The organism is Candidatus Desulfovibrio trichonymphae (assembly GCF_002355955.1).
GTDB lineage: Bacteria > Desulfobacterota > Desulfovibrionia > Desulfovibrionales > Desulfovibrionaceae > Desulfovibrio > Desulfovibrio trichonymphae.
Genome location: NZ_AP017368.1, coordinates 1,176,145 through 1,230,410, shown reverse-complemented (window position 1 = coordinate 1,230,410; position 54,266 = coordinate 1,176,145). Strand labels below are relative to the sequence as shown.

Annotated in this window: 66 protein-coding genes, 1 tRNA gene and 3 pseudogenes (2 of these 70 only partly in view); 19 read left to right on the top strand and 51 right to left on the bottom strand. The window is 54.1% G+C overall.

What is annotated here, in order from left to right; genetic code table 11:
- On the bottom strand, positions 1–435 hold the 5' portion of the coding sequence (gene tadA / locus RSDT_RS06015) for a tRNA adenosine(34) deaminase TadA (RefSeq protein ID WP_331712856.1). 84 nt of this gene lie to the left of the window's left edge; the window shows 435 of its 519 coding nt (coding positions 1–435); its start codon is at positions 433–435; its stop codon lies beyond the left edge, outside the window.
- A gap of 21 nt (positions 436–456) precedes the next feature.
- On the bottom strand, positions 457–1,167 hold the full coding sequence (locus RSDT_RS06010; RefSeq protein ID WP_096400004.1) for an LOG family protein: 711 nt from the start codon (positions 1,165–1,167) through the stop codon (positions 457–459).
- Positions 1,168–1,230: 63 nt separating this feature from the next.
- On the opposite strand from RSDT_RS06010, the gene rsmD reads away from it, so the two are divergent.
- The 7 genes from rsmD to RSDT_RS05975 all read left to right on the top strand — a co-directional run bounded on the left by rsmD (position 1,231) and on the right by RSDT_RS05975 (position 7,972).
- Positions 1,231–1,875: a 16S rRNA (guanine(966)-N(2))-methyltransferase RsmD gene (gene rsmD / locus RSDT_RS06005; protein ID WP_331712855.1), complete on the top strand. Its 645-nt coding sequence runs from the start codon at positions 1,231–1,233 to the stop codon at positions 1,873–1,875.
- Entirely contained in the window at positions 1,872–2,411 is a 540-nt protein-coding gene (coaD, locus tag RSDT_RS06000; RefSeq protein ID WP_096400002.1) for a pantetheine-phosphate adenylyltransferase, read from the top strand. Before rsmD ends, coaD begins: the two co-directional genes overlap by 4 nt.
- A complete protein-coding gene (gene miaA / locus RSDT_RS05995) occupies positions 2,408–3,349 on the top strand; it encodes a tRNA (adenosine(37)-N6)-dimethylallyltransferase MiaA (protein ID WP_172414421.1) in 942 nt (313 codons plus the stop codon). Before coaD ends, miaA begins: the two co-directional genes overlap by 4 nt.
- Positions 3,346–3,525 carry a hypothetical protein gene (locus tag RSDT_RS05990; RefSeq protein WP_096400000.1) on the top strand — a complete coding sequence of 60 codons (180 nt, stop codon included), beginning with the start codon at positions 3,346–3,348 and terminating at the stop codon, positions 3,523–3,525. The genes miaA and RSDT_RS05990 overlap by 4 nt, the downstream gene beginning before the upstream one ends.
- Positions 3,526–3,542: 17 nt before the next feature.
- Positions 3,543–4,355: a menaquinone biosynthetic enzyme MqnA/MqnD family protein gene (locus RSDT_RS05985; protein WP_096400589.1), complete on the top strand. Its 813-nt coding sequence runs from the start codon at positions 3,543–3,545 to the stop codon at positions 4,353–4,355.
- Between the two features lie 309 nt (positions 4,356–4,664).
- Positions 4,665–5,813 carry a glycosyltransferase family 4 protein gene (locus RSDT_RS05980; RefSeq protein ID WP_096399998.1) on the top strand — a complete coding sequence of 383 codons (1,149 nt, stop codon included), beginning with the start codon at positions 4,665–4,667 and terminating at the stop codon, positions 5,811–5,813.
- A 1,283-nt stretch (positions 5,814–7,096) separates the two neighbouring features.
- Complete coding sequence (locus tag RSDT_RS05975) at positions 7,097–7,972, top strand: hypothetical protein (protein WP_145954819.1); 876 nt, start codon at positions 7,097–7,099, stop codon at positions 7,970–7,972.
- 722 nt (positions 7,973–8,694) lie between these two features.
- Here the strand turns inward: RSDT_RS05975 and RSDT_RS05970 are convergent.
- From RSDT_RS05970 to RSDT_RS05935, 8 genes are all read right to left on the bottom strand, one after another.
- The gene (locus RSDT_RS05970) at positions 8,695–10,101 is read right to left on the bottom strand and encodes a lipopolysaccharide biosynthesis protein (RefSeq protein WP_096399994.1); all 1,407 of its coding nucleotides are present in this window, start codon (positions 10,099–10,101) and stop codon (positions 8,695–8,697) included.
- 9 nt (positions 10,102–10,110) lie between these two features.
- Complete coding sequence (locus RSDT_RS05965) at positions 10,111–11,025, bottom strand: HlyD family secretion protein (RefSeq protein WP_096399992.1); 915 nt, start codon at positions 11,023–11,025, stop codon at positions 10,111–10,113.
- Complete coding sequence (locus RSDT_RS05960; protein WP_096400587.1) at positions 11,025–12,491, bottom strand: TolC family protein; 1,467 nt, start codon at positions 12,489–12,491, stop codon at positions 11,025–11,027. Before RSDT_RS05960 ends, RSDT_RS05965 begins: the two co-directional genes overlap by 1 nt.
- A 4-nt stretch (positions 12,492–12,495) precedes the next feature.
- Positions 12,496–15,813 (bottom strand): acyltransferase domain-containing protein, encoded by a 3,318-nt coding sequence (locus tag RSDT_RS05955; protein WP_096399990.1) that lies wholly within the window; start codon positions 15,811–15,813, stop codon positions 12,496–12,498.
- A gap of 94 nt (positions 15,814–15,907) precedes the next feature.
- Positions 15,908–16,429 carry a ribosome maturation factor RimM gene (gene rimM / locus RSDT_RS05950; protein ID WP_096399988.1) on the bottom strand — a complete coding sequence of 174 codons (522 nt, stop codon included), beginning with the start codon at positions 16,427–16,429 and terminating at the stop codon, positions 15,908–15,910.
- A 15-nt stretch (positions 16,430–16,444) separates the two neighbouring features.
- Positions 16,445–16,675, bottom strand: a complete 231-nt coding sequence (locus RSDT_RS05945) for a KH domain-containing protein (RefSeq protein WP_096399986.1) — start codon at positions 16,673–16,675, stop codon at positions 16,445–16,447.
- A gap of 66 nt (positions 16,676–16,741) precedes the next feature.
- A complete protein-coding gene (rpsP, locus tag RSDT_RS05940; RefSeq protein WP_096399984.1) occupies positions 16,742–16,981 on the bottom strand; it encodes a 30S ribosomal protein S16 in 240 nt (79 codons plus the stop codon).
- A 354-nt stretch (positions 16,982–17,335) separates the two neighbouring features.
- A complete protein-coding gene (locus RSDT_RS05935) occupies positions 17,336–18,418 on the bottom strand; it encodes a type II asparaginase (RefSeq protein ID WP_197702103.1) in 1,083 nt (360 codons plus the stop codon).
- A 937-nt stretch (positions 18,419–19,355) separates the two neighbouring features.
- On the opposite strand from RSDT_RS05935, the gene RSDT_RS05925 reads away from it, so the two are divergent.
- Positions 19,356–19,431: transfer RNA gene (locus tag RSDT_RS05925), tRNA-Ala, on the top strand.
- Between the two features lie 205 nt (positions 19,432–19,636).
- Here RSDT_RS05925 and RSDT_RS05920 read toward each other — a convergent pair.
- The 33 genes from RSDT_RS05920 to RSDT_RS05755 form a co-directional block, all read right to left on the bottom strand.
- Positions 19,637–20,131, bottom strand: coding sequence for a methyltransferase family protein (locus RSDT_RS05920; protein ID WP_096399980.1), 495 nt, complete (start codon positions 20,129–20,131; stop codon positions 19,637–19,639).
- Positions 20,085–20,564, bottom strand: a complete 480-nt coding sequence (locus RSDT_RS07950; RefSeq protein WP_096399978.1) for a MarR family winged helix-turn-helix transcriptional regulator — start codon at positions 20,562–20,564, stop codon at positions 20,085–20,087. Before RSDT_RS07950 ends, RSDT_RS05920 begins: the two co-directional genes overlap by 47 nt.
- Before the next feature lie 550 nt (positions 20,565–21,114).
- Complete coding sequence (gene selD, locus RSDT_RS05910) at positions 21,115–22,170, bottom strand: selenide, water dikinase SelD (protein ID WP_096399976.1); 1,056 nt, start codon at positions 22,168–22,170, stop codon at positions 21,115–21,117.
- 84 nt (positions 22,171–22,254) lie between these two features.
- Positions 22,255–22,680 carry a 50S ribosomal protein L17 gene (rplQ, locus tag RSDT_RS05905; RefSeq protein ID WP_096399974.1) on the bottom strand — a complete coding sequence of 142 codons (426 nt, stop codon included), beginning with the start codon at positions 22,678–22,680 and terminating at the stop codon, positions 22,255–22,257.
- The gene (locus RSDT_RS05900) at positions 22,670–23,713 is read right to left on the bottom strand and encodes a DNA-directed RNA polymerase subunit alpha (RefSeq protein ID WP_096399972.1); all 1,044 of its coding nucleotides are present in this window, start codon (positions 23,711–23,713) and stop codon (positions 22,670–22,672) included. Before RSDT_RS05900 ends, rplQ begins: the two co-directional genes overlap by 11 nt.
- 11 nt (positions 23,714–23,724) lie before the next feature.
- A complete protein-coding gene (rpsD, locus tag RSDT_RS05895) occupies positions 23,725–24,351 on the bottom strand; it encodes a 30S ribosomal protein S4 (RefSeq protein WP_096399970.1) in 627 nt (208 codons plus the stop codon).
- 49 nt (positions 24,352–24,400) lie between these two features.
- Positions 24,401–24,790: a 30S ribosomal protein S11 gene (gene rpsK, locus RSDT_RS05890; protein WP_096399968.1), complete on the bottom strand. Its 390-nt coding sequence runs from the start codon at positions 24,788–24,790 to the stop codon at positions 24,401–24,403.
- Between the two features lie 41 nt (positions 24,791–24,831).
- Positions 24,832–25,200 (bottom strand): 30S ribosomal protein S13, encoded by a 369-nt coding sequence (rpsM, locus tag RSDT_RS05885; RefSeq protein WP_096399966.1) that lies wholly within the window; start codon positions 25,198–25,200, stop codon positions 24,832–24,834.
- Between the two features lie 15 nt (positions 25,201–25,215).
- Complete coding sequence (gene rpmJ, locus RSDT_RS05880) at positions 25,216–25,329, bottom strand: 50S ribosomal protein L36 (RefSeq protein WP_096399964.1); 114 nt, start codon at positions 25,327–25,329, stop codon at positions 25,216–25,218.
- Positions 25,330–25,412: 83 nt separating this feature from the next.
- Positions 25,413–26,207 (bottom strand): type I methionyl aminopeptidase, encoded by a 795-nt coding sequence (gene map, locus RSDT_RS05875; RefSeq protein WP_096399962.1) that lies wholly within the window; start codon positions 26,205–26,207, stop codon positions 25,413–25,415.
- Positions 26,208–26,231: 24 nt separating this feature from the next.
- Entirely contained in the window at positions 26,232–27,539 is a 1,308-nt protein-coding gene (gene secY / locus RSDT_RS05870) for a preprotein translocase subunit SecY (RefSeq protein ID WP_096399960.1), read from the bottom strand.
- A 44-nt stretch (positions 27,540–27,583) separates the two neighbouring features.
- Entirely contained in the window at positions 27,584–28,048 is a 465-nt protein-coding gene (gene rplO, locus RSDT_RS05865; RefSeq protein ID WP_096399958.1) for a 50S ribosomal protein L15, read from the bottom strand.
- Between the two features lie 22 nt (positions 28,049–28,070).
- On the bottom strand, positions 28,071–28,247 hold the full coding sequence (gene rpmD, locus RSDT_RS05860) for a 50S ribosomal protein L30 (RefSeq protein WP_096399956.1): 177 nt from the start codon (positions 28,245–28,247) through the stop codon (positions 28,071–28,073).
- 2 nt (positions 28,248–28,249) lie between these two features.
- Complete coding sequence (gene rpsE, locus RSDT_RS05855) at positions 28,250–28,762, bottom strand: 30S ribosomal protein S5 (RefSeq protein WP_096399954.1); 513 nt, start codon at positions 28,760–28,762, stop codon at positions 28,250–28,252.
- Between the two features lies 1 nt (position 28,763).
- Positions 28,764–29,123, bottom strand: a complete 360-nt coding sequence (gene rplR, locus RSDT_RS05850; protein WP_096399952.1) for a 50S ribosomal protein L18 — start codon at positions 29,121–29,123, stop codon at positions 28,764–28,766.
- Between the two features lie 8 nt (positions 29,124–29,131).
- Positions 29,132–29,671: a 50S ribosomal protein L6 gene (gene rplF, locus RSDT_RS05845; RefSeq protein ID WP_096399950.1), complete on the bottom strand. Its 540-nt coding sequence runs from the start codon at positions 29,669–29,671 to the stop codon at positions 29,132–29,134.
- Positions 29,672–29,681: 10 nt separating this feature from the next.
- Positions 29,682–30,062, bottom strand: a complete 381-nt coding sequence (rpsH, locus tag RSDT_RS05840) for a 30S ribosomal protein S8 (protein ID WP_096399948.1) — start codon at positions 30,060–30,062, stop codon at positions 29,682–29,684.
- A 27-nt stretch (positions 30,063–30,089) separates the two neighbouring features.
- Entirely contained in the window at positions 30,090–30,275 is a 186-nt protein-coding gene (locus RSDT_RS05835) for a type Z 30S ribosomal protein S14 (RefSeq protein WP_096399946.1), read from the bottom strand.
- Positions 30,276–30,316: 41 nt separating this feature from the next.
- Entirely contained in the window at positions 30,317–30,856 is a 540-nt protein-coding gene (gene rplE, locus RSDT_RS05830) for a 50S ribosomal protein L5 (protein WP_096399944.1), read from the bottom strand.
- A 9-nt stretch (positions 30,857–30,865) separates the two neighbouring features.
- Positions 30,866–31,198 (bottom strand): 50S ribosomal protein L24, encoded by a 333-nt coding sequence (rplX, locus tag RSDT_RS05825; RefSeq protein WP_096399942.1) that lies wholly within the window; start codon positions 31,196–31,198, stop codon positions 30,866–30,868.
- A gap of 8 nt (positions 31,199–31,206) precedes the next feature.
- A complete protein-coding gene (gene rplN / locus RSDT_RS05820) occupies positions 31,207–31,575 on the bottom strand; it encodes a 50S ribosomal protein L14 (protein WP_096399940.1) in 369 nt (122 codons plus the stop codon).
- Between the two features lie 9 nt (positions 31,576–31,584).
- Positions 31,585–31,854 carry a 30S ribosomal protein S17 gene (gene rpsQ, locus RSDT_RS05815; RefSeq protein ID WP_096399938.1) on the bottom strand — a complete coding sequence of 90 codons (270 nt, stop codon included), beginning with the start codon at positions 31,852–31,854 and terminating at the stop codon, positions 31,585–31,587.
- Positions 31,851–32,081 (bottom strand): 50S ribosomal protein L29, encoded by a 231-nt coding sequence (rpmC, locus tag RSDT_RS05810; RefSeq protein ID WP_096399936.1) that lies wholly within the window; start codon positions 32,079–32,081, stop codon positions 31,851–31,853. Before rpmC ends, rpsQ begins: the two co-directional genes overlap by 4 nt.
- Complete coding sequence (gene rplP, locus RSDT_RS05805; RefSeq protein WP_096399934.1) at positions 32,082–32,495, bottom strand: 50S ribosomal protein L16; 414 nt, start codon at positions 32,493–32,495, stop codon at positions 32,082–32,084.
- A complete protein-coding gene (gene rpsC, locus RSDT_RS05800) occupies positions 32,495–33,136 on the bottom strand; it encodes a 30S ribosomal protein S3 (RefSeq protein WP_096399932.1) in 642 nt (213 codons plus the stop codon). Before rpsC ends, rplP begins: the two co-directional genes overlap by 1 nt.
- A gap of 2 nt (positions 33,137–33,138) precedes the next feature.
- Complete coding sequence (gene rplV, locus RSDT_RS05795; RefSeq protein WP_096399930.1) at positions 33,139–33,477, bottom strand: 50S ribosomal protein L22; 339 nt, start codon at positions 33,475–33,477, stop codon at positions 33,139–33,141.
- Positions 33,478–33,486: 9 nt separating this feature from the next.
- The gene (gene rpsS / locus RSDT_RS05790) at positions 33,487–33,774 is read right to left on the bottom strand and encodes a 30S ribosomal protein S19 (RefSeq protein ID WP_096399928.1); all 288 of its coding nucleotides are present in this window, start codon (positions 33,772–33,774) and stop codon (positions 33,487–33,489) included.
- Between the two features lie 9 nt (positions 33,775–33,783).
- Positions 33,784–34,614, bottom strand: a complete 831-nt coding sequence (rplB, locus tag RSDT_RS05785; protein WP_096399926.1) for a 50S ribosomal protein L2 — start codon at positions 34,612–34,614, stop codon at positions 33,784–33,786.
- A gap of 2 nt (positions 34,615–34,616) precedes the next feature.
- Positions 34,617–34,907, bottom strand: a complete 291-nt coding sequence (gene rplW, locus RSDT_RS05780) for a 50S ribosomal protein L23 (protein WP_096399924.1) — start codon at positions 34,905–34,907, stop codon at positions 34,617–34,619.
- 1 nt (position 34,908) lies between these two features.
- The gene (rplD, locus tag RSDT_RS05775; RefSeq protein ID WP_096399923.1) at positions 34,909–35,541 is read right to left on the bottom strand and encodes a 50S ribosomal protein L4; all 633 of its coding nucleotides are present in this window, start codon (positions 35,539–35,541) and stop codon (positions 34,909–34,911) included.
- Positions 35,542–35,553: 12 nt separating this feature from the next.
- Positions 35,554–36,183: a 50S ribosomal protein L3 gene (gene rplC, locus RSDT_RS05770; protein WP_096399922.1), complete on the bottom strand. Its 630-nt coding sequence runs from the start codon at positions 36,181–36,183 to the stop codon at positions 35,554–35,556.
- Positions 36,184–36,194: 11 nt separating this feature from the next.
- Positions 36,195–36,512, bottom strand: coding sequence for a 30S ribosomal protein S10 (rpsJ, locus tag RSDT_RS05765; protein WP_096399921.1), 318 nt, complete (start codon positions 36,510–36,512; stop codon positions 36,195–36,197).
- Between the two features lie 1,064 nt (positions 36,513–37,576).
- Positions 37,577–38,209 carry a hypothetical protein gene (locus tag RSDT_RS05755; protein WP_096399919.1) on the bottom strand — a complete coding sequence of 211 codons (633 nt, stop codon included), beginning with the start codon at positions 38,207–38,209 and terminating at the stop codon, positions 37,577–37,579.
- A 491-nt stretch (positions 38,210–38,700) separates the two neighbouring features.
- Here RSDT_RS05755 and RSDT_RS05750 point away from each other — a divergent pair, with 491 nt between their 5' ends.
- Positions 38,701–40,011: a MiaB/RimO family radical SAM methylthiotransferase gene (locus tag RSDT_RS05750; protein ID WP_331712870.1), complete on the top strand. Its 1,311-nt coding sequence runs from the start codon at positions 38,701–38,703 to the stop codon at positions 40,009–40,011.
- 56 nt (positions 40,012–40,067) lie between these two features.
- Positions 40,068–40,562: a protoporphyrinogen oxidase gene (locus RSDT_RS05745; protein ID WP_096399917.1), complete on the top strand. Its 495-nt coding sequence runs from the start codon at positions 40,068–40,070 to the stop codon at positions 40,560–40,562.
- Positions 40,563–40,706: 144 nt separating this feature from the next.
- Here RSDT_RS05745 and RSDT_RS05740 read toward each other — a convergent pair whose 3' ends face one another.
- Together RSDT_RS05740 and RSDT_RS07945 are read right to left on the bottom strand one after the other, a co-directional pair.
- Positions 40,707–41,726, bottom strand: a complete 1,020-nt coding sequence (locus tag RSDT_RS05740) for a YIP1 family protein (protein WP_096399916.1) — start codon at positions 41,724–41,726, stop codon at positions 40,707–40,709.
- A 99-nt stretch (positions 41,727–41,825) separates the two neighbouring features.
- Positions 41,826–41,999: a helix-turn-helix domain-containing protein gene (locus tag RSDT_RS07945; protein WP_408606695.1), complete on the bottom strand. Its 174-nt coding sequence runs from the start codon at positions 41,997–41,999 to the stop codon at positions 41,826–41,828.
- 308 nt (positions 42,000–42,307) lie between these two features.
- Here RSDT_RS07945 and RSDT_RS05725 point away from each other — a divergent pair, with 308 nt between their 5' ends.
- A complete protein-coding gene (locus RSDT_RS05725) occupies positions 42,308–43,525 on the top strand; it encodes a sodium:proton exchanger (protein ID WP_096399913.1) in 1,218 nt (405 codons plus the stop codon).
- Between the two features lie 16 nt (positions 43,526–43,541).
- Complete coding sequence (locus RSDT_RS05720) at positions 43,542–44,327, top strand: DUF3298 and DUF4163 domain-containing protein (protein ID WP_231941827.1); 786 nt, start codon at positions 43,542–43,544, stop codon at positions 44,325–44,327.
- 192 nt (positions 44,328–44,519) lie between these two features.
- Here RSDT_RS05720 and RSDT_RS05710 read toward each other — a convergent pair whose 3' ends face one another.
- The 4 genes and pseudogenes from RSDT_RS05710 to ahcY all read right to left on the bottom strand — a co-directional run bounded on the left by RSDT_RS05710 (position 44,520) and on the right by ahcY (position 47,611).
- Positions 44,520–44,699, bottom strand: coding sequence for a hypothetical protein (locus RSDT_RS05710; protein ID WP_096399910.1), 180 nt, complete (start codon positions 44,697–44,699; stop codon positions 44,520–44,522).
- Positions 44,665–45,475, bottom strand: a pseudogene (locus tag RSDT_RS05705) (DUF169 domain-containing protein). The gene RSDT_RS05710 and the pseudogene RSDT_RS05705 overlap by 35 nt, the downstream one beginning before the upstream one ends.
- A 143-nt stretch (positions 45,476–45,618) precedes the next feature.
- Positions 45,619–46,083 (bottom strand): annotated as a pseudogene (rnhA, locus tag RSDT_RS05700) (ribonuclease HI); the annotation flags it as partial.
- Positions 46,084–46,186: 103 nt separating this feature from the next.
- Complete coding sequence (gene ahcY / locus RSDT_RS05695) at positions 46,187–47,611, bottom strand: adenosylhomocysteinase (RefSeq protein ID WP_096399908.1); 1,425 nt, start codon at positions 47,609–47,611, stop codon at positions 46,187–46,189.
- Positions 47,612–47,754: 143 nt separating this feature from the next.
- Between ahcY and RSDT_RS05690 the strand changes: the two genes are divergently transcribed.
- Positions 47,755–48,267: a DUF721 domain-containing protein gene (locus RSDT_RS05690; RefSeq protein ID WP_096399907.1), complete on the top strand. Its 513-nt coding sequence runs from the start codon at positions 47,755–47,757 to the stop codon at positions 48,265–48,267.
- 101 nt (positions 48,268–48,368) lie between these two features.
- On the opposite strand, the pseudogene RSDT_RS05685 reads toward RSDT_RS05690, so the two are convergent.
- Positions 48,369–48,575, bottom strand: a pseudogene (locus tag RSDT_RS05685) (indolepyruvate ferredoxin oxidoreductase subunit alpha); the annotation flags it as partial.
- A 60-nt stretch (positions 48,576–48,635) separates the two neighbouring features.
- Positions 48,636–49,331, bottom strand: coding sequence for a tetratricopeptide repeat protein (locus tag RSDT_RS05680; RefSeq protein WP_096399906.1), 696 nt, complete (start codon positions 49,329–49,331; stop codon positions 48,636–48,638).
- Positions 49,332–49,440: 109 nt separating this feature from the next.
- On the opposite strand from RSDT_RS05680, the gene RSDT_RS05675 reads away from it, so the two are divergent.
- The 6 genes from RSDT_RS05675 to RSDT_RS05650 form a co-directional block, all read left to right on the top strand.
- Complete coding sequence (locus RSDT_RS05675) at positions 49,441–50,682, top strand: glutamate-5-semialdehyde dehydrogenase (protein WP_408606728.1); 1,242 nt, start codon at positions 49,441–49,443, stop codon at positions 50,680–50,682.
- Positions 50,683–51,372, top strand: a complete 690-nt coding sequence (gene nadD, locus RSDT_RS05670; protein WP_096399905.1) for a nicotinate (nicotinamide) nucleotide adenylyltransferase — start codon at positions 50,683–50,685, stop codon at positions 51,370–51,372.
- A gap of 76 nt (positions 51,373–51,448) precedes the next feature.
- A complete protein-coding gene (locus RSDT_RS05665) occupies positions 51,449–52,237 on the top strand; it encodes a 4'-phosphopantetheinyl transferase family protein (RefSeq protein WP_096399904.1) in 789 nt (262 codons plus the stop codon).
- A 131-nt stretch (positions 52,238–52,368) separates the two neighbouring features.
- Entirely contained in the window at positions 52,369–53,664 is a 1,296-nt protein-coding gene (gene trmD / locus RSDT_RS05660; RefSeq protein WP_096399903.1) for a tRNA (guanosine(37)-N1)-methyltransferase TrmD, read from the top strand.
- A gap of 128 nt (positions 53,665–53,792) precedes the next feature.
- Positions 53,793–54,140, top strand: coding sequence for a 50S ribosomal protein L19 (gene rplS, locus RSDT_RS05655; RefSeq protein WP_096399902.1), 348 nt, complete (start codon positions 53,793–53,795; stop codon positions 54,138–54,140).
- Positions 54,137–54,266, top strand: partial view of a ribonuclease HII gene (locus RSDT_RS05650; RefSeq protein ID WP_096399901.1) — the 5' portion only. It continues 506 nt past the right edge of the window; the window shows 130 of its 636 coding nt (coding positions 1–130); it begins with the start codon at positions 54,137–54,139; its stop codon lies off the right edge, out of view. The genes rplS and RSDT_RS05650 overlap by 4 nt, the downstream gene beginning before the upstream one ends.

Below are 54,266 nucleotides of genomic sequence, written 5' to 3'. Positions count from 1 at the left end.
TTTGTGGTTGCAGAAGGGAACATCCAGGTATTCCGCGCGGGAAATCACGGCGCCGGCCTGCGCGTCCGCCGCGCCGAAAACAAGCCCGCCCACCCGCGCGTGCACAAGCGCCGCCGCGCACATGGGGCAGGGCTCCAGCGTGACAATGAGGGTACAGTTGTTCAGGCGGTAATTGTGAAGCCTTGCCCCGGCCGCGCGTAACGCCAGTATTTCCGCGTGGGCCGTGGGGTCGTGCAGGCGTATGGGCGCGTTATGGGCCTGTGCGAGAACATGTCCTTCCGGGCCGGCCAGCAGGGCGCCCACAGGCGTTTCGCCGGCGCTGGCGCCTTTACGGGCAAGCGCGAGGGCCATGTCCATAAGCCCTTCCCACGTGCGCCCGGCAGGCGGGGCGGGCACCGGCCCGGACGGTTCAAAAACGTGCGGCAAGGCTGTCACAACCAGCCATGCGGGCTTGGTTTATATACAATCAGACGATACATGCAGAGAGGTTTCGGTTTGTCTACACGAAATGATTTTGCGCAGATGGCTGATCACGTCTTCCGGCGTGTCGCAAACGGTGACGAGTTTGCTGATTTCCGTTTCACGAATAAAGCCGACGTCTTTCATGGATGTGCGCATCCATTCGAGTAGGCCGCTCCAGAAGCTGGAGTCGTACAGGATGATGGGGATCGGCCGGGTGCGTCCTGTCTGCGCCGGCACAAATGCATCGGAGAACTCGTCAATGGTGCCCATGCCGCCGGGCATGACGATGTAGGCCATGGCGTATTTCAGGAACATGAACTTGCGGATGAAAAAGTAGCGAAAATCACAGCGGGTTTTCACATAGTTGTTGCAGTTCTGTTCATGCTGCAGATGGATGTGCAGTCCGACGGATTCGCCCCCTGCCTCGCACGCGCCTTTGTTTGCCGCTTCCATGATCCCGGGGCCGCCGCCGGTGATGACGCCGAATCCCGCGCCCGCCAGCAGGCGTGCGATTTTTTCGGCGTCCTGATATTGAATGCTGTCCGGAGCGGCGCGGGCCGAGCCGAAAATGGAAATACAGTTGACATTCAGGGCGTTGAGCGTGTCCAGCGCCTGCACCATTTCCGACATGATCCGGAATGTGCGCCATGATTCGGTCGTCACGGAAGTCAGATCATCCACAATATTCTGTCGCAGTTCAGGCATGGTTTCTCCACGGCACGACGTTCTCAGCGGTGCAAAAAAATGGCGACGATGACGGCAGTATATGTGCGTCGCAACGCGAAGGCAACTTGGGTCTTGCGCCGGTGTCTGATGACGGGCATACTGGACGCGGACATATACAACTGTAGTGGAATCTTCGTGCGCATTATTGCAGGAACCCTGGGCGGACGCAGACTTAATACCGTGAGCGGGGAGGGTTTTCGCCCTGCCATGGGCAGAACGCGCGAAGCACTGTTCTCCATGCTCACAGCACGGGGCATTGACTGGCAGACAACGCGCGCGCTGGATATTTTTGCCGGCAGCGGCAGTCTGGCCTTTGAGGCCGTGAGCCGCGGCGCGCCACGCGCGCTTTTTGTTGAAAACGCGGTCCATGCCGTGCGCTGTCTGCGTGAGAATGTCGCGGCATTGGGGGTTCACGCGCAAACGCGCGTTGTGTGCGCAAACGCGTTGCATTTTTTGCAACGTCCTGCGACGGAAACCTTTGATCTGGTTTTTTTGGATCCGCCGTACGGCAAAAATTTGCTTGCGCCGTCGTTGACGGCTTTGCTTGAAAATGCCTGGCTGGCCTCTGGGGCCTTTGTTACGGCGGAAATTGAAAAAAAGGCCGTGTTTGAACTGCCTGCTCCGCTCACGCTGTCGGCAGAGCGTTTTTTCGGCAGAACCCGTATCTGTATCTGGATGTCGCCATGAAAACAGTTCTTTATCCCGGCACGTTTGATCCTCTGACAAACGGCCATTTAAGCCTGATCCGGCGCGCCGGCGACGTTTTTGATCAGGTTATTGTGGCGGTGGCGGACAATACGCCCAAGCTGCCGCTTTTCAGTCATGAAGAGCGTGTGGAGATGGCCCGCGAAGCCCTGAAAAACAAAAGACGCGTCATTGTGGAGCCGTTTTCCGGTCTTACTGTGGAATACGCGGCAAGACGCGGGGCCTGCGCTCTGGTGCGCGGTTTGCGCGCTGTTTCCGATTTTGAGTATGAATTTCAGCTTGCCCTGATGAATCGTCGTTTGCAGCGCCGCATCCAGACGGTTTTTTTGATGACGGACTATCAGTGGCTGTTCATCAGCTCCACTATTGTCAAGGCGGCGGCCAGCCAGGGCGCGGATGTCACAGGCATTGTGCCGGACAATGTGCGGTTGAAACTGATGGAAAAATACGAGAAGGGCGAAGTGCGGCAAGGTACGCCCTGCCTTGGGCCTTCTTATGGCGGATTTCGCGTTTCGTGACGGAACGAGATGCCCTTGCCGTCGTTTGTCTGGCCGGGCCGACAGGGTCGGGCAAAACCGCGATGGCCCTTACTCTCGCTGAGGCGTTCAACGGTGAAGTGATCAACGCCGACTCCCGCCAGGTCTATGCCGATTTTCCGATTGTCACGGCGCAGCCTGCGCCGGAAGAACGCGTCCGTTGCCCCCATCATCTTTATGGTTTTTTGCCTACAGACCGTAAAATTAGCGCCGGGCAATGGGCGCGGGAAGCGTTTGAAAAAGTGCGCGGCGTCCTCGCGCGCGGCAAAACTCCTTTGCTGGTCGGCGGCACCGGCCTGTATTTTCAGGCGATTTTGCGCGGCATCGCCGCCGTGCCGCCTGTGGATGCGGCCGTGAGCGCGGAGCTTGCTGATCGTCTGGAAAAAGAGGGTTCGATCGTTCTGCATACGGAACTTTGCCGCGCCGATCCAAGGTATGCCGCGCGTATTCACCCCAACGACAAACAGCGCATTCTGCGCGCGCTGGAAGTCCTGCGCTCCACCGGTCGGCCTTTCAGCTGGTGGCACGTCCACGCCATGGCGTCCCCGATGTGCCGGGGGCCGTTGCTTGTGCTGAATGCGGCTCTGTCTGTCCTGACGCCGCGCCTGGCCCGCCGTATTGATCAAATGCTCGCTGCGGGCGCGCTTGACGAGGCAATGCATGCCTTTGAACGTTGCGATAATCCCGGTGCTCCCGGATGGTCCGGCATCGGCGCGGCAGAGAGCCTTTCGCATATTATGGGGTATACCAGCCTTGAGGAATGCCGCAGGCTTTGGCTGCAAAATACGCGCGCCTACGCTAAACGCCAGTTGACTTGGTTCCGCGCGCGGGCGCAGGCGCGCTTCATCGCTCCGGACGATGCCGCAGCCGCCCTGCATCTTGTTGCGCGGTTCCGCGAAGGGGAAAAATTAAAAAGATGACGGTACATACAGCGCGGCGCATTCTCGCTGCGGATATCGGCGGAACCAGTTGCCGTTTTGCCGCCTTTACGCTTGAAGACGGGCGTCTCGCGCTTCTGCATTGTTTTTTGACGGGCGGGCGTCTTTTCGCGTATGAAGCGCGCGCGGGCCTGGAACTGCTGCGGGGGGAGGCGTGAATTCTGCCGCATTGCGCATGGGCCGCATAGGCTACCTCAACGTGCTGCCCATTTATCATCCTTTGGAAGCGGGCATTCTGCCGCACAATTTTGAAATTGTTTCCGGACCTCCGGCGTTACTCAACGACATGATGGCCAGGGGCGAGCTGCATGTGTCTTCGTGTTCCTGTTTTGAATACGCATGCAGGCCGGACCGCTATTATCTCGTGAATGATCTTGCCATCGGCTCGCGCGGCCCTGTCATGAGCGTGCTGCTGCTTTCGCACCTGCCCGTTGAGCACCTGGACGGGCGCGAGATTCTGATCAGCGGCGAAACCCACACGTCTGTGGCCCTCCTGCGTCTGCTTATGCGCTTTCGCTATCATCTTGACGTCACGTTTTCCACAGGGTCCGTCGCGCAGGCCCTGCGCTCGGCCGAGCCGCCCGTGGCCTTTCTTGCCATCGGCGACGAGGCCCTGCGTCTGCGCAATCATCCCGACTATCCCTGCCGTGTGGATATGGCCGAAGCTTGGCGGGAATGGACGGACCTGCCCTTCATTTTTGGGCTGTGGGTGATCAGCCGCGACGCTGTGGAAAAAAAGCTTTTCGCAGACGATCCCGGCGCATTGCTGCGCCGCGCGCGGGACTGGGGCATGGCGCACATGGACGTGATTCTGAACCTCACCGGCTACGGCTGCCCGCTTTCCCGCGAGGAGCTGCTCGTCTATTACCGCAACGGCCTTGTGTACAGCCTCGGCGAGGAAGAACAACAGGGTTTGCGCCTGTTTTATGACAAGCTCGCGCAGGCCGGCATGATCCCCTCCGCGCCCGGTCTGCGTTTTTATTCATAGCGCCCGCGTTTTTCGTTTGCCGCGCGAACGGCGAGCTTGAAAGGGCAAAAAACAGGTGTCAAAAATAATTGACACACCTGCCTAGTTCGATATTATCTGTCGCGATACACGCGGGGTATTCAATCGGGGTATTCAATTGATTATTGTTCTTGTATATTTTTCAGGTAGATCGGGCTGTTCCCGCTACCGGATGGGTGTCTGTGTGCTCTGCGTCTGGCAGGCGCTAATAATCTGTCAAAAACCTTCATGCCTCCGGCGTGCTCCCCGGCGAGATTGTGAACGCCATGCTGCTGGAGGCGGGGTAGGCCTATGACGTTGCGCCCTCTGCTTCGTTTTGTCTGGTACAGCCTGCCGCCTGTTCTGCGCGCCTGCCTTTCCGTGGAACTGTTCCGTTTATTGCTGCACAGGAACAAGTCGGGCAATGCACAGGCGGCAGGCCCGACGTATGTTGTCGGTTTTTTTACCGCGCCCACAGGATTGGGCCAGTCCGCGCGGCTGTATTTTCAGGAATTGCGGCAACATGGCCGTGTCGTGCATGCTGTGGACGTGACGCGTCTGCTGCCGCTTGCTTCGGTACAGGGCCTGTTGCCGGAAGGCGCGTTGCCGCTTTTGGCCCTGAATCGCTATGCAGGGCCGGGCGTTGTGGTCATCCACGCTAATCCGCCGGTCTTTATGTTTGTGTTGTGGGCTGTGCGCAAGTTCCTGCCCGGCAAGCGCGTTGTCGCTTATTGGGCGTGGGAGCTTGAAGACATTCCCGCGTTCTGGACGCGCTGTCTTGACTGGCTGGATGAAGTGCAGGTTCCCAGTAATTTTGTTGCAAACGCCGTGCGCAAGTACACGACAAAGTCTGTGTTTGTGCACCCGCATGCAGTGCTGGCTGTTTTACGCGGCAGAAGCTCTAAAGAACAGCCCTTCACCGTGCTGTACTGTTTTGACTGCTGCAGCAACTTTGCCCGGAAAAACCCGCTTGCTGTCATTGCCGCGTTCAAAGAGGCATTTGGTGACTCGCCGGACGCGCACCTTGTGCTGAAAGCCAGCAATATAGAAGTGAATCAGGATGCCTGGCGTCAACTGCAGGCCGCCGCCGATGCTCCCAACATCCGCTTTTGTCTTGGTCGGTTGAACGAACAGGGCATGGCTGACCTCTATGCCGGAGCGGATGTCTATATTTCTTTGCACCGTTCAGAAGGCTATGGCCTGACCATACAGGAGGCCATGCTGCACGGCCTGCCCGTGATAGCCACCGGATGGTCCGGCAATATGGATTTTATGTCCTATTGTCATTCACGCGAAAGCGGGAATCCGGAAAATATTTCGCCGTGCCGTGCCGTGCCGTATACGCTTGTGCCGGTCAATGATCCGCAAGCTACGTACACCATGCCCGGCGTGCGCTGGGCCGAGCCGGATGTGGGAGCGGTGGCTGGTATCTTGCGGGAGATAAGGAAAGCGCTGAAATAGATTAATTGTAAAGTTGGATAGGTTGATAACTAATGGATAATTTATATAATAATTTTGCAGCTCGTTTTCGAGGTTCTCGTGCACTAATCATAAGATAGGCTTAAAATCTATTTGCTTTTTATTTTAGACCTTAAAAAATTTTACCCGAGTGCGCCTGCGCTGGATTTTGGCTGTGGTCGCGGTGAATGATTGTCATTATTGGATTCAATAGATTTTGAAGCACACGGTATTGTGATGTATCAGTAGACTCTGAAGCGTACCATATTTGTTCATCTATAGAAAAGAGTGATGCAGTTTCGTATATTAAGAAATGTCATAATGAGAGTTTGAGCCTTATTACTGCATAAACCAATCCCTCCAGTTCTGCTATCATATTTTGTTCATACCAACGTGTTTGAAAGAGTAAAGACATTACGACTCAACGAAGAAAAACAAAATGCTTTGTAGTTTTCCATTTTAAATATTTTAACTGCTGCAAGCCCGGATTACGCCGCGGTTGCGCAGAAAAATTCCAGCATAGGGGGTAACATACTGATGTGGCTTTTTCAAAGTCTTACGGTATAAGTATGCGGCAACTGGCTGAGCAGTATGATAATTTGTTAAAGGTCATGTTGTTATCCCGTGAAGAAGCAGTTTTTGAAAAAAAGAAATTATCTTTGTTATGTATTTTTCGTAAAATCAAATCTAATTTACATATGATACTGAGGCGAATTCTTTTAATATTTTTAAATTTTCTAAGATAAAAAATGTTACTGAAATACTGTGTAAATTATTGTATAGACTATGTACTTTATTTGAAAATAATTTTGAGAGAGAAGATTCTTAAACAAGATTGTTTGCATGAAAAAATGATTTCTGATTGTGAATATCGTATTTATTCTGCACTTTCTAAGGCATGTAAAATGACACTATATAAAGGCAATAAATAATGTGTATTGTTATAGCAGCATGCTCAGATTGAAAGTGAAAATCGTGAGATTATCTGTTATAACATGCTACTATTACAGTCTATTATCAGAAATAAAGGTAAGTATGATATTTTTCTTGCTTTAGACAGTAATTTTTTAAATTCCATTGCTTATATTCGTAAGATTTTTCGCGAAGTTTTGCCGCCTGAAAATATTCGTGTTTATGTCATACACTTCCTTAGGATATGCACCAGCAAAACAGCAATATTGGGAAATAAAAGGGCGTGTGCATGAGGCTTTTTATTGTCTTTCAGGCCAGATTTTCTTCTCAGGTTCCCCCTTTTTGTTGATGGGATAGATGATCAGGATTTTGCCTTGAGCATTTTTGACACATCTGTACCAACAGTTGCAGTACTTAATGACTTATTTGATGTGCTCACACTGGATAATTGTTCTCAAGAGAGCAGTCGTTGTGCCAAAGAGCTTGATTTTTATAAAAGAAGTCGTTTTATTTTGACAAGCTCTGAGAGATTGCGACAAGATGTTTTTAAAAAAGTGTCTCTAGATGATACTAGAGTATTCGCTATTTCCACAATATGGCCCAGCGGGGCTCTGTCTGAGTTATCTGAAGATATTAATTATGTGAAAGAATTTGATTGGGATACAGCTGCTCAAAATACGCTAGAAATTCTGGAGAATCTATTGGGCACTTCACAATCGTCGAAGAGCTGTAATCAGCAGCGATGTTATCTGAACAACGAAGTTATTGTCGCAGATTTGATACAAAATGTAGCACGTATTTCTGGTGGCGATATTTCTGAGAGTGAAATGCGAACATTTTCAAAGTTGATTGTCAAAAATTTTGCTCCTAGGAATATTAAGAAAAAAATAATATTAGATATATCTATATTGCATCTAAACGACGATAGAACAGGTATTCAGAGAGTCAATAGAGCATTATTGGTGTCTTTATTATGTAGACATAATAAAGATTATGATATTATACTAGTATATTTTGATTTTATTAAAAAACAATATTATTTACCATTTGAATTTTATTATAAAATTTCTGGTAAATTTTCCTCTCTTGATTTCAAAGATATAGAAGTGAATTATTATCTAGGTGATATTTATGTTGGATTAGATATTTTGTTAGATGATATTGATATTTATGATAGTATGTATCGTGAAATGCAGTGTAATGGTGTTACAATTAATTATTTTCTGCATAATTTTTCTGTATTTTTATAAAAGGAATATTCCTTGAAATTTTTGTTAACTATTTCAAAAAATTGATTAATTTAATAATAAAAGGTGACTGTATTATTTGTCTTTCGCAGACAATTGTAGATAATTTTAGATCTTATGTAAAAGAAAATACACCATCACAGCTTGATAATTTAAAAATTTGATATTCTCATAACGGAGCAGATATAGAAATTTATCTCCATCTACAGGCTTTCCACATGATGTAGAATCCGTATTAACGTCAATTGGGCGCATCCCATCTTTTCTAGTGGTTGGTACTCTTGCACCACGGAAAGGATATGTTCAGACCTTAGCTACTTTTGAAAGATTGTGGAGTCAGGGGGTGGATATAAATCTTGTCATTGTTGGAAAAGACGGCTGGATGGTTGATGACTTGTTGAAAAAAATGGAATGTCATTCGGAAGTTGGTAAACATTTATTCCTGTTGCGACGTAACCGATGGATACTTGGATAAAATTTACGCATCCTGCGCATGCCTGATTGCTGCGAATGAAGGGGAGGGATGTAGAAGCAGCCAAACATAGAAGCTTTGGCTCAGTTTTTATAGGCATAGTGAACATCCTAAAACAGACAATATGCCTTGGTTAACTTGGGAGGAAAGTGCAAATAATTTGTTAAAAATTTTGATATCTGATCAGGAATAATTTTGATTTAGGCACTATGTGGACTGCTCCCCGCCATGCCGCGCAAGTTTTTCTGACCGTTCAGGCAGCCTCCTTTTCAAAGGGCGGCGGAGGCCGCCAGAACCACAGCAGAGCCAGCAGCGGCGCAAGGCCGGCCAGTTCAGCGGCCTCACGCGGCAGAACAAGGCCGGTTCCCCACCACAGGACGACGCCTGACACGGCTGCAGCGAGCATAAGAACCCACTGGGCGAGCCGCATGGGCCGGATGGTCCACTGAAAAAAGCTGACCGTCAGCAACGCAACCCAAACTTTTGTCACAGTTAAGGAAAGAGCCGCGCCTTTCAGCGGCATGGCCGGAATAAGCGTGCAGCAACAGATGATGTTGACAGCCATGCCGCTCAAATAAAAAAAGAGCAGCAGCACATGGCGGCGCATGCCTATCATGGCGTACGCCGCCAGATTGTGCAGAAATGCTGTGGCGAGACAGGGCGTCAGCAGGCGTTGCGCCGTTACGGCGCCGCTGTAATCCTGCCCGTAGATAAAAGGCAGAAGTCGATCGCTCTCAACACAGATCACAAAAATCATGGGCAGAGAAGCCGCCCAGAGAGAACGTGCCGTCTGACCTGACAAACGGCAAAACGCAGCGTGGTCCTCCTTCCACAATTTTGTCAGAAGCGGAAAAATCACTTTGCCCAGCAAAGCGCTTGTCAGCAGAACGGTCAGTCCTTCCACCATTTCCCAGGCCACGCTGTAGCTGCCGACGGCCGTGTCGCCGCCGTACCGCTTGAGAAAAAAGACGTTAAGCTTGTTATAGAACATGGCGCAGATGGTCATGCAGGTAAATACAAGACCGCTCTTCATCTGGTGGACAAGATCCATCATGTCCGCAAAACCTATGCGGGCCAAGGGGTTGCGCCCGAGGGCAAGCGCGGCGGACGCCATGCAAAGCAGAGACTCCACAACCTTGTACAGGGCTATGCACGCCGGCGGTGCATTGAGCAGAACGCAGACAATGCCGTACCCGATTCCGACCAGTGCCGTCGGCGCGCGCACGCGCATTTCCATGTCCTGCCGACCGCGGGCCTGACAGAGCGCGAAAAAAGACTCGCTCACGCCGTCAAGGCCAAAGCCCGCGGCGATGCACAGGACAATGAAACGCAGTTCCGGCGTGTAGCCCTGCGCGTCGGTCACAGCCCACGCGATGTACAGGGCCACCAGCAGAAGACAGAGCTTAAGCCATGTCACTTCCCCGAGCAGGGCACGGGGGCGGCTTTCGCGACGGGCAAAGGAGGAAAGGAGAAAATCGTTCAAGCCCACGTCAGCCGCTGTCTTGACAAGATAGCCGTACGAAAGGGCCAGCATGATCTGTCCGAGCATGTCCTTGCTGTGACGGGCCAGCAGAATGGTAAAAACGGTCCATGCAATATCGCGCGCCCATTGCGCGCAGACAACATAGCCGAGACGCCGCGGCAGGCTTTTCAGCTTCATCGCGGCGGGTTACCTTCTCCCGCCGAAATGCACCACGGCCTTGAAGCCGGGCTTGAGGTCCAGATCGGGATTGGACACGCTGAGCTCCACCATGTAATACGATGGATTTGACACATTCATGTCGGTGGAAACCCAGGAGATTTCATTGACAGCGGCCGCGAATTTTTTATTGTCCAGTGACGGAATTTTCACTGTCGCATTGTCGCCCACCTTGATACCGGCTATTTCAGCCTCATACACATGCACCTGAATCAGCATAGGATCCAGCCGGCCCACGTGAACGGGAGCGGCGCCCGCGTTCAACAGCACGCCCGGGTTCAGCGTGCCCTCCAATGCAAGCACATGGCCATTGATCGGCGAAGTGAGAACAAGCGAAGCCGGCAATTGCTCGCCTTCCCTGACGGGCACGCCGTAATAGCCCTCCAGCTCTTTCAGGCGCGCGGCAAAATTGCTTTCTTTCTTGCGAATGGTGCTGCGCAGCAGTGCAATGCGCTGCTGAAGGGAGCGCACGTCGTCTTCCAGTCTCGCCGAGGCCAGCTTGGAACCCAGGCCCGAATTCGCCAGATGGCGCGCCTTGTTGCGCTGTACTGTCATTTCCGCAAGGCGGCGTTCCATCTCCAGCACCTGACTTCCGGTTTCCTCGGTGCCCGCGCCGATTGTGATCTCGCGCTGCAAAACGCGTTCAGCCTCTTCCTGCAGATGATAGCGCAGCAAAGGCGCGCTCTGTTCCACAACGTCGCCGGGATTGACCAGCACATCGTCCACAATGGCGTTAAACGGCATGGGCACGGCTCGTGTCACGGTGGTCACGGCCTTGCCGGAAAGAATGACGGATGCGGGCTCCGCCGCGCTGCACATCGTTGCAGACGCCGGGAAAAGGCAAAAAAACAAGAGCGGCAAAACAGCAGGCAAAGCGTGCGGCATTACAGGACCTCTCTGGCCGGCAGACCCAAAAAACGCTCCTGAAGCAGATTGGCGACATACATCCATTCCAGTGTGGCCAGCTTGTATTTCAGTTCCACTTCAATCAGGGCGATGCGCGCCTTTACCATATCTTCATGGCGGTCGGCGACGGCGGGCAGTTGTTCCGTTCCCTCAGAAAAGGCGATATTTACTTCCTTGTACTGCAGTTCTGCTGTGTCAAAACGTGTTTTTGCCAGCTTGAATTCTGTTTTTGCCAGCGTGACATTCTGATCCGCCTGCAGCCATTCGTTGGAATAATGCGTCCGTTTGCGCGACAGCTCATGAAAGGCCTGCGCCTTGCTCATACGGGCCGTCTGCACGTCCCGATAACGGTGACCCCAGTCAAGCAGTGGAAAATCAAAAGTAAAATGCAAAAACATGTCTTCGGTGCCGCCGGTCGGCTGGTACTGGCCCGCAGGCGGATATTTGCTGATATCCAGACGCATGAGGGGAAGATACTGCGCCCAGGCCACAACAATGTTGTAGTCCCCCAGCTTGACCTGAGCGCGCAGCAAAAGTTCGTCTTCGCACGTGGGCCAGCGTTCTTCCCATGTCAGCTTGCGGCCGTCAAAGCCGGCCAGTATACCGTCAACGCTATCGGTATCCACCTGCAAACGCTGCTGCGGCTCAACGCCGACAAGAATTTTAAGCTGTGTGCGCTGCATTGTCTCCTGCATGACGGACTGCTCCACTATAAGCCCCAGTTCACGCTCATGCTGCTTTGCCAGATTGAGCGAAACGCCCTGACGGCCTTCCACAGACTCCACCTGCTGCCAGTAGGTGATCAGCTTCCTGCCCAGCGGCAAAAGTTTTTTTTGCGCATTCACAATCTGCTGCCTGGCCTGAAGCTGCAGATAAGCCTGGCCTATTTTGTAAATCGCCTCGCCTACGGCCTTGCGGTGCATGGCTATAGCTAGATTGACCATGATTTTTTGCGTCTGGTGTTCAAAATATGTAGCCACAGGGTTGGGAAAGGCGGCATAAAAACCGAGATCAAATTTTGTCTGGCCGTAATCGCCCGGCGTGTCTGTTGTGTTTGTATTGTACTGTGTCAGATTGTTGGAAACCCTGATCGTCATGCGCGGCTCCGGCAGGTATCTCCAGACGGCGTCTGTCAGCGCCACGCGCTTGATTTCAAGGTTCACCGCGCTGTTGACCAGCATAGGCGACTGCTGGATGGACAAAAATACGCAGTCGTCGAAACCGAATATCTTGTCCGGGTCATAGAGATTGGGAACAGCGGCTTCGAGCTTGGCCTTGTTTTCCACCGGCACGCCGGGGGCTTCGTCCAGCCAGTGCCGGGCGGGAAGTTCCGGAGATTTGCTGCCGGCCTTGTTGGAAGCGCACGCGGGAAGCAACGGCAAAAGACACATGAACATCGCCGTCAACAAGCGTGCCTGCCGTGTTGTTAGTGTGGGTCGCGCCATCTGGTTACCTGTCATTGTTGTTAAAATTGCTGGAAAATTCCAGATGGAGCATCGTGGCGAGCACATGCCCTCGCGCGTCAGTCACCTGAGCGTCAAAGCGCAAAAGGGAGGCTTCCTCCCACGATTTGCGCAGCTGCACGAGCCGCCTGCCGTGCAGCTGCCCCAAGGCACTGAAAAGGATGAGTCCGGCCGCGTTCAAACGCCACAGCCGCAGAACCGTTGCGATTTCTGCAGAAGATGCGTGCAGTGCGCCGCCGCGCGAGGCGACAGCCAGCCACGCAGTCTGCACAATCCCTTCCACAATACACAGAATTTCACTATAGCGACTATTTCCTTTTTGAGCAATGCCTTCTTCTGCGGCGGGCATGACTGCCTGATACATATCGTCGGGCAGTGCGGCAAAAGCCGTGATCAGACGCCAGTGCGCGCCAAGACCCATGGCGTCGTAGCACGTTGCGGGCACAGCGTGTTCCACCATGTCTGCTGCGCCGGGCGCATCCCAGATCGGCGTGGTTGCGGCCGGCACCGGCGACATGAGCGCCATGCCGCTGATCACCTCTGCGTTTTTGTCGGCGCGGCGGCCGTTGGCCGTCAGGCAGCGCACGGAAAGAACGGCGCGGCACATGCGTGTCATGACCCTGTCGTGCAGCATCCAAGGCTGCGCTTTCACGGCAAGGCGGCATTCACGGGTGACCCCGGGGGGCAGGAGCGGCGCGTCAAAAAAACGCATGTCGGAAAGCCCTGAAACCGTCAACCAAGGGAAAAGCAGCCCAGCTCCTTCCACAATCGCCTGCATTGCGCGGCTTGCGGGAACACAGGACATGCCCGTGTTCATGGCATGTTGCGGCGTCAGGCAGGTTGAGAGCCTAGGATCGGCAAAACGGGAAAAATGACAGGAGCCGTCGAGGGTATTGACGGAAGGAGGCCACAGGGGGCGCGGATTGGGAAAAATGAGGGAAGAAACTTCCGGACGCTCAACAAACCCGCGCCGGGGCGGAGCGTCGTCGTCAAAAACGCCTTGACGCGCCCACAGCACGTTTTCTTCCGTGCCCCGCAACACCTCCCAAGCCAGCATGTCCCCAAGTTCGTGCAGGCCGACCGGCCCGCCGTCGTCCGCCAGACGGACAATGCGCGGCACAGCCCCTCCAGCGCGCGCCGAAGCCGCGGTAATCTGTCCGAACCGCGCTGCGGTCGGAACGGATAACGCGGACAAGGGAGTCCTGCGGAAATGTAGGATATAGCGCAGACCGGCATGTGCAGCCGGACAACGGCATGCTTCAAACAGGGCCATGTCGTGGCTTTCTTCAAGCGCGGCATCCAGAGCTGGGACAAACAGCAGGCCGTCCACCCGCCCCTCGTCTGCGGCAAGCGCTTCAACGGCGATGCGCACGGCCCCCACATCAGGCGGCGCTGCCCCGTCAAACGGCAGGGCCGCAAGGCGCGAGCCTGCTTTGGCAAGCGGCGCGCACGCGTCCAGCATGTCGCCGGGCACGGCAAGCACACAGCCAAGAGGCGCAAGACCGCTCAAAAGCCGCGGCAGCATTGTCCTGTCAAACACGCAGCAGGCCAGCACATCGCCGCGGCGCAGCGGCGCGCCCTCGCCGCAGGGGTCAGGCGGGAGAAAAACCGGAGAGGCCGACGGCATTTCATCCGCGTTTTGTTCGCCTGTCCTCAGCGCATAGCGGCACAGAGCCGGTACGGTTCGTTTCCGCACCGCGCCGCGTTCTTCGTCCGCAGTGTCTGTTTTGTCCGGCGCGCTTCTTGACGCGTCTGTCTCCCACAGCGCGCGCGCAAGATCTCCCACTGTCGCAACGCCGAGGAGACGTTCAAAATGAACGCGCAGACACAAGTTGTCTTCAATTTCCTGAATCAACAGCGGAAAGCGGCTTGAGCGCAACGCGAGATCATAGCGCAGATCCGTTTCAGGCTTGATTGTTTCCGCCGGACGCCCGCTTGCCTGCGCCAGAATGTCCGTCAGCCGGCGCAGCCGCTCCGCGGGCAGGGCCGGCGCTGTGTCTGCAGCGCATATTGCCGCTTTTTGCGGCGTTGCGTCAAAAGAGAGAGCGTCAGTCTGCGCAACAGCAGGCCCGGCGTTTCCCGCTCTGACGTCGGCGCAGGCACGCACGGCGGCGTGCGGCAGAAAACCCAGGGCATACAGCCGGGCACACGCCTGCCGCATTTGCTCTGTTTCCTTGCCCTTGCGCGTTACGGGCAGACAAAACGCGCCCGGCTCAATATCCGTCGTCAGGCTGCAGAGCGTGTCCTGCGGCCCAAGTTCCACAAAATGGCGTATCCCTCCCTGATCCCGCATGCGGCGCACGCATTCTGTCCATCGCACGGCATTTTCATCAAGGTCGGTGATAAAGCGGCAGACATCGGGCTGATCTTCGGGGTATGGGCCGGCCGTGACATTGCTGAGCATTTTCAGTCGCGGCGCGCGCATTTCCAGGGCATTGAGACGGCGCAAAGAGAGGTCGCGCAGAACGCGCATGGCGGGATGGTGGTAGGCCAGACCGACGTTGAGCATAATAGACGGAATACGCCGCTTCCGCAGGCTCCTGCGGGCTTCCGAGAGCGCTTCGCGCGGTCCGCTGATAATGAACTGCCGCGGCGTATTGTAGTTGGAAACGACAAGCGCGGGCCAGAAGCCACGTATCTCGTCAATCACGTCGGCTTCGGCGTGCACCGCCATCATGCCGTTTTTACGTGTTGAAGCGGCTTCCAGTTCGGCCATATGCCTGGCGCGCGTGTCCAGTATGTACCACGCCACTTCCGGCTCATAGACGCCCGCAAAACACAGCGCGATCAGCTCCCCGAGGCTGTGCCCGCACATAAGGGCCGGCCGCAGCCCCAAAGAGGCCAACTGGCTCCACTGCGCGTATTCCAGCAAAAAAAGATAGGGCTGCTGCCAACGGGTAAGGCTTATTTTTTCCGCGTCGCGCTCGTCCATCAGCGAGAGCACGTCCCAGTCGGCCACTGCAGCGATGTGATCCATCGCCTCTCTGGCAGCCGGAAAATTGTCGTACAGTTCACGCCCCATGTGCGGCCACGCGCTGCCGAGGCCGCAGCACATCACCGCCGCAGCCGGCGTAGCAGCCTGCGCAAGCCACAGCCCATGCGTCTCCAGCGCGCTGACGCTCTCCTGCCCGGGGTTCACCCCCAACACCGTCAGCGCCTCGCGCCAGCGCGGGGTCACGCTGCCGAGCCGCCAACGCCGGCCCGCATGAGGCAAATCTACATAGCGCACGCCGTCAAGCGCCAGTTCTTCCGGCGCGTGCACGCCGCCGGCCGCAACGGATGTATCTTTGACGATATCTGACATAGCGTAGATTATTCATGAAAACAGAAGCCGAAGCGATCCTGCGCAAAAATCGCAGACAATTTTTGCCGCTTACTGATGCCGTCCGGATGAGCCTTCAGGAGAGATAGACGTCCAACAGCCCTTCCGGCGGATTTATCCGCACGGCGCGCTTTGCCGCATCAAAGCCTTGGATGAAGCAAGGCTGCGCCGGAAACAGTATTTCGTCCCCAGCATCCGTTATGATTACCCAGATATCCTGGCCGGCGGGACATTCCAGATGGTCAAAACGGCCGAGACGTCGTCCGTCCGGCAGCAGGACGTCACCGCCGAGCAGATCCTGCACATACGACTCGTCTTCTGCCGGCTCCGGCAGCACGGCGCGCTCAACCAGAAGCTTTTGTCCGCACAGCGCGTCTGCGGCGGTTCTGTCCGCAACTCCCTCAAAAACAAAAAGAAGGCGTCCCTGATGACGGCGACAGGAAAGCGCCCGGACGCGATGCGGCGGGCTGTTTTTACCGGTGATCCATAACATTACGTCCGGCGGCGGCAGGGAGGCCGCATGCCAGTCTGCGCTGATCTCGCCTTTAATGCCGTGCGGGCGTAACAGCGTGCCCAGATGAATCAGGGAATCCGCCATGCAACGCTGCCGGCGCTATTCCAAAATTTTCAGCGCCACGCGTTTTTTCACCCTGATAGAAGCAGCGTTCAGCACGGTGCGCATGGCGCGGGCGGTACGCCCCTGCCTACCGATAACCTTGCCCACGTCTTCCTTCGCCACCTTGAGTTCAAGAACGTAGGCCTGATCCCCTTCCGTTTCACTGACCTGCACCACTTCAGGATGATCCACCAGAGATTTGGCAATATATTCAATCAGGGCTTTCACTGCCTGCACCCTCACAAAATTCAAGGAAACGCAAAAATGACAAAGGCCGTGTCGACGCTGTCCCAGCTAGGACATGTGTTTTTTTATCAGCGAGCGCACCGTGTCCGTGGCTTCAGCGCCGCGCGCAAGCCATTCTCTGATTTTGTCCGCGTCAAGCTTCACTTCCGCAGGATCAACCATGGGGTTGTAGTATCCCAGAAAATCCAGCGGACGGCCGTCACGGCGGGTTTCGTCCGTGGCGGCCACCACGCGGTAAAAAGGATGTTTTTTGCTGCCGAGACGGGTCAATTTCAATTTTACAGCCATTTTATGTTCCACTCCCTCTTTAAAAAGTATGTTAGCGTTGCCCCCGCAAAAGGGCAAGAGAAAAGGCGTTTTCCACCAGGGAAATCAAATGAATTTCCAGGTAATATCCGGAAATATGAATATCTCTACGGTATATGAGGGAAAACCTGGCGGAATATCTGTCTGAACGCCGGTCGACAGCCATTGTTTACCGGGGAGTCAGCTATAATCTTTCCACGTACTTCCACCATGTCTTGCATGTCATTCTTTTATTTTAAGGATGGTTGGAACGGGTTAACTGATGCACGATAGTGCCTTCAAAAGGCAGCCGGCAGTTCGTTATGCTGACTGCCAAAATCAGTGATCGTGCGTTATTCAATATTTCCAAAAAATTTCCTGCAGCTCTTTCGTGTTCGTTGTCTTTGTCAGAGCCAGTGCCATGAGAATGCGGGCCTTGGCCGGGTTTTGATCATCCGTGACAATGTAGTCGTTCTGATCGTCATTTATCTCGCCGTTACGGACAACGATCCCACCGCCGGTTCGGGTCGCCCGAACTACAAAGACCCCCTTGGCACGGACTTCTTTGAGTGCATCGGTGATGTAATCCGCTACGCTGCCATTTCCTACTCCCATGTGGATGATAGCCTTGGTTCCTGCCGCGACGAGCGCGTCATAAGGAACCCGGCTCATATTCTCGTGGGCATAAACAACATTGACTTCTGGTAAGGTATCGATTGCATCAATATCAAATTCGCTTTGTATGGTGTGTGGACGAGCAGGCAAGCGATAATATCGAGGTGTACCTTCCACAATCGTTCCGAGTGGCCCGTAAAGGGAGCGGAATGTTTCAATCTTGACACTGCTGGTTTTGGTTACATCACGGGCGGCATGAATTTCATCATTCATGACAATTAAGGTTCCCTTGCCGGCCGAATCTTTATGTGCTACGACGATAACCGCATTATATATATTCAGAGGGCCATCAGCACTCAGAGCAGATGCTGGTCTCATTGCACCAACGAGCACGACCGGTTTTTCACTTTTAATCGTCAAATTTAAAAAATACGATGTTTCTTCCATTGTGTCGGTACCGTGGGTGATCACAACGCCATCCACTTCTTTTGATTTCAAAAGCTCAGAAACGCGGCGCGTTAGTTTCAGCAACCGTTCATTGTTGAAGCTTTCGGAACCCATTTGAAATATCTGCTCCATCTTGATATTGGCGATATTCGTGATTTCGGGTAGAGCTTTGATGAGGGTGTCGATAGGTAAAACAGCCGACTGATACGCGCTCACATTCGCGTTGGATTTACCCACTCCAGCAATGGTTCCGCCGGTTCCGATAATGACTATATTCGGTTTTTGCGCCTCTTGCGCCCATGCGGATGCGCAAAACAACATAACCGCAACCATGCTGAGCAAAAAACAACGTATTGCCATGTATGAAATATAATGCATAACCAGAACTCCTTATTTTGTCTTTGAATGGTAAAATTACATTCAAAACATCAATAATTTCAATATATACTTTCTTCCTGCTCTAATTGCAACAGAGATTGTTCTGCCTCCCAAACGCAGTGCCATAACCAGATTAGGCGACAGGAAGATTATTTTATTCACATTTTTATATAAAAATTTTAATAACTTAAAAACATCCCTATTTCTTTTAGGGGGCATAGATCAATTATTTTCAAATGTTGTAAAATGTCGACTTATAGAGGTGGCATATTGAGAAAAACATCTATTACTGGCTATACTTAGGAATGTGTCCAGCAGGGTTGTCCTTGGGTTAATGTTCAAGTTGATCACCTTTATCTTTACTACTAGTGGCTCTCGCTTCCAATTGTGCAAGTATAGTGTGAATAGATATGGTCATTTCTCATATCCTCTTTATAAAAATGTTGTATAAATTCTAAAAATATAATAAATTTAGGTGAGATGCTCAATTTTTGCAAGATAAAATTGTACATCCATTTTGCAGTAGCGTGCAGTCAAAAGCTATCTGCTGACCTGATGTCCTCCACGCGGTAGTTACAAGGAAGAAAACATGTCACCGCATACGCATCCTCCGCGTTTGCTGTTTTTCTTCTTGTGCCTACTCCTTTATTTGCTGTGCAGCTTTTCGTTCAAGACCGGCAAGAGCGGCTCCAATTGCTTGTACACAGCGCACAAGTCTTTCAAAATCCGTACGGATTCCTATTGTTCCTCTCTGACCTCGCTGATTTGTGCCTGAAGCTGCTGTGTCCAGACGTTCGCCATGCTCCGTCAGTGCGGCGCTGTGCTTCCACTCCATCCGGCTCAACTTTCTGATAAATTCAGCACTCGGCTGCTCTGATGCGCGACAGAAATGCCTTGACACCGCCCCACCTGTTGGGCATCATTGCTCCCTGCCTGTGGGGCTGTAGCTCAGTTGGGAGAGCGCTTGAATGGCATTCAAGAGGCCGTCGGTTCAATTCCGTCCAGCTCCACCAAGAAATTTCAAGGGATTACGGGTAACACCGTAAGCCCTTTTTTCATTGGCGACTCGCCTCTAACTGTTCTGTTTTCTGGTCCAATAAATTTACCTACTAAATTTGAAATATCTACAACAGCACCATACTTAATAAATACTTCATGGCACACGCCATAGGAGCACCTTTCGCTTGAGCCTTTGTGAATACAAACTGCTTCCAATGTTTAGTGTTGTTTTTTCCACGCTATCAACTTCGGCAGCCAACGCGGGACGTTGCGCTTATATTCAAGATATGCTGGCCAGAATCTTTTCTCCAGCTTCTTTTCCTCGATCAGGGGAATATAGATTAAGTTCCCTAAATAAAACACGGCAAACCATAAGAACAAGTATGCGGAGTCAATCACCAGCATCTCCGTCGCAGCCATGAGAAAGACGCTGTTCATCATTGGATTGCGCACATAAAGATAGGGTCCGTGGACTACAAATTTTTTCGGCGGATCCCACGGCGCCGGCGTTCCTTGACCGTCTGTATGGAAAAGCCGCATCGTCCAAAAAGCTAAAGCAAGCCCAACTGCCGCAAACATTGCGGCAACGAAAATTCTCCCCATACTGGGCGTTTGCCATCGGTAATCTGAAAAATAAAGTATCGCGCCGGGAATAATAAACAGGGCGTTAAGCGGAAGAATGAGAATTGTGCTGAGCCATCTTAAAAAGAGCATACCACCCCCTTATCAGGAAAATACAGCCTGCGCCGCATTTCTGGTTCCCATGCCCGCCGTCATGACCATGATGACAATGCCTATGGCCATGATGGTCATGACGGGATTTAGTTTCTGGAATATCTTTTTCCAGGGTAATAATGATTTTGTTCAGAAGTTGTCCCAACTGTTGCCGCTCATCAGTCGAGAGTGGGGTAAAAATTGCTTCTGCATTTTGCAAGTGTTCTCTCTTATGGTCTTCCGCTGCGGCGCGGCCCTGTTCCGTCACGGAAATGATGCAGTTTCGTTTATCCTGATCAGACCGTTCTCTGATGATGCAACTGTTTCGTTCCAGCTTCCCGAGTATCTCGCTGAGAGAAGCGGAGCGCACATCGAGCATCTCCTGCAATTCACGCTGGTTGATGGATTCTTTTTCCTTGAGGACGGCGAGCACATGCGCTTGCGCATGTTGGGCATGTCCCTAGCTATGATGTGCGCGAGCCATCAACTTGACGGCGTGGTGAAAGAGCATAATCAGGTTTTTGCTGGACATGGCTGACTTTTTTGTTCCGGCATATTCATTCATAGAGCCGCCTTTCGTTTCTTGTATCTGTTGAATGATGCAAGCATGGAATTCTTCTTGTTGTTATATGAGAAGGTACCTTTTGATTTGGTTATATAAACAAGCTCCAAGCTGAATCAAGAAAAAAATTAAGGCACCTTATTATTTTTTAAAAAATAATATACTAAAATATTAATATATTACATTGTTGAGATTGAGCAAAAACAGCTCTAAAATCCGGGATGCTATCTGGAAAGGAATTTTAAAAAAGGCCGGATTTCAATCCCATGTCGGATGAAGGCCATACGATGCCCATGAAAGCGCTGACAGCAGACAGCCCACTGTCCGCCGGGGAGATATTGGGTATTTGAATCCTGTTGAAAAAATGTGGAGCAAGGTTAAGCAACTGTTGCGTGGAATCGAGGCAAGAAGCAATATGGAATTACCTGAGCAGCAATGCTTTGCCGTCGTTGCGCGGCGGCAGCACTTTGCCGACAACGCACGCCAGATCGCCTCCGGCAAGAAGAAAATCGCGCCCCCTGTCGAGCAGTCTAGGAGGCAAAGCCAACAAAAGCCCCCCTGAAGTCTGAGCGTCAAAAATCACACTTTCCAGGGCATCATCGATATCATTAACCGCCAGGACGGCACGACGCCGGTACTTGCGGTTGACATGGCTCCCGGCGGGGATAAGGCCATCGCGCGCGTAACGCAGGACACGCGGCAACAACGGCAGGGCGGCCGTATCAATCTCCACGCAAACGCCGGAAGCAAAGGCCATTTCCAGAATATGCCCGCCCAGACCAAAGCCGGTAACATCCGTCGCAGCAGGCAGTTTCAAATTCCGGATCAGCGCTCCTGCCACGTTGTTCAGACGACCGCACCAGCGCACGAGTTCCGCCTCGCTTTCTTCAGCACCGTCAAAGCCGGTTTTGATAGCCGTAGCCAGTATTCCGACGCCGAGCGGTTTCGTCAGCACAAGCAGGTGCCCTGCCTGCAGACCGCTGTTGACTGCCATATGTTCAGGATCAATCACGCCTGTGACGGCCAAGCCATACTTCAGCTCTTCATCCTGCACGGTGTGTCCGCCGGCGAGCACGGCACCCGCCTCATTCAGCGCGTCCAGACCGCCGCGCAGAATGCTGACCAGAATATCAGGGTCGTCCTTGGCCAAGGCGAGCGGAAAGCAGGCGACATTTATGGCGCACCACGGTTCGCCGCCCATGGCGTACACGTCTGAAAGGGCGTTGGCGGCTGCAATGCGGCCAAAGGCAAAAGCATTGTTGACAATGGGCGTTAAAAAATCCACTGTCTGCACTAAAGCTTTGCCCTGCGGCGCGGCAACAGCCACAGCGTCTTCATGGTAGGCGCGTCCGGAAAGGACGCGGGACTCCAGATCAGGCCGGCCTTCCCCTGCGAGTCCATTCAAAAGCCGTTCCAGATCCTCTGAAGCCAACTTTGCCGCACAGCCGGCGGCGCGCGCTTTTTCCAGCAGATTCATGACGAAATTCCCGTTGCACAGGCAACCAGAGCGGGCATGCAAAAGATTTTATGCCCACTCAAGCTGATAAAGCGCAACCCCGTGTCATTCAATGGTAGAAGGCGCCTTTTTTGCCGGTTTGACAGTTTTTGCGTTTGGCGTCATCCCGGCGGCGGTGCGCGAAAATTCAATAACCGCCATGGGGGCGTTGTCTCCCCTGCGCGGCATGGCCAGTTTGAATACACGCGTATAACCGCCGGGCACACCCGCAAAAATCGGCCCGATTTCGTCAAAAAGCCGTTTTACCAAGGAATGTTCGTTGAGCACACGATACGCCTGTCGACGGGCATGCAGATCATTGTGCTTTGCAAGCGTTATAAGAGGTTCCACAACTCTGCGCAGTTCCTTGGCTTTCATTTCCGTTGTACGGATTTTGCCGTGGATCAGCAGAGCCTTGGCAAGATTGTGCAACAGAGCCTTACGGTGCGCGGGCGTGCGCGAAAATTTCCTGCCGGAATTGCTATGCCTCATTTTGCTGTTTCCTTTTATGTTCCTGATATTTCTTTTCAAAATTGTCAATTTTCATTTCAAAATCAAGGCCCATTTCTATAAGCACGTCCTTGATTTCATCCAGCGACTTGCGACCAAAATTTCTTGTTCTCAGCATCTCGGCTTCAGAGCGCTGCACCAGCTCGCCCACCAGAGATATATTGATGCTTCGCAGACAGTTGGTAGCACGAACAGAAAGTTCAAGATCATCAATATGCTTGAACAGAGATTCGTTCACTTCACCGCCGCCGCCGCCGGCCCGCTCCATATCGCCGGGAACGCGGTCGTCAAAATTGATAAAGACGGAAATCTGATCCTTGATAATTTTAGCGCTGTAAGCGATGGCGTCTTCAGGGGGCAACGAGCCGTCAGTCCAGACTTCAAGGATAAGACGGTCATAATTTGTCATCTGACCAACGCGGGCCTGCTCCACACTGTAGGCGACTTTGCGCACAGGCGCAAAACTTGAATCCAGCCTGATTATGCCGATTTCATCAGAAAGACCTTCATGCATATCCGCAGATACATAGCCCTTGCCCATGCGCGCTTCAAGTTCCATTTCCAGCACAGTATCTTCTGTGAGCGTAGCAATATGCTGCGCCGGATTTAAAATTTCCACATGCTGGTTTGTCGTAATCTGTCCTGCAGTCACCGGGCCCTTTGTTCCTCTCCGCAAAGTCAAACGCTGCGGCTCGACGGTATCCATACGCAGGCGCACCTGCTTCAGATTGAGCACTACATCGGTAATATCCTCCAGCACGCCGTGAATCGTGGTGAACTCATGCTGCACACCGATAATTTTCGCAGCAACAAAGGCCGAGCCTTGCAAAGACGCCAGAAGAACACGCCGCAGTGCATTGCCGATGGTGGTGCCGTAGCCCCTCTCAAGCGGCTCGCAAACAAATTTGCCGTGCATGCCGTCAGCAATTTCTTCATCGCGCACAATCCGTTCCGGTTTGACAAGCTCCGACCAGTTGCGCGCGTTTATAAGACGTTCTCCCTGTTTGATAAGCATGCGTCCCCCGCTTATTTCGAATAAAGTTCGACAATCAATTGCTCATTGACAGGAAACTGAATGTCGTCGCGCTGCGGCAAAGCCTTGACAGTTCCTCTAAAATCAGCACCGAGGGCCTCCAGCCAAGCGGGGCAACCGCGTCGAGCAATCACTTCCTGCGCTTCGGCAAGGACAGAGATTTTACGATTTTTTTCAGGCACTGCGACTATATCCCCCACCTTCACCTGCAAAGAGGGAATCGTCACTCTGTGGCCGTTCAGCGTAAAAATGCCGTGACGGACAAGCTGCCGAGCCTGATTGCGCGAATTGGCGAAACCAAGGCGGTAAACCACATTGTCCAGACGCCGCTCAAGCATGAAAAGCAGATTGGCGCCCGTAACACCTTTCTGCATTTCAGCTTTCTCAAAATAGCCGCGAAATTGACATTCAAGAACGCCGTACGCACGACGGGTTTTCTGCTTTTCACGCAGCTGCACAGCGTAGTCGCTGACCTTTTTGCGCGCCCTGCCGTGCTGGCCGGGGGCATACGGGCGACGATCATAGGCGCATTTGTCTGTAAAACAGCGGTCGCCTTTCAAAAAAAGTTTACAACCCTCACGGCGGCAGATACGGCATTTAGCTTCAATATATTTGGCCATGGAAATCCTCTTACATTAGCAATACAAAAGCCATGACATAGGCAAAAAATTATACGCGGCGACGTTTCGGCGGCCTGCAACCATTGTGCGGAATAGGCGTTACATCGCGAATAAAAGCTACACGGAAACCCACTGAAGCGATTGCCCGCATGGCGGCCTCACGACCGAAACCCGGACCTCTTACATACACGCCGACTGTACGCATGCCGTTGTCCTGCGCCTTGCGTGCCGCAGTTTCGGCGGCCACTTGCGCGGCAAAAGGAGTGGACTTGCGCGAACCTTTAAAACCGCTCTGCCCGGAAGACGCCCACGAGATCGCGTTGCCGCGCGTGTCGGTAAACGTTATGATCGTATTGTTGAACGAAGCCTGAATGTGGACCATGCCCACCGGAATGTTCTTTTTTCCCTTCTTTTTGACCACTTTTCTGGGTCTTGCCATGTCTAGCCCCTCAATCTGGCTAAAAAATTACGCAAACAAAGTTACTTCTTTTTGCCTACAGCGCCGCGCCGCGGACCCTTTCGGGTACGAGCATTGGTGTGCGTGCGCTGACCGCGCGCAGGAAGACCGCGCCTGTGGCGCAGACCGCGATAGCAACCGATATCCATAAGGCGTTTGGTGCTGCCTGAAATTTCACGGCGCAAATCGCCTTCCACCTTGTAGTGCTGTTCAAGCACCTTGCGGATTTCGTTCACTTCGTCCGTGGAAAGGTCATCAATGCTTCTCTCCCAGTTGACGCCGGTGGTGTCCAGTATTTTCAGGGCCGTCGTGCGGCCTATGCCGTAGATATAGGTGAGCGCAATGTCCACCCTTTTGCCGCGCGGCAAATCAACGCCTGCTATTCTCGCCACAGATTCTCTCCTGCCCTAGCCCTGGCGCTGCTTGTGCCGGGGGTTTTCACAGATAACTCGAAGCACTCCTTTGCGCCGAATAAGCTTACACTTGGGGCATATTTTTTTGACAGAAGGTCTTACTTTCATAATATCTCCAAATATAGGCATTCAGCGGCACGCCGACAAAACAGGGCACGAACAGATTAACTTGTCCGTCTTTGTCTGTTTTGTCAAGCGCTAATTATATGACGATTGAGATCTCGGTCTGAAATACTCAATATTCTTGGCCCCATTTGCGTTATCACCACACTGTGCTCAAAATGGGCGGCATACTTGCCATCACGGGTAACGGCCGTCCACTTGTCCTCCAAAATATCCACTTCATACGTACCGGCTGTAACCATGGGCTCAATAGCGATAACCATGCCGTTTTGCAGCGTCACGCCGTGCGCGGTGGGCCGGAAGTTAGGCACTTCAGGTTTTTCGTGCATTTTCGCGCCCACGCCGTGACCGACAAAACGGCGCACAACGTTGAAACCGTGCGCTTCCACATATCTCTGCACCGCCGCGCCGATATCATACACATTGTTGCCGGGCCGCGCCTGCTCAATTCCCATATAGAGACTGTTTTCAGTGACGCGCATAAGTTCCATGTGCGCGGCGCTCACGCTGCCTACCGGCCAGGTGCGGGCCGCATCCCCCACAAAACCGTCAAAAATCACACCCATATCAATACTGACAATATCTCCTTCCTCAAGTCGCCGGGCCGAGGGGAAGCCGTGCACTACCTGCTCGTTCACCGAGCAGCATATGGCGTACGGATAGCCGTAATATCCGAGAAAGGCAGGCCTGACACGGCAATCAGCGCACATATCGCGCGCGAGTTCTTCAAAACGAATAGTTGGAAGACCCGGCGCCACAATGTCGCCCGCCGCATCAAGAATATTGGCCACTATACAGTTGGCCTCGGCAAGGCAGGCAACTTCCCGTGCATTTTTAATGAATACGCCATGATTTTTTTTCATGCCACATGTCGCGCAGGCGCAATATTATTTTCCGGCTTTGCGCGCCTTGTGCATCAGGCCCTGATACTGATTTGAAATCATATGCGATTCAACCTGATTCATAAAGTCCATTGCCACGCCGACAAAGATGAGAAGGCTTGTTCCGCCGAAATAAAAAGGCACGTTGAAATTGTTGATTAAAAACATGGGCAGAAGCGCAACAACAGAAATATAGACTGCACCGGAGAGCGTGAGTCGCGAAAGCACGACATCGACATATTGTTGCGTTTTTTCGCCAGGTCTGATGCCTGGGATAAAACCACCTGTTTTTTTTAGATTTTCAGCCATGTCTTTGGGATCGAAAATAATCGCCGTATAAAAATAGCAGAAGAAGAAAATGAGGGCCACATAAAGAACATTATAGGCCAACCCTTGGGGAGAAAAAATTTCGGCAGCGCGCTTGACATATTCGTTGGAGGAAAATTGGCCGATTGTAGCGGGAAAAAGCAGGAGCGAAGAAGCAAAAATAGGAGGTATGACGCCAGCTGTGTTCAGGCGCAAAGGCAGATGTGAATTTTGCCCGCCGAACATCTTGCGTCCAATCTGACGTTTGGCGTAACTGATGGGTATACGCCGTTGCGCGCGTTCCACAAAAACAATGCACACCGTCACCGCGGCCATAAAAACAACAATCAGAATCGCCATGAAGACGCTCATGTCTCCAGCCCGGATCAGGGCGAAAGACTGGATAATGCCGCGTGGAATGCCCACCACAATGCCGCAAAAAATGATCAGGGAGATGCCGTTGCCAATGCCGCGCTCTGTTATTTGTTCTCCAAGCCACATTACCAGCACGGAGCCTGCTGTGAAGGTCATCATGGTCACCATGCGAAAATGCCAGCCCGGGATCAGGACGACCGGCGTGCCGACGGGGCTTGTCATGTTTTCAAGACCGACAGCAATGCCCAGACCCTGCACAAGTGTAATCAACACAGTGAGATATCGCGTATATTGCGTGATCTTTCGGCGGCCGGCCTGACCCTCTTCCTTCGCCATGCGCTTTATGTCCGGGCTGACAACCTGCAAAAGCTGCATGATGATGGACGCGGAGATATAAGGCATGACGCCAAGCGCGAATACGGAAACATTGCTCAGCCCGCCGCCCGAGAACATGTCGAAAAGGCCGAAAAGCGTGCCTGACATGTTCTCGAAAAAAGATGCCAGCGCAGCGGCGTCCACGCCGGGCACTGGAACATGGACGCCTATGCGGTAGCAGCACAAAATCAAAAAAGTCCAGCCAAGGCGTTTTGCCAAGGCGGACTGAGCCGCAGTGTTTGCCGTATCTGCCACCATATATGTCTCTTTTTCGTTTTATGACAGACGAGTCCCGCCGAATGCTATTCGGCAGCCTGCGTCGCTTCCAGTTCAGTCACCGTTCCACCGGCCAGACGAATTTTTTCTGCAGCAGCCCTGCTGAATCGATGGGCCTGCACTGTGACGGGCTCCTTGACCTCGCCGCGTGAAAGTATTTTCACAGGCGCGCTGATACGGGCAAGGCCACGGGCGTAAATGTCGTCAAGCGTTATGCTGTTTCTGCCCTCAAATGCTGCGATCAGCATGTCCAGATTGATGACGTCGTATGTCACCTTAAACGGCGCGTTCTTGAAGCCGTGTTTCGGCAGACGGCGTTGCAGGGGCATCTGTCCGCCTTCAAAACCAGGCCGCACTCCGCCGCCGGAACGGGCATTCTGGCCTTTGTGCCCCTTGCCAGCCGTGCATCCGAGACCGGAGCCTGAGCCCCTTCCGACGCGTCGCCGTGCCTTGCGTTCTTCCGGAAAAGGAAAAAGATTGTGCAGTTGCATGATATTCTCCTGAGACGGCCGCCTATTCCACAACAGCCACAAGGTGCGAAATTTTATCAACAATACCCCGGATTGCCGGAGTGTCTTTGAAGGTCTTCACCATTTCACGGCGCTTGAGACCGAGGGAATCAAGCAGCCCGCGCTGCGTGGGGGTCGCGCCTATGCGCGAACGTATGAGTTTTACCTTGATTTCCGACATGGTTACTTCCTCGGAGCTTCGAGCTTTTTGCCACGCAACGTTGAAACGTCATCAGCACTGCGCAAGGAGACAAGACCCTGCATGGTGGCGCGAAGCACATTATGCGGATTGTTTGTGCCTATGGCCTTGGCCAGCACGTCGCGTACGCCTACGGCCTCCATCACGGCACGAACAGCACCGCCGGCTATAATGCCCGTGCCTTCCGAGGCGGGTTTTAGCATAACCCGGCCCGCGCCGAAACGTCCAAGCACCTCATAGGGCAGCGTGCCCTCAACAAGCGACACCCGAACACGGTTTTTGCGCGCGCGGACAGTTGCCTTGCGCAAAGCTTCCGGCACTTCTTGGGCTTTGCCCAGGCCAAAACCGACGCCGCCCTTGCCGTCGCCGACAACGACAAGAGCGCTGAAGCTGAAACGTCGGCCTCCCTTCACAACTTTCGCCACGCGATTGAGGGAGACAATTTTTTCGATTTCTCCCAGCTCATTCTGCTGGCTTTCCGTATTTTCCTGACGCATATCAGAACTCCAAGCCGCCTTCGCGGGCGCTGTCAGCTACGGCCTTAACGCGACCGTGATAAAGATACCCGTTGCGATCAAACACCACCTGGGTGATATTCTGTTCCCCAGCCAAACGGGCAATTTCCTTGCCCACGCGTTCCGCGCCGCTTTTATTGCAGTGCAGTCCCGTTTCAGTTTTGGAGAGCGTCAATGTAGAAGCACTGGCAAGCGTAGCTCCGGACAGGTCATTCACAATCTGTGCATAAATATGCAGATTGGACCTGTACACCACAAGGCGCGGACGTGCGGACGTGCCGTTGACTTTTTTTCGAATGCGTATCTTGCGACGCTGGCGTGATTCATTCTTTGTCAGCTTCATACCGCCCCCTACTTCTTGCCGCCGGACTTGCCGACCTTACGGCGGACAGTCTCTGTCACATATTTAATGCCCTTGCCCTTGTAGGGCTCAGGCTTGCGGATACGACGGATTTTTGCGGCGAATTCACCAAGCAGCTCTTTGTCAATGCCGCTGATGGTCAGCATCTGCCCCTCTGCTGCGGCTTTGAGCCCATCCGGCAGTTCAACAACAACCGGATGGGAATACCCGACAGCGAGTTCTATAATATTGCCTTTAACGGCAACACGATACCCCACGCCGATAACCTCAAGCGCCTTTGAAAAGCCTTTAGTCACGCCTTCAATACAATTCGCCAGAAGCGTGCGGCGTAACCCGTGCTGCGACCGGCTCCGGCGTGTTTCTTCAAGGCGGGTCAGCGTTACCCTGCCGTCAGCAAGTTCATATTTGAGCAGAGAACATACGGGCGTCTGCAAAACACCCTTGGGGCCTTTCACTTCCACAACATCCGTTCCGATTTCGACGTCAACGCCTGTCGGGACGGGAACGGGCAGTTTTCCTATTCTGGACATGGGACACCGCCTACCAGATTTCACACAAGAGTTCGCCGCCCACTTTCTTTTCATGGGCGGTCATGCCGTCCAGCACGCCGCTGGATGTGGAAAGAATGCATATTCCAAGGCCGTTCTGCACGCCGGGAATCTGCCGCGCGTTCACATATACGCGTCTGCCGGGCGTGCTCACGCGCTTCAGGCCAAGAATGGCCGGTTTGCCTTTCCGGTATTTGAGGGCGATGGTAATATTGTTGTCTGCCACGGAAACGTCCTCGACGTAACCCTCCCGCTTGAGGATGGTGGCTAACGATTCTTTCATCTTCGAGCGCGGCACATTCACTCCCTTATGCAGGGCCAAATGCGCGTTGCGAATGCGCGTGAGCATATCCGCAATAGGATCTGTCAACATCGAATGCTCCTCAATTGATAAAATTGTCTACCAGCTCGACTTGCGAACGCCAGGCAGCTCACCCCGCAGGGCCATACTGCGAAAACAGATCCGGCAGACGCCGAACTGGCGCAAAAAAGCCCTGGGACGGCCGCAAAGCGGGCAACGGTTATAGGCGCGCGAACTGAACCTTGCCTTGCGCTTTGCCTTCACTGCGAGCGAAGTACGCGACATACATAAACTCCTGACTAGAATATTGACGTCACATGTGACGCCTATTTGCGAAATGGCATGCCAAGCTTATCCAGAAGGAATTTTCCTTCCTTGTCTGTGGAGGCAGATGTAACAATGGTAATGTTCATGCCTTTGGGGGTTTCCACACGGTCAATTTCAAGCTCGGGGAAAATGGTGTGTTCCTTGATGCCCAAGGTAAAATTGCCGCGGCCGTCAAAACCGCGATCCGGAATGCCCCGAAAGTCGCGCACCCGCGGGATGGCGAAATTCACAAGCTTATCAAGAAAGTCCCACATGCGATCCTTGCGCAGCGTAACGCGGGTGCCTATGGGCATGCCTTCACGCAGCTTGAAGGATGCAATGGATTTTTTTGCGCGTGTCACCACAGCTTTTTGTCCCGCTATGGCTGTCAGTTCCGCCACGGCTTCTTCCATAACCTTATTGTTCTGCGTAGCGGCGCCAAGGCCGATGTTCAGAGAGATTTTTGCTAAGCCGGGCAATTGCATGAAAGAGGTATAATTGAACTCTTTTTGCAAAACCGGCGCCACATTCTCTCTATATATCTTTTCAAGGTGTGTCATTGTATCACCTTATTCCATAACTTCGTTGCACTTTTTGCAGAAGCGGACTTTCTTCTGCCCGGCGGCCGCCTCTATTTGCCTGTAGCCCACCCTTGTCGCTTTGCCGCAGACGGAACAGACCACCATGACATTCGAAACATGGATAGGCATTTCTTTTTTCACAATGCCGCCCGGCTGGCGGGCATAGGGATTCGGACGCGTGTGGCGTTTGACCATATTGGCCTTTTCCACAAGGACGCGATCTTTTTTACGCAGAATTTTAAGCACCCTGCCTATCTTGCCCGCGTCTTTGCCGGTGATCACCATCACCTTGTCGTCCTTTCGGATGCGATACATTTTCATGATGATTCCTATAGCACTTCCGGCGCAAGGGAAATGATCTTCATAAAATTCTGAGCGCGAAGTTCACGCGCCACAGGTCCAAAAATACGCGTGCCGACCGGATCGCCCTGATTGGAAAGCAGCACGGCCGCATTGCCGTCAAACTTGATGTACGATCCGTCAGTGCGCCGCACTTCCTTGGCGGTGCGCACAATAACGGCTTTCATCACATCACCTTTTTTTACCTTGCTGTGGGGTATGGCCTCTTTGACGGAAACCACAATAACGTCGCCAACAGAGGCGTAACGGCGGTGGGAACCGCCGAGCACCTTGATGCACGCTACTTTTTTTGCGCCTGAATTATCGGCGACCTGAAGCGTTGATTCTACCTGTATCATTGGCCTACCCTACACTGCCTTTTCTAGAATGGACACCATATGCCAGCGCTTGTTGCGCGACAGGGGGCGAAACTCAACAATTTTTACCTTGTCTCCCATGCCGCATTCATTCATGGGGTCGTGAGCCGTGAATTTTTTGCGGCGCCTCACATACTTTTTGAGCAGGGGGTGCTTGACCAGGGTTTCAACACGAACAACAATGGTTTTATCGTTCTTGTCGCTCACTACAATACCGGTCAGCGTTCTACCCTTGCGGCTTTCCAGAGATTGTATCTTCATGCCCTCTGTTCCTTTTCGTTCAATATGGTCTCCATGCGCGCAACCTGTTTGCGCATGACCTTGAGTTCGGAAGTTTTTTCAAGCTGGGCGACAGCGTGTTTTAAACGGGTGTCCATCAGTTCGCGGCGCTGATCTGCCAGCTTGCTGCGCAGATCGCCAACGTCCAGCGCACGCAATTCTCCGACGGGCAGACGCGCGGCTTTATCACTCTTTTTTTTGGCAGCCATCTAAGATCCCTCCCTCACCACAATAATTGTCTTCACGGGCAATTTGTGGGCAGCGCGGGTCAGAGCTTCACGGGCCAGATCAAGATTGACGCCCTTGATTTCATACAGCACGCGGCCCGGCTTGACCGGCGCGCACCAGCCGACCGGCGCGCCCTTGCCCGAACCTTGTCTTGTTTCCAACGGCTTTGCCGTGACGGGTCTGTCCGGGAAAATGCGAATCCAAACTTTGCCGCCGCGTTTAATGTGACGCATCATGGCAATACGCGCAGCCTCAATCTGCTGGCTCGACAAATGCCCGTGTTCCACAGTTTTCAAACCGATATCACCAAAGGCAATGGTTGCCCCGCGGGAGGCCAGACCGCGCAGGCGGCCCTTCTGCCATTTGCGGAATTTAACTTTTTTGGGAGCAAGCATTATTGTTCAACCTCTTTATTAAGTCTTTCACCTTTATAAATCCACACCTTGACGCCGATAATGCCGTATGTGGTGCGGGCTTCGGCAAAACCGTAATCAATGTCGGCGCGCAGGGTCTGCAGGGGGACGCGGCCGTCCCGGTACCATTCCGTACGCGCTATTTCAGCGCCGGCAAGGCGGCCGGCACATGTAACTTTGATGCCTTCGCCGCCCAACTTGCGCGCCATGGAGATAGTGCGCTTCATGGCCCGACGAAATGCCACGCGACGATCCAGCTGCTGAGCAATATTTTCAGCTACAAGCTGTGCGTCAACCTCGGGGCGGCGTATTTCATTGATTTCCAAAGAAAATTCACGGCAGAACTTCAGTCGCAGATCCTTCCGCAACTTGTCAATTTCCATGCCTTTGCGCCCGATCACAATGCCGGGACGGGCAGTAAACAGCGCAAGCCGCACCTTGCCGCCGGCACGTTCAATTTCAATCCTGGAAAGACCGGCATGATAGAGCAGTTTTTTGACAAATGCGCGTATCTTGCTGTCTTCATAAACAAAGGCAGGATATTCCTTCTTGCTGAACCAGCGGGATTGCCAGTTTTTGTTGTACCCAAGTCGGAAGCCGAATGGATGTACTTTTTGACCCATAGCTATTCCTGCCCTTCTGCAAGTATGACGGTAACATGGCTGGTGCTTTTGCGAATTTTGCCGGCCCGGCCTTGGGCGCGGGGCATAAAACGTTTCCAGACGGGGCCTTCGTTGACAACAACCTCTTTGACTATCATGGCGTCAACATTTACGCCGCCCAACTGTGAGGCGTTTGCCAGCGCGCTTTTCAGCACGCCGTACAGCACACCGGCGGGCTTGTTGTGGGTAAAACGCAACATGTTCATGGCCTCTTCAACCCCAAGGCCCTGCACATTTCTGGCCACAAGGCGGGTTTTACGCGGCGAGACGCGCTGGAACTTCGCAACGGCTTTTGCTTCCATAATCCTTCCCTATTTCTTGCCGGCGGCCTTGGCTTTTTTATCGGCTGCGTGCCCGTGAAAGGTGCGCGTGGGAGAAAATTCGCCCAGCTTGTGGCCCACCATGTTTTCCGTAACAAATACAGGCACAAACTTTTTGCCGTTATGCACAGCAAACGTCAGGCCCACCATTTCCGGCAATATTGTCGAGCGGCGCGACCAAGTTTTCAGCACGCGGCGATCGCTGTTCGCAACGGCGTTATCCACTTTCTTCATCAGATGGCCGTCCACAAAGGGGCCTTTTTTCAATGATCTCGGCATAAGCTGCTCCTACTTCTGACCGCGTCGTTTGACGATAAGCCTGGATGATGCCTTCTTTCTGTCACGGGTCTTGTAACCCTTTGCGGGCATGCCCCACGGAGATACAGGGTGCCGGCCGCCTGAGCTTCTGCCTTCGCCGCCGCCCAAAGGATGATCAATGGGGTTCATGGCCACACCGCGCACGCGGGGGCGACGCCCAAGCCAGCGGTTGCGGCCGGCCTTGCCGAGGGAAATATTTTCATGGTGAATATTGCCCACCTGCCCTACAGTCGCCACGCATGTCGCCTGAATTTTACGCACCTCGCCCGAAGGCAGGCGCAGAAGAGCGAGTTTGCCCTCTTTGGCGATCAGCTGCGCATACGAACCGGCGGCGCGGCAGATCTGGCCGCCTTTGCCGGGGTAGATCTCAATATTGTGTATGACCGTGCCGACGGGAATACGCGACATGGGCAGAGCGTTGCCGGGCTTTATGTCCGCCCCCTCGCCCGAGAGCACCCTGTCACCCTTGTTGAGCCCCGTCGGAGCAATGATATAGCGTTTTTCGCCGTCAACATAGTGCAGCAGGGCAATGCGGGCTGTGCGGTTGGGATCATACTCAATTTCCGCCACACGGGCATCAATGCCGTTTTTATCACGTCTGAAGTCAATAATGCGGTACAGACGTTTGACGCCACCGCCGCGACGACGGCTTGTGACGCGCCCCAGATTGTTGCGGCCGGCTTTTTTGGGCAGGCCTTCAGTGAGCGACTTCTCCGGGCGCGTCCGGGTAATTTCCTCAAAGTCGGAAACTGTCTGGAAACGACGCCCCGCGGAGGTCGGCTTGAGCTTGCGGATAGCCATGATCACACTCCCTCAAAGAACTCAATTTTCTCGTCCGAACCAAGTGTTACATACGCTTTTTTCCAGCCGGGCTTGCGGCCGGCAACGCGGCCCTGCCGCTTACGGACCGAAGGCCCCTTGCGAACTACGTTAACGGCCTCAACTTTCACGTCGAAAGCCTTTTCCACAGATCGTCTGATTTCCAGCTTGTTGGCTTTGGGATGGACATAAAAAACTACCTGCCGGGCCACATCCTTGAGCAGGGTTGTCTTTTCCGTCAGCAGGGGCTTTATCAGCACGCTGGTATTTTTCATCTTACGCCCCCTTCTGTGCAAATCGGGCATGCACGGTCGCTACGGTCTCTTCCAGAAGCACAAGCTGACGGTGCTTCAAAATTTCCGTCACGCTCAGACGCTCGGGCGTGGTCAGCGTCAGTCCGGGAATATTGCGCACCGAACGCGTCAGCGCGGCATCTTCACCCGCAACGATAATCAGGGCCTTTTGCAGCCCCAGTGCGCCAGCCACTTTGGCAAAATGTTTTGTTTTCGCTTCAGGCAGGGTAATGCTTTTTACAACCATAAGGTCTTCAGAGGCAAGGCGGCTTGAAAGCGCCATTTTAAGCGCAAGCGCACGCACCTTGCTGTTGACCTTAAAACTGTAGTCACGGGGTTGCGGCCCGAACACTATGGCACCGCCGCGCCATATAGGCGAACGATTGGAGCCTGAACGCGCACGGCCTGTGCCTTTTTGCTTCCAAGGCTTGGCGCCGCCGCCCGACACAAGGGCGCGGCTTTTTGTCTTGTGCGTGCCGGCGCGTTTTGCCGCAGCCTGGGCGCGTACAACGATGTGCAGAATTTCCGGCCTCACCTCAACTTCAAACACCTCAGCGGCAAGCGTTACCGAGCCGGCATCCTGCCTGGTTTGATCATACATTTTCACGGTAGTCATTTTTTGCTTCCCCTACTGCTTGCGAACAAGCACGAGCCCGTTTTTGGGGCCGGGCACCGAGCCCTTGACCAGCAGGACGTTATCGCCGGCGCGTACGTCGATGACAAGCAGTCCGGATTCCGTCACTGTTTCATTGCCCCAGTGGCCTGCCATCTTGCGCCCCTTGAAAACGTGTCCGGGAAAGGTGTTGTTGCCAACTGACCCGTTGTTGCGGTGCACCTTTTCACAGCCGTGCGAGTCTTTGGACCCAGCAAAGTTCCAGCGGCGCATACGGCCTTGATATCCCTTGCCTATGCTTGTGCCGGTCACCTTGACCACATCCCCCGCGGCAAACATGGATACCGTGAGGTTTTCGCCAAGCTGCTGCTCCGGCGCTCCCGCAAGGCGGATTTCTTTAAGGCGGCGGAAAAGTCCTGTGCCAGCCTTGGCAAAATGGCCGCGCATGGCTTTGCCGACGCGCTTTTCCTTGGCCGGTATCAGAGCGATCTGTAGGGCGTTGTAACCGTCTTTGTCCATTGTTTTAATCTGGGTCACGGGGCAGATCCCGGTTTCAATAACAGTAACCGCCACAGCGGCGCCGTCATCGGCAAAAATACGGGTCATGCCAAGTTTACGGCCCAAAATCCCCATTTTCTCAGCCATGACTGCCCCCGTTAAAGCTTGATTTCCACGTCCACACCAGCCGGCAACGAGAGCTTGCCGAGCGCGTCAACGGTCTGTTGCGTCGGTTCCAGAATATCCATAAGACGCTTGTGGATGCGCATTTCAAATTGTTCGCGCGATTTTTTGTCCACATGCACGGAGCGCTGTATGGTGTACTTATGAATATTTGTGGGCAGCGGAATGGGTCCAGCCACACCAGCGCCTGTGTTGCGCGCCGTATCCACGATTTCCGCAACTGCCTTGTCCAGAATGCGGTAATCGTAAGACCGAAGCTTGATGCGAATGCGATCGCTGCTGACTGTTGTCATTGAGCCTACTCCGTTTGCAAAAACATTCCGCGCCGTACGCGGGGTTACGACTTTTCCCTAACAAGTGCCCGAATGACCCGGCGAAACAACAAACTGAAGGAGCCGCGTGTGTTGCGCATTCATCACACCTGAAGCAATCAGGAAATTCGGAAGATGGCGGACGCCTGAGCGCGCCTGCGTCATCCGTGTGACGCTCCCCAACGCTGCCCAAGCCAAACCGCTCAAAGAAAGAGGAGCGCAGCGGTTCCGCAGGGTCACTAAATAGGGTTTGCCCCCTACCTTACAGCGCAAGCACACCTGCAGCAAAACTTGGTGCGGGTTCCGTCTTTTGGCTGGAACGGTTCGACATACTTCGGCATTTGGCAGCGCCTGCATATGTCAAAATCCGCCACGGGCATCGCCGTTTTTCGTGTACAGCAGGACAGGCTCAACCTGTCCTTCCCTGTCGTTCAGGGAATGCCCCGGAGGAGCTTGCATTTCATGCAGAGCGAAGGGTCTTTTACGCAAAAGCGGAGAGAACGTCAAGAAATTTTGCAAAATTTTTTTTCTGCGCTCAGGTGTCTTCCTCCACTGTACGAAAATTTTTCCGCAGTTATAACTGCGCCGCCTCTGCAGGACGCCGGGGTTTCCCCATCTTTTTAAATTGCCGGAACAGCAGTGAAGGCATTCGTTTCTTCAACAAGCGCGAGTTGGGATTGGAAAGACCGCTTTTCATACTGCCTCCGTATAGGCGCGTATGACAAATTCCAAGGTTTCCCATCAACAAAGTATACTACTAGAACCGATTTTTCTATTATTTCAACGTTAAAATGCTCTAGAAATGGAATAATGCGCTCGGGGATGTCATCATGAAAAACTCAATGGCGGCGAGTATCCGCACGGTTTTCCGCTGATGAACTGCCGTTCGAATGCCGCGTTTTGGCCTGCTGTGACTCTATCAGGCACTGACGGAGGATCTCATCTGTACCGCGGCGCCATGCGGCCGCCATGGAAATACTGAACAGCATGGCCAACAAAGGCGAACTGGACGCGGTCGTCACAGCGGAATTGGAACAGGCAATGCGCTAGGCCTGCAACAGGTTTGCAATTTCTTCCCGCAGTATTTTTGCGGCGGCGGCGGCGGCGGCTTCTTCCACGCGCGCGTCAAACTGTTCGATCACGGCGGCAAGGCGGTTTTCCAGAGCGGCAATGTGTATTTTCGTTTCTGTCAGTTCCGCCAATGCCTCCTCTATTGCCGCGATCCTTGTTTTTGCGTCTGTCATTTCCGCAATAAACGGCGCTGTTGTCAAAGATTCTTCCAGGGCGGAAATCCGCGTTTTTGCTTCCATCAGTTCCGAGGCAAGCGTTGCTTCCGGCGCGGAGTCTTTGGCCTGCGCAGACGCATGTTCAGGTACGGCCGTTTTCTCCGGCGCGCATTGGTCGGGCGTTTCCGCCGGGTCGCTCGCGTCTTCGCCGACAAGCGTGTTTACAGGGTCTGCCGCAACAGCCAGCAGGTCTTCCGCGCTCACGACGACATTGTCGTTTGCCGGATCGTCAGGCGGAGCGGTCGAAGCGTCATTCAGGCTTTGCACATGAGTCACAACATCGCCTGACTGGCCGTCAAAAGCGCCCTGCGTTTCAGCCGACGCCGCGGCGCCTTTTTCTATAAGTTCACTGAGATTAATAATTTTTTCATCATCAGTTTGCTGGTCAGCCATGCGAACCTCGACCTGGTGGGGTTGTCAACATCGGCACTCGCTCTTTATGAACAGGCAACGGGAACAAAGTGCCTCTTGTTCAGTTCAACGGCAAGATAATGTAACAGTTTATGGGAAAAAGGCAAATATTGCAATAAAGACAGCCGCTCTGAGGCGGCTTGGAAATGTCAGGCGTTACATGACCGCTAGAGCATTTCATCCTTGAAACAGTTCATACCCGCAAGATTTGAATTATGCCCTCGCACCACTTACTGTGTGGCTGAATCGCCTGTAAGTGGTGATGTTGAGGTTGATGAGAGTGTCAACAAACCAAGCATAGGCAAAACTTATCCCGCATTGTCGGCTTGTCAAGCCGAAAGACTTGACGCAAGCTCCAGCGTTAAGACGCGATTAAAATTACAACTATTAAGATTACTAATAATTATTTTCCAGCGTGACAGAGTATGATTTTGCGGGCATACTTCGGTATGCACCCTTGGAGATTTTTGATTGTGACTTTCGGCTGCAAGGTCAATCAATATGAAAGTCAGGCCATGCGTGAAGCTTGGGAAAAACTGGGCGGAACGGAATGCGAAACGCCGGATGCGGCGGATGTTATTTGCGTCAACAGTTGCGCGATCACCGCAAAAGGAGAACGCGACGCACGCAACGCCATTTTTCGACTGCGGCGTAAAGCGCCTTCAGCCCGTCTTGTTCTCACCGGCTGCGCGTCAAAACTTTTTCAAAATTACCGGCCACGGCCGCGCGCAATCTGGGCTGAGCCTGACGTCATCATCCCGCAACAACAAAAAAGTCTGCTCCTGACAGATCCGGCAGCATCTGCCCAGCTACAGCCCCTGGCTCAAACTGAGCCAGCTGAAAACACTGCCTTCCCTCCTTTTCGGATATCCGCTTTCAGGCGATCACGGCCGGTGCTCAAGCTGCAGGACGGTTGCACCCATCGCTGCACTTATTGCATTGTGCCATTCACGCGCGGCGCGACAATCAGCCGCCCACCCGAAGAAGTGCTCTCGGAAGCCCGCCGCCTGTTTGAAGCCGGATATGCAGAAATTGTGCTCTCCGGCGTCAACCTGAACCAGTACGGCCGCGACAACCCCTCTTTCGGTGATTTTTGGGATCTATTGCGCATGCTTGAGAATGATCTGACTGAAAAATTCGCTGAGCGGGCGCGCTTCAGGATAAGCTCTTTGGAACCCTCGCAACTGCACGCGCGCGCCCTTGTAATCCTGAAAGCGAGCCGCATGGTCTGCCCGCATCTGCATATTGCGCTCCAGCATGCAAGCCCGGCCGTGCTCAAACGCATGGGACGCGGTCATTACACAGGGCGAATGCTCACAAATGCAGTGGCGGCTCTTGCCGAGCACTGGCTTGTCATGGGCCTCGGCGCAGACATTCTGGTTGGCTTTCCAGGCGAGACAGAGGAAGATATGCGCCTGCTGCTTGCATATATTGAAAAAATGCCGTTCTCGTATGCCCATGTTTTTCCTTGGTCCAGCAGACCCGGAACAGCGGCTGCAGACTTTGACGATCAACCGGCAAGACATATAAAATACGCACGCGCCGCACGGGTACGCGCGGTGATAGAGCAATGCCGTCGGCGTTTTTTACAAAGCCAACTCGCACTGCCCCGCATGTTGGTAGCAGCCGAGAGCGTCGGCGAAAAAACAGGCGTCCGCAGAGGGGTGAACGAATATTACGCGCCCTGTTTTTTTCAGAACAGGGGAAAGGCGCTGTCCGGACTTGTTGCGGCAAAACCCGTCGGTCTGACAAAAAACGGCATATTTGTGGAACTGACGATATAACCATACTGCCGTCAGCGCATTCGTGCCCGGCTTGGCGCATTTTCAGGAGGTTTATCATGTCACGCGCTGTTGTTCTGCTTCTTCTTTTGACCCTCACCGCTGTAGCGCATGCCGAAACGGCTGTATTCAGCCAATTCAGCGCGGAACTGCCCCCCGGCTGGAGCGGCGAGGAAAATACAGGCTTCAGCAGTAAACGGGGCGATGAATACATGCTGGTGTTCAACAAATACGACGCAGACAGAGAAAACATTCTGGGCGTCGTCAGCATTTATCTGCTTCCTCCACTTCCGGACAGCGCCAAAGAGATCGCAAAAAAGCTGGCAAGTAATCAGGAAGGAAGCTCAACGCCACGCAAGGAAAATTTTTTTTGGACATTCAGCGGCGAGCCGCGCACCCAAGGATTCAAGGCGCCGGCCGTGACATTGGTAAACGCGACACCGGCGCGGGTTCTGATAATTATTATGCAGGATCCCGAAAATATGGGAGGCAACGAACTTCTCGCAAGCCTCAAAGGACTGACGCCTGAAGCAAGGGAAGTTCTCGGCAGATAAAAGTGTCCTGTTCAAATATTTTATTCAATTTCGAGATAAAATAGGCTATAATTCTCTCAAACAAGGAGGGCGTTATGACAAGAAGAGCACAAGGCCGGATGGATCAAGCTGCGGCGTGGTACGTTACAGGCAGCTGCTTGCGGCCTATCCTTTGGCTCCGGACAGAAACTGCATAAGCAAAAAGAGCGACACAAGAATGGCTGGCGCAAAGCCTGTCAGGGTCTGGCCCCAGGTTAATCGCAGGGCTGAACGGCAGCCCGTCGTCACGCAGGCGATACACCACACAAGACCTGCCAGAGAACCGAGCAAGGGGACGATGCACAGAAGCGACGGGGCCGCACTGTAGGCTATTACTTGAAACACCAGGGAAAAATTTGCCTTGTCCGGCGCCAGAAAGTGGTAGGCCAGATGTATGAGGCTGGTGAAGAAATACAGCTGCAGCACCAGTACTCCTGTTCTGATGAGCAGTGTCGTGGACAGACTGGCCTGCGGCGCCAGCATGGTAAGCAGTTTTTCCAGTTGCGGATCTGCGGTTGTGCCCGGCGTCATGAATTTCAGCAGCAGGTCGCCCCAGAAGCGTTCCACAACAATCTGCAGCACACAGATGATCAAATAAAAAACAAGCGCGCGCATGGATTTTGCCTCAGGGCGCAACGCGTTGAAAAAACGTGGCGATGCAAACATGATGCGCATAACTGTTTGATAAAACGCGGTAAGCCAGCCATTTTCCCTAGGGGCCGTCTCCCAAGGGTTGTCGTCGGCGGACGGAGCGTCGTCATCATCATCATCGGTTGTTTGGGTAGGCACCCGGCCTTTAAAGCCACTCGCCTCCCGTCTGTAAGCCCGGCTGGCCGTCAGGCGCGTGTCTTCCTCTTTCGCTTCATTCAATGTGGGGAGGACGTCATTCCCGTCTTTAGAGAACCCCCCGCTTTTCGGCACAATGGCGTCGGGGGGGAGGGGGTCGTCCTTTCCCAGGGTGTCCGGCTGCGCCGGCTGTTCCCGCGCCGGGATTTTCGTGTCGGACAGAGTTTCTATCACTCCTTTGTCGGGCGAAAAACGAAAACGGCAGGAACAGGCAGGGCAGGTGGCTATGACGGAACGCGCGGGCAGTTGTTTAGCGGGTACATCACGGGAAAAGTCGCAATGGGGGCAGGTGATCTTCACAGCACTCTCCTTAGTCACGCGGCTATCTTAACGACGTCCGCCTCCGCTGGCAAGCCTGTTTGCAGGCATAAACGCGTTTTCCTGCAGTCGCCGCAGACGTCACAGAACAGAAATTCTTTCCCTAAGCACAACGGATATGTTTTGAATGCTGCGTAAGGAAGGCTTCCCGCGTCCTCTTTCCATCTCTCCCAGATGCTTTGTCGACACCTTCGCTTTTTCTGCAAGTTCGTCCTGCATTTGTCCCCCTACTTCGCGCAGTCTGCGTATTCTCAATCCTAACAGCTTGTTTATGCAAATTTTGTCATCTACACATCAGGGTTTCTTTTTATCAAAATACGCGCAACAGATAAGGGAACACAAAGCCGTTCTTTAGGAGCGGCTTTTTTATTTGCCTGAAATCCTTCGCGGCCGGCACGAAATGCCGCGGCAATGGATTTGACCGACTGAAGGTTGTACCGAAGCACGCATTGCGGACGTGAAGTGCTGCCCGTGTAAGCTGCAAACGGCATTGACAGATTTGTATCCCATACTATACAAACTGCAAGTTTCATTAAAGCGAATCGCCGCGGAGTCGCAATATTATGGCATTCAGCGTGTTGCGCCCGTTTATTCTGGCTGCTCTTCTAACCTTGCCGAGCCTTGCGTTACGCGCTGTCCACCCTGACATTTCACCCCTCTCGGTTGCTCTTTTGTCCGGTCTGGCCATTCTTGGAGCTTCCTTTCTGCTGACCTGGGCCTGCGAAGTGGCCCAGATGGACATACCGCAGGCTGTGGCCCTGGCTGTGGTGGCCTTTATAGCCGTATTGCCGGAATACGCAGTAGACATGTATTTCACCTGGATGGCGGGGCAGAATCCGTCCAGCGCCTATTCGCACTACGCCATCGCCAATATGACCGGCGCGAACCGCTTGCTGATCGGCGTCGGCTGGTCGGCCATAGTGCTGTTTTTCGCCGGACGTTTTCATAAGGCTGTCGTTCTGGCGGCAGACAAGCGCACGGATGTCGTTTTTTTGGGGATCGCCACGCTTTACGCGCTGCTCATTCCGCTCAAGGTCTCGCTGACCATATATGACGGCCTCATTTTTCTGGGTATTTACGCTTGGTATATGTGGATCATCTGCCGCCGCCCAGCAGGGGAGAAAATGCCGGAAGGTCCTGCCGCCGTGCTGGTCGCCTTGCCCAAAACGCGCCGCCTTAAAGTGGTGACAGGCATCTTTTTGTTCGCGGCGGTGGTGATTTTGTGCAACGCCGAACCCTTCAGCGAAAATCTGGTGGCCAGCGGCAAGCTGCTCGGCGTCAATGAATTTTTATTGGTGCAGTGGCTTGCGCCTATTGCCTCGGAAGCGCCGGAATTTATCGTCTCATTGATGTTCGCCTTTCGCGGCAACGCTGGGCTCGCGCTCGGCAGCCTGCTCTCTTCCAAGCTCAATCAATGGACCCTGCTTGTGGGCATGATTCCCGGCGTGTACGCCGTGTCCTCAGGCGGAATTTCTCCGATGTATCTGGACAGCCATCAGTTTGAGGAAATACTGCTGACAGCGGGACAATCCCTTTTTGCCGTGGCATTGTTGTCGGATTTGCGTATTGCCGTACGGGGGGCCAGTTGGCTGCTCACACTCTTTGCGGCGCAGTTGCTTTCGCCCCTGTATGACGCGCAGTTGGAAGCGCTGCTTGGCCTTGCCCATGACCCGTTGCGCCTGCACGCCTGGTTTGCTTGGCTGTATCTGTTTCTGGCGGTGGTATTGCTGCTCAGAAGCAGGCGGCATGTCTGGACATTGCGTTTCGGTTTAAAAGTTTAGCCCTGCGGGTGTTGTTGTGAAATGCGGTAGCCGTTTCTCTCCTCTCTTGTCGGCCGTGGCGTTTGTCGGGTGCATCTCTGTGTTTTGGGCCGCGTACGCGTCGTCCCTGCCGTTGATGGGCATTGCCGGGTGGGCGGTTCATCGACTCGGCGCAGAACTGTCTGCTGCCGCGCAGTCGGGCGTGTTTGACAATCTTGTGAACCGCTCGAATCCGCAGGGCAAAACGGAGATCAATATCACATACCCGTCGCTGGGTCGTGCGGACATTGACGCGGGGATACGCCGATGGGTTACAGCCATTGCCGACGCGTTTGAAGAAAACCTCGCGGGCGACGACGACGCGACGGACGAAGATGTGCCGAAATATGAGCTTCAAGGCTCCTACGTCGTCACGCGCCCCTCCGCAACCGCCATAAGTTTTACGTTTGAACTGTGGACATATACCGGCGGCGCGCACGGCAATCTGGACATTATCACCCTGAATTACAGCCTGCTCACAGGGCAGCGTCTGGATCTTGTGGATCTGTTTGAAGATCCGGACGCGGCGCTCAAGCTCATGTCTGACTGGTCGGCGCGGGAGCTGTTGCGTCGTTTTGCCGGCACCCAGATGAAACAGATGATACTCGCCGGCGCCGCCCCGGAAGCGGAAAATTTCGCCAACCTTACCCTTACGCCGGAGGGCGTGACCATTCAGTTCCAGCCCTATCAGGTGGCGCCATGGGCCGCCGGTGCGCAACAAGTGGAAATGCCCTTTGAGAAACTGCTCAAGGCCCGTCCGCTTGCTGTTGTCTGGGGCCGCTGACGCGCTGCAGCAATACCGCGTCGTTCTTCCATTTCTCAAGCTCGGAGCGTCAGCGGGCGTGTCTGTGTTTTGCCGCACGAATTTTTTCCGTGTGGGCGAACAGGGGCAGAATTTTTTGACGCGTCCAAAGCAAAGGCGTAACGCGATATACAGGCTCAGCAGCACAAAAATATAGTCGGCTTTGATATCCTGTCAGGCAAAGGCGTAAAGCGTGATGTCTTCAAAGCGCAAAGCCATCCAGGCAAGAGCCGGCGGAAGATACACGGGCAGTTGGGAAATGCTGGTCAAAAAGGGTACCAGCAGAAAACCGCCGTCAACGTCGAGAAAGGAATCGCCATTATTTCCCGCAGAAATCGCAGCAATTTTGACCATCGTCGGTCTTGAAGACAATAAGCGGACAGTTTTTGCATATATTGCCGCCGGGGAAGGGATCGCCAGGGCGGGTGACGGAACTGGAACCGGATTTTTCAATGCGCTGCAAAAGCCGTTTGACCACAGCTTCAATCTGCCCGCCGGGGATGAACACATTCACTTCTCCGCGTTCTGTTTTTTCCGGCATTATAGCTGCCGGAACACGCCGGGCAGCAGTTGAAGGTTTTTTCACGCGAGGTGAACACGCTCCCTCCGCAGGCAGAGGAACTCATTGTGATCTGCGGGCGCAGCGGGTGAGTGTCTGTTGCGGCCATATAGTCAACAGCCAGATGATATGACTGCAGATTGTCACAGTAAAAATGCACGACGTGCGGGGCGGCGGCGGCTTTGCCCAAGGGACCGACGGCAACGGCTTTCAGAGAGTCAAGGGGCATGCGGGGTTTTGAACGCAAAAAACGTTCGGCTTGGTCAAGATCTGTGCAGTATTTTATCTGTGATTTGATTTCCCTGTCGTCAATATCTTTCCAGCCAAAGCTTACTTGGGCGTTGGTGCAGTCGAGGCGCTCCCTGCCTGCCAGTACGGTCTTGCCCTGCATGCGGGCGGCTATTTCCCACTGACAAAACGTGAGCGATTTGGCGGGCAAGACACAGCTTGTTTTTGCTCTGAACTCCGCAACCTCGGTGTCTGTAAACAGCCATGTCACGGCAATAGGGTTGTGATAGAGCTTAAGCGCACCCATCAGAATTTTTTCCATTTCAGCGTAACTGAGCGACATTTGCACCTCGGAAGAATTTTCCCGCACCGTGTCGGCTAAAGCATTTCACTCTTGAAACAGTTCGTATCCGTCCGGTGCGCAACCAGTATTTTTGCCTGCTTGTTCGGTAAAGGCGCATCTGCCCTGTCAGACTTCTTCCGAACATACCCTATATCCTGCGGCAGATCCACCCGTGCTGCGCACAGACGGGCCAATTCATCACAACGCTCATTTTCCTCGTGGCCAGCATGGCCCAGTAACCAGTGAAAGCGCACTGTGTGTCGCGAGAGCAACGGCAGGAGCTTTTGCCACAAATCCGCGTTCTTGACAGGTTTTTTATCCGACTTGACCCAGTTTTTTGCGTGCCAGCCGTGCAGCCATTTTTTTCCCACCGCATTGCAGACATATTGTGAATCAGCAAACAGCGCAACCTCGCACGGCTCCCGGAGCGCGGAAAGCCCCTCAAGCACTGCTATGATTTCCATGCGGTTGTTGGTTGTCAGGGCAAAACCCCCTGACAGTTCCCGCCGGTATTCCGCGTTTTCCAGACACAGCACAGCGGCCCAGCCGCCGGGCCCCGGATTGCCCAAACAGGAGCCGTCGGTATGAATGACAACCCGCTTCACCATGTAACACCGCCGTATTATAGCGTTGTTTTCAATCAGATAGGCATAACTTGAATCCGTTGCGGCAGCGTTCGACGGATTCAAGTTATTAAGTGACAGTTTCAAGTTAATACCGGTAGTGATCCGGTTTATACGGCCCCGTAACATTGACGCCGATATAGTCCGCCTGCTCCTGCGTCAGCGTGGTCAGTTTCGCGCCAATGCGCGAAAGGTGTAGACGGGCGACCTCTTCATCCAGTTCCTTGGGTAGAGTGTAGACTTTTTTTTCAAGACTTTTGTCTGAAGCAAGACGTATCTGCGCCAACGTCTGGTTGGTAAAGCTGTTGGACATGACAAAACTCGGATGCCCCATGGCGCACCCCAGATTGACGAGCCGCCCCTCAGCCAGCACCACGATGCTGCGACCGGAGCACAATGTCCACTTGTCAACCTGCGGCTTGATGTTGAGTTTGCTCACACCGGGCGTGTTTTCAAGATACGTCATGGCTATTTCATTATCAAAATGTCCGATGTTGCAAACCACAGCCTCATCCTTCATGCCTTCCATGTGAGTGCCCGTAATAACGTGCAGATTGCCCGTGCAGGTGACGAATATATCTGCTTCAGCAAGGGCGTCTTCGACGGTAGTGACCTCATAACCCTCCATGACCGCCTGCAGGGCGCAGATGGGGTCAATTTCCGCCACAAGCACACGGGCGCCGAATCCGCGCATAGACTGGGCGCAGCCCTTGCCTACATCGCCGTAGCCGATAACAAGCACGCACTTGCCGGCCACCATGATGCCTGTGGCGCGCTTGATGCCGTCTGCCAGCGATTCGCGGCAGCCATACAGATTGTCAAATTTTGACTTTGTCACCGCATCGTTGACGTTAATGGCGGGGAAGAGAAGACGGCCCGCTGCTTCCAGTTGATAGAGACGGCGCACACCGGTGGTGGTTTCTTCTGAAACGCCCCTCACGTTTGCCGCTACCCCGCGCCAGTGGGAAGAGTTTTCCTTATGACGCAGCGCCAGACGATCCATAATACACTGGGATTCTTTATTATCAGTTTTTATTTGCAGCAGGGACGGGTCTGTTTCAACGTCCACACCCTTGTGGATGAGCAGCGTGGCGTCGCCGCCGTCGTCCACAATCAAATCCGGGCCCTTGCCGTCAGGCCAGATCAGAGCCATTTCTGTGCACCACCAGTATTCCTCAAGGCTTTCGCCTTTCCAGGCAAACACGGCGGCAATGCCCAGATCCGCAACAGCGGCCGCCGCGTGATCCTGTGTAGAAAAAATGTTGCATGAGGCCCAGCGCAAATCCGCACCGAGCACGTGCAGGGTTTTAATGAGCATGGCCGTCTGTATGGTCATGTGCAGCGAACCGGTGACACGCAAACCATGCAGCGGCTTTTGCACGGCGTATTTTTTTATGCACTCCATCAGGCCCGGCATTTCCCGCTCGGAAAGCTGTATTTCTTTCGCGCCGAAGTCGGCAAGGTTAATGTCCGCAACCTTGTAAGGCAAGGTTAAATCCAGCGCTTTTGTCATTCTTGCCTCCTTGGACAACATAAGATAATATTTCTATGTTTTGCTAGCAGCCTTTGTGCGTTGAGTCAATGCGCCCAGCAGCCTGCCCCGCTGTTGTGCGAGCTGTTTATGTAACCTGTGATATTACAGTGTATCGGAATAACATGATAAACGCCCGCCCGCCTGACACCCCCTCCGCAAAAAATGCAAAGCGTGACAAACTTGACGCGCCGGTGCACGCAACGCCGGTGCTGCACGCTGTGTTGAACGCCCTTGGCGGCGGCCCGGAACGTGAACGCCTTGTGCAGTTGTGGAACAACTGGGCTATGGTTATGGGGCCGGAACTCACGTCGTTGGCTTTGCCGCTCGGCGCCCGTCGTGACCTGCTTTTGATAGGGGCCGAAGACGCCATGACCATGCAGGAGCTGCATTTGCAGATTGATGAAATTCTGCAGAGAGTAAACGCCTTTATGGAAAGCCGCTTTTTCAGCGGCGTGAACATTGCCCTGTTGTTCAAAAAATCCGCGCTGTGCGGGACGCGCGCGCAGTCCGCCGTGCCCTGTGCGTACCCGACCGAGCCTTCGAACTCCACAGGTTGTTTCTTGTCCGGTATGGACATGGCATCACCCGTGACGCGCTGCTATGCGGCTTTTGCAGGATATGGAGACGGCAAATGAAGCGCAATGCAAATTTTAATGGGTCATGCTCAGCTAAGTAGCCAAAAATCTGCTAAAAGCCAAGCATGTCACTGAAAAACAAGTATGCAAAACCTTCAAGGCAACTTTTCGTTGACGGAATATTCCAGCCGGTAGCGGCTTTCGCCGCCAAGACGATAAAAGGTGGCCGGCACTTCCGAGGACGGTGTGTCTTGGTAATAGGCTATCATGTGCACACCCGCCTCCAGAGCGCCACGCACAACAGCTTCGTTGCCGAGCAGGAGATAGCGTTCTCCGCGAACGCCGTACAGAAGCGGAGCATTGCTCATAATGCCTCACACAAAAAGATTGCCGCCGTGGCGCGCTTTCCCAATAACGACTATCAATAATTATTCTTTCATCTGAGGGAGCGGAGTATCCTTCATCGACGCCATGGCTCTGGAAAGAAAATAGTCGCTGTCCAGCCCTTGAATTTCTTTTGCCAGTTTCTGCCAGATCGCGGCGGCCAGTGCCGTCTTGCCCGCTTTTTCAGCTGCTTCCGCCAACAGTTGCTGCAGTTGCAGCGTCCGGGCAGCGTCCGGCAGGCGTGTCTGAACCGTTTGCAGAATATCCTCCGCCTCAGCGTATTTCCCGGCCTTCAGCAGCACGCAGGCTTCTCCGAGCATGGCGGACGCGCCGAGGGCGCCGTCGCTGTCCTGCCGGGCAGCCTCTGCATACGCCGCTGCCGCAACGGTATAATCGTTTATTTCCAAGGCGCATTGCCCCAGCGTAAGATACGCGGAAAGCCGCACTGCTTCAGGCGCTGTCGCGACGAACTCCGACAGTGCCCTGACACGGGCATCTCCTTGGCCTGTCAGGGTGAGGCGCGCCAGTTTCTCTCTTGCCGCAACGTTTGCTGAATTGCTGTGCCATCTCCATACGGCCGTTCCCGTTAAAAGGAGCAAAAAAAGGGACAGCACACCGGCAATAATTCCGGCATATTGCAGTATCAGACGCATGAGCGGTGCGCTTTCCGTGCCTACTTCAGACTGAATGTCGCGCAACAGATTGGAGGCCTCGGCATCTTGATTCTTTTGTGGATTCATGTATCAGAACTCCTTGGAGTAAAGAAGAGCTGTAAAATATGTCCGGAACCGTTGTTTTGTCAAAGTAAATATGAACGCTTTAAGAGAATCTGTGTCGCTGGCTGAAGAAATGGTGCGTTTCGGTGCGCGGGCAAAGGTCGCGGCGCGGGGTATGGGTAGAAGCGCGCCGCACGACAAAACACTGGCGCTGACATATCTTGCTGACCTGCTTGCTGGTCGGGAGCGGGACATTCTCGCTGCCAATCAGCAGGATGTCGAGACTGCGCGCGAGGCGGGCCTGGACACGCCGCGTCTGAACCGTCTGACGCTGACTCCCGCGATCATGGATGAAATGCGTGCGGCCTGCCTGCATGTGGCGCAGTTGCCTGACCCTGTGGGCGCCACAGAGAGCCAATGGCAGCGGCCGAACGGTTTGCTGGTGGGACGCATGCGCATTCCCCTCGGGGTTATCGCCATGATTTATGAAGCGCGCCCTAATGTTACCATTGACGCCGCCATTCTTTGTATCAAAGCCGGCAATACGGTAATTTTGCGCGGCGGCAGCGAAGCGTTGCGCTCCAACATAGCTTTGGCCACGCTGCTGCAAGAGGCGCTGGCGCACGCGGGACTGCCGGCGGATGCCGCGCAGCTTGTGACCACAACAGATCGCGCGGCCATCACCGCCTTGTGCAAACTTGATCAGTATATTGATGTGATTATTCCGCGCGGCGGCGAAGGCCTTGTGCAGGCGGTGACGGAAGCGGCCGTCATGCCTGTGCTTAAACATTTCAAAGGAGTTTGCCACGCCTTTATTGACGCGGATGTGGATATGGACGCTGCGCTCAACATTGTTTTTAACGGCAAGGTACAGCGGCCGGGCGTGTGCAACGCACTGGAATGTCTTTTGGTGCACAAAGACGTTGCCGCGCGTTTTTTACCCATGGCTGGCGATAGACTGGGCGCTGTGGGGGTTGAGCTGCGCGCATGCCCGCGTGCCCTCCCTCTGTTGGGGCCTGAGGCAAAGCTCCAACAGCCTGAAGACAAGGGACAGGAATTTCATGATCTGATTCTTGCGGTCTGCGTTGTGGACAGTCTGGACGAGGCTCTTGAGTATATAGCGCGTTACGGCTCCAATCATACCGAGGTCATCTGCACGCGCGATCACGTCAACGCACTGCGTTTTTTACGTGAAGCCGACGCATCAATGGTGGCCGTCAACGCCTCAAGCCGTTTTAACGACGGCGGCCAGCTGGGCCTAGGTGCTGAAATCGGCATTTCCACTTCCAAACTGCACGCTTATGGCCCCATGGGAGTACAGGAACTCACCACCACAAAATTTGTGGTGCTGGGGCAGGGGCAGGTGCGGGAATAAATGAGCAGACACGGCCGCGCTATATTGGGCGGCTCTTTCAACCCACCGCACATAGGACATTTGCGCCTTGCCGTCGAAGCGCACGAAGCTCTGAATGGCTTGATTGACGGTGTGGATTTGACACCATGCGCTTTGCCGCCCCACAAGGCCGCCGGCAATCTACTGCCGTTCGGGCTGCGTGCCGCCATGCTGGAGGCGGCTGTGTCCGATCTGCCATTTTTGCGCTGTAATCGTTTGGAATCACGCAGGGAAGGGATCGCCTACACATGGGATATGCTGACCGCCTGTCGAGCTGCACTGCCGGGAACGGATTTTTATTTTTTGCTCGGCGCTCCAGACTTTGCCCTGCTTCCAACATGGTTTCGGGGTTTGGAACTGCCTTCGCTCTGCCATTTTGTTGTGGCGCCGCGCGGCGGCATGGCGGAAAACGAATTTGTCGCCACAGTCGTCAGACTGTGGCCGGATGCGGAAGAACGCCCTTCCCTGCTGCCGCGTGGCCGTTGTTTGGCGTTGCCCGGCGGCGGGCGGGCGTATTTTTTGCCTTTGCCCTGCCTCAATGTGAGTGCTTCAGACATACGTGAGCGCTGGCTCAATGGTCGCAGTGTCGCCTATCTTGTTCCACGGACGGTATTGCGGCTTTTGGACGGCGCCCGCGCGGTTGCGGCAGATCGCTGGCAAACGATGGAGTAACTGGTGCTGACAAGTGCCGCAAGAGCCGAACCCGACATACAGGGCAACGAATTTTTGCGCAATCTGACACTGCACCATGAACGCACAAAACGCGGCACAGATACTGATACTCGGCGCGCCTCAGCCTCAGCTTGCGCCGGACGCCCTGCACGCCCTGTGCGCGCGTCTGGAAACAGCGCTCGCGCCCCGGCTTGCGCCGGAACAATGCCACCATATCAGCCGTTTTTCCACCGTATCCGCTACGGGCATGCAGCAGCGCTGTTCCCGTTTGCTGGCCCGGGCCCTGTTGTTTACAGGTCTCGCTTCCGACAGGGGCGATCGCGGCGTGGTCCGTAAAACGGCATTGCTGGGGGCGGATGCCCTCGGACGGCCGATCCTACACAGCTGGCTTGTCGGTTTCAGCCACAGCAGCGCAGCGGCCTTTTGCGCGCTGGCGCGCCTTTCCAGTCAGCAACGGAATTCCGCTGCTTCTGAGCAGCATGTGCTGGCCTTGGACGCCGAAGCGTTGATAAACCCGCCGCCGTCACAGCGCGCTTTTGCGGACGGAGAGATGCGGCCGCTGGCGTCTCCCGCACAGGCGCAACGGGAGGCCCTTCGCCGTTGGACAATTAAGGAAGCCATCCTCAAGGCATCGGGCTTGGGCCTGTCCCACGACCCGGCGACACTGTACGCGGGACGTGCCGGTGGGCGCGCCGGCTGTGTGAGCCTCAGCAGCGGCGCGATGTACTGGCGTCTTGTGCCCTGTCCCGGCCACTGGCTCTGTCTCGCTGGCTCACAGGTATTCCTGCAAACATCGCCTGACGCGCTGCGATTTTTCTGGTTTACCGCATCTCAGACGCAAAAAATTCTGGAAGACGCAATGTAGCCGCCGTGCGGCGCCGGTAGGCAAAACCGTACCCGCTTTAACACAAAAAATTTTTAGCGGACCTGAGGCAAATTTTTGGCTTTCCAACCAAAAACTTGCCAGGAAAGCCGTATTGCGTCATTCTGCGCCACATGCCGCGCTTTCATCTGGTGACGCTCTTTCCCGAATTTTTTGATTCGCCGCTCAACACGGCACTGCTGGGGCAGGCGCGCCGGACAGGCCTTGTCGAATTCAGTTTCCACAACCCGCGCGACTTCAGCGCAAACAAGCACCGCCACACAGACGACCGGCCTTACGGCGGCGGCCCCGGTATGGTCATGCAGGCCGAGCCGTTAGCGCGCGCCATACGCTCCATACCGCAGCCTGGGCGCATGGCGCTTCTGACGCCGGGTGGACGCCTCTTTACCCAGAAATTCGCTGGCGAGTTTGCCGCTGAAGAGGATATAACACTGATTTGCGGTCGCTATGAAGGTCTGGACGCCCGTCTTGGCCGGCTTTTCCCCCTCACTCCTGTCTGCGTGGGCGACGTGGTGCTCAACGGCGGCGAAACAGCGGCACTGGCCGTTATTGAAGCTGTGGCGAGGCTCATTCCCGGCTTTATGGGCGAAGAGGAATCTGCTACGGAAGAAAGTTTCTCCAGTGGGCTGCTGGAATACCCCCACTACACCCGTCCGGAAGTGCTGGAGAATCTGCCTGTGCCTGAAATCCTTCTGACAGGGCACCATGCGCGCATTGCACGCTGGCGCCGTGACGCGGCGCTCGCGGTCACGTTGGCGACCCGCCCGGAAATGCTTGACACGGCGCCCCTGACTCATGAAGACGCCCTCTCACTGGCCGATATTCCCCACGAACGGCCGGGCCGCAATCTTTCATTCTGCCTGCTGTACTATCCTGTACTGCTGGATGAAAAAAAATCCGGGGCATCCTCTTTGACAAATCTTGATATTCACGATATAGCTAGAATTTCCAGCAGCTATACAATGGGGCCTTTTTATGTAGTCACGCCGCTGGCAGATCAGCAGCTCGTGCTTGAGGAAATTTTGCGGCACTGGACGCGCGGTCCGGCAAGCGTTGCCAAGCCCGACAGGGCGTTCGCGCTTGCGGGTGTCCGCCTGGCCGCTTCGCTTGACGGAGTTGTCGCGCATTTGCGCGAACGCGCGGGAGCAGAGCCGCGGCTTGTTGCGAGTTCCGCAAGCTGGCCTGTTGAAAAAAATGTGCCGCCGCCGTTGACGCCGAAGGACATCCGCGACTGGTGCGCAGACAGGCCGGTGCTGCTGTGCCTCGGCACGGCGAGGGGTCTTGCGCGTGAAGCGCTTGAGCGTTGCGAAGGCGTGATGCGGCCACTGCGTTTTTTAGGCTATAATCATTTATCGGTGCGTAGCGCAGCGGCTATTTTTGCGGACAGAATTTTGGGCGATTACCGCTGACCGTCAGTTGCGGCGGCGGGACGAATGCTGTGAATATCAAAAAACACACGCTTTTTATAAATAAGTTTGATGCGGCGCAACAGCGCGGATGTAACGGAAACGCTACGCGATCGCACAGGGAGTTCACCATGCATGTCATCAAAAAAATTGAAATGAAAAATATGCGCATGGATATGCCCGCGTTCCGCTCCGGAGACACGGTCAAAGTGCACCTGCGCATTGTGGAAGGCGAAAAAGAACGCATTCAGATATTTCAGGGCAATGTGATACGCATCAAACGCGGTTCCACAAATGCCACGTTCACTGTGCGCAAAATTTCCGACGGTGTAGGCGTGGAGCGTATTTTCCCGCTGAACTCGCCCTTCATTGATCATGTGGAATTGGTCACGCTGGGCCGCGTGCGTCGCAGCCGTCTGTATTATCTGCGCGCTCTCAAGGGCAAGGCGGCGCGCATCAAGCCCCGCGGCCGCTTCTGAAAGCTGTCGCCGCCGGCATTGACGAAGCCGGACGCGGCTGTCTGGCCGGGCCGGTGGTGGCCTGCGCGGTGATATTGCCGCCCGGTCACGGTATCTCCGGTCTTGCTGACTCCAAAGCCCTGAGTG

Bases quoted from the DNA above. Each gene is read 5' to 3' on its own strand.
- RSDT_RS06010 (WP_096400004.1), bottom strand. From the start codon at position 1,167: ATGCCTGAACTGCGACAGAATATTGTGGATGATCTGACTTCCGTGACG.
- coaD (WP_096400002.1), top strand. From the start codon at position 1,872: ATGAAAACAGTTCTTTATCCCGGCACGTTTGATCCTCTGACAAACGGC.
- RSDT_RS05990 (WP_096400000.1), top strand. From the start codon at position 3,346: ATGACGGTACATACAGCGCGGCGCATTCTCGCTGCGGATATCGGCGGA.
- RSDT_RS05985 (WP_096400589.1), top strand. From the start codon at position 3,543: ATGGGCCGCATAGGCTACCTCAACGTGCTGCCCATTTATCATCCTTTG.
- RSDT_RS05980 (WP_096399998.1), top strand. From the start codon at position 4,665: ATGACGTTGCGCCCTCTGCTTCGTTTTGTCTGGTACAGCCTGCCGCCT.
- RSDT_RS05970 (WP_096399994.1), bottom strand. From the start codon at position 10,101: ATGAAGCTGAAAAGCCTGCCGCGGCGTCTCGGCTATGTTGTCTGCGCG.
- RSDT_RS05965 (WP_096399992.1), bottom strand. From the start codon at position 11,025: ATGCCGCACGCTTTGCCTGCTGTTTTGCCGCTCTTGTTTTTTTGCCTT.
- RSDT_RS05960 (WP_096400587.1), bottom strand. From the start codon at position 12,491: ATGGCGCGACCCACACTAACAACACGGCAGGCACGCTTGTTGACGGCG.
- RSDT_RS05955 (WP_096399990.1), bottom strand. From the start codon at position 15,813: ATGTCAGATATCGTCAAAGATACATCCGTTGCGGCCGGCGGCGTGCAC.
- rimM (WP_096399988.1), bottom strand. From the start codon at position 16,429: ATGGCGGATTCCCTGATTCATCTGGGCACGCTGTTACGCCCGCACGGC.
- rpsP (WP_096399984.1), bottom strand. From the start codon at position 16,981: ATGGCTGTAAAATTGAAATTGACCCGTCTCGGCAGCAAAAAACATCCT.
- RSDT_RS05935 (WP_197702103.1), bottom strand. From the start codon at position 18,418: ATGCATTATATTTCATACATGGCAATACGTTGTTTTTTGCTCAGCATG.
- RSDT_RS05920 (WP_096399980.1), bottom strand. From the start codon at position 20,131: ATGCTCTTTTTAAGATGGCTCAGCACAATTCTCATTCTTCCGCTTAAC.
- selD (WP_096399976.1), bottom strand. From the start codon at position 22,170: ATGAATCTGCTGGAAAAAGCGCGCGCCGCCGGCTGTGCGGCAAAGTTG.
- rplQ (WP_096399974.1), bottom strand. From the start codon at position 22,680: ATGAGGCATAGCAATTCCGGCAGGAAATTTTCGCGCACGCCCGCGCAC.
- RSDT_RS05900 (WP_096399972.1), bottom strand. From the start codon at position 23,713: ATGCTTATCAAACAGGGAGAACGTCTTATAAACGCGCGCAACTGGTCG.
- rpsD (WP_096399970.1), bottom strand. From the start codon at position 24,351: ATGGCCAAATATATTGAAGCTAAATGCCGTATCTGCCGCCGTGAGGGT.
- rpsK (WP_096399968.1), bottom strand. From the start codon at position 24,790: ATGGCAAGACCCAGAAAAGTGGTCAAAAAGAAGGGAAAAAAGAACATT.
- rpmJ (WP_096399964.1), bottom strand. From the start codon at position 25,329: ATGAAAGTAAGACCTTCTGTCAAAAAAATATGCCCCAAGTGTAAGCTT.
- map (WP_096399962.1), bottom strand. From the start codon at position 26,207: ATGAAAAAAAATCATGGCGTATTCATTAAAAATGCACGGGAAGTTGCC.
- secY (WP_096399960.1), bottom strand. From the start codon at position 27,539: ATGGTGGCAGATACGGCAAACACTGCGGCTCAGTCCGCCTTGGCAAAA.
- rplO (WP_096399958.1), bottom strand. From the start codon at position 28,048: ATGCAACTGCACAATCTTTTTCCTTTTCCGGAAGAACGCAAGGCACGG.
- rpmD (WP_096399956.1), bottom strand. From the start codon at position 28,247: ATGTCGGAAATCAAGGTAAAACTCATACGTTCGCGCATAGGCGCGACC.
- rpsE (WP_096399954.1), bottom strand. From the start codon at position 28,762: ATGCGTCAGGAAAATACGGAAAGCCAGCAGAATGAGCTGGGAGAAATC.
- rplR (WP_096399952.1), bottom strand. From the start codon at position 29,123: ATGAAGCTGACAAAGAATGAATCACGCCAGCGTCGCAAGATACGCATT.
- rplF (WP_096399950.1), bottom strand. From the start codon at position 29,671: ATGTCCAGAATAGGAAAACTGCCCGTTCCCGTCCCGACAGGCGTTGAC.
- rpsH (WP_096399948.1), bottom strand. From the start codon at position 30,062: ATGTTGACAGATCCTATTGCGGATATGCTCACGCGCATTCGCAACGCG.
- RSDT_RS05835 (WP_096399946.1), bottom strand. From the start codon at position 30,275: ATGTCGCGTACTTCGCTCGCAGTGAAGGCAAAGCGCAAGGCAAGGTTC.
- rplE (WP_096399944.1), bottom strand. From the start codon at position 30,856: ATGACACACCTTGAAAAGATATATAGAGAGAATGTGGCGCCGGTTTTG.
- rplX (WP_096399942.1), bottom strand. From the start codon at position 31,198: ATGAAAATGTATCGCATCCGAAAGGACGACAAGGTGATGGTGATCACC.
- rplN (WP_096399940.1), bottom strand. From the start codon at position 31,575: ATGATACAGGTAGAATCAACGCTTCAGGTCGCCGATAATTCAGGCGCA.
- rpsQ (WP_096399938.1), bottom strand. From the start codon at position 31,854: ATGAAGATACAATCTCTGGAAAGCCGCAAGGGTAGAACGCTGACCGGT.
- rpmC (WP_096399936.1), bottom strand. From the start codon at position 32,081: ATGGCTGCCAAAAAAAAGAGTGATAAAGCCGCGCGTCTGCCCGTCGGA.
- rplP (WP_096399934.1), bottom strand. From the start codon at position 32,495: ATGCTTGCTCCCAAAAAAGTTAAATTCCGCAAATGGCAGAAGGGCCGC.
- rpsC (WP_096399932.1), bottom strand. From the start codon at position 33,136: ATGGGTCAAAAAGTACATCCATTCGGCTTCCGACTTGGGTACAACAAA.
- rplV (WP_096399930.1), bottom strand. From the start codon at position 33,477: ATGGAAGCAAAAGCCGTTGCGAAGTTCCAGCGCGTCTCGCCGCGTAAA.
- rpsS (WP_096399928.1), bottom strand. From the start codon at position 33,774: ATGCCGAGATCATTGAAAAAAGGCCCCTTTGTGGACGGCCATCTGATG.
- rplB (WP_096399926.1), bottom strand. From the start codon at position 34,614: ATGGCTATCCGCAAGCTCAAGCCGACCTCCGCGGGGCGTCGTTTCCAG.
- rplW (WP_096399924.1), bottom strand. From the start codon at position 34,907: ATGAAAAATACCAGCGTGCTGATAAAGCCCCTGCTGACGGAAAAGACA.
- rplD (WP_096399923.1), bottom strand. From the start codon at position 35,541: ATGACTACCGTGAAAATGTATGATCAAACCAGGCAGGATGCCGGCTCG.
- rplC (WP_096399922.1), bottom strand. From the start codon at position 36,183: ATGGCTGAGAAAATGGGGATTTTGGGCCGTAAACTTGGCATGACCCGT.
- rpsJ (WP_096399921.1), bottom strand. From the start codon at position 36,512: ATGACAACAGTCAGCAGCGATCGCATTCGCATCAAGCTTCGGTCTTAC.
- RSDT_RS05755 (WP_096399919.1), bottom strand. From the start codon at position 38,209: ATGGCTGACCAGCAAACTGATGATGAAAAAATTATTAATCTCAGTGAA.
- RSDT_RS05745 (WP_096399917.1), top strand. From the start codon at position 40,068: ATGTCACGCGCTGTTGTTCTGCTTCTTCTTTTGACCCTCACCGCTGTA.
- RSDT_RS05725 (WP_096399913.1), top strand. From the start codon at position 42,308: ATGGCATTCAGCGTGTTGCGCCCGTTTATTCTGGCTGCTCTTCTAACC.
- RSDT_RS05710 (WP_096399910.1), bottom strand. From the start codon at position 44,699: ATGGTCAAAATTGCTGCGATTTCTGCGGGAAATAATGGCGATTCCTTT.
- ahcY (WP_096399908.1), bottom strand. From the start codon at position 47,611: ATGACAAAAGCGCTGGATTTAACCTTGCCTTACAAGGTTGCGGACATT.
- RSDT_RS05690 (WP_096399907.1), top strand. From the start codon at position 47,755: ATGATAAACGCCCGCCCGCCTGACACCCCCTCCGCAAAAAATGCAAAG.
- RSDT_RS05680 (WP_096399906.1), bottom strand. From the start codon at position 49,331: ATGAATCCACAAAAGAATCAAGATGCCGAGGCCTCCAATCTGTTGCGC.
- RSDT_RS05675 (WP_408606728.1), top strand. From the start codon at position 49,441: ATGGTGCGTTTCGGTGCGCGGGCAAAGGTCGCGGCGCGGGGTATGGGT.
- nadD (WP_096399905.1), top strand. From the start codon at position 50,683: ATGAGCAGACACGGCCGCGCTATATTGGGCGGCTCTTTCAACCCACCG.
- RSDT_RS05665 (WP_096399904.1), top strand. From the start codon at position 51,449: ATGAACGCACAAAACGCGGCACAGATACTGATACTCGGCGCGCCTCAG.
- trmD (WP_096399903.1), top strand. From the start codon at position 52,369: ATGCCGCGCTTTCATCTGGTGACGCTCTTTCCCGAATTTTTTGATTCG.
- rplS (WP_096399902.1), top strand. From the start codon at position 53,793: ATGCATGTCATCAAAAAAATTGAAATGAAAAATATGCGCATGGATATG.